The 56,958-nt window shown below is 72.0% G+C and carries 47 protein-coding genes (2 of these 47 cut by a window edge); 20 read left to right on the forward strand and 27 right to left on the reverse strand.

Annotated features, from left to right (window positions below; all coding sequences use genetic code 11):
• A protein-coding gene (locus AB0D66_RS04325; RefSeq protein WP_362296370.1) for an LLM class flavin-dependent oxidoreductase crosses the window boundary here: on the reverse strand, positions 1-497 show its start. Its footprint begins 535 nt before the window's first position; 497 of the gene's 1,032 nt are visible here — the first part of the coding sequence; it begins with the start codon at positions 495-497; its stop codon lies off the left edge, out of view.
• Positions 498-748: 251 nt separating this feature from the next.
• Here AB0D66_RS04325 and AB0D66_RS04330 point away from each other — a divergent pair, with 251 nt between their 5' ends.
• On the forward strand, positions 749-1,075 hold the full coding sequence (locus AB0D66_RS04330) for an ATP/GTP-binding protein (protein WP_351769669.1): 327 nt from the start codon (positions 749-751) through the stop codon (positions 1,073-1,075).
• A gap of 14 nt (positions 1,076-1,089) precedes the next feature.
• On the opposite strand, the gene AB0D66_RS04335 is transcribed toward AB0D66_RS04330, so the two are convergent.
• The 7 genes from AB0D66_RS04335 to mce all read right to left on the reverse strand — a co-directional run bounded on the left by AB0D66_RS04335 (position 1,090) and on the right by mce (position 11,317).
• A complete protein-coding gene (locus tag AB0D66_RS04335) occupies positions 1,090-1,944 on the reverse strand; it encodes an ABC transporter permease (RefSeq protein WP_362296373.1) in 855 nt (284 codons plus the stop codon).
• On the reverse strand, positions 1,941-3,068 hold the full coding sequence (locus tag AB0D66_RS04340) for an ABC transporter ATP-binding protein (protein WP_362296376.1): 1,128 nt from the start codon (positions 3,066-3,068) through the stop codon (positions 1,941-1,943). The genes AB0D66_RS04335 and AB0D66_RS04340 overlap by 4 nt, the downstream gene beginning before the upstream one ends.
• A gap of 144 nt (positions 3,069-3,212) precedes the next feature.
• Entirely contained in the window at positions 3,213-3,992 is a 780-nt protein-coding gene (locus AB0D66_RS04345; RefSeq protein WP_362296741.1) for an ABC transporter permease subunit, read from the reverse strand.
• Positions 3,993-3,994: 2 nt separating this feature from the next.
• Complete coding sequence (locus tag AB0D66_RS04350; protein ID WP_362296378.1) at positions 3,995-5,035, reverse strand: ABC transporter ATP-binding protein; 1,041 nt, start codon at positions 5,033-5,035, stop codon at positions 3,995-3,997.
• Between the two features lie 102 nt (positions 5,036-5,137).
• Positions 5,138-6,076, reverse strand: a complete 939-nt coding sequence (locus AB0D66_RS04355; protein WP_030386920.1) for a cellulose-binding protein — start codon at positions 6,074-6,076, stop codon at positions 5,138-5,140.
• Positions 6,077-6,270: 194 nt separating this feature from the next.
• Positions 6,271-10,707, reverse strand: coding sequence for a polarized growth protein Scy (gene scy, locus AB0D66_RS04360; protein WP_362296381.1), 4,437 nt, complete (start codon positions 10,705-10,707; stop codon positions 6,271-6,273).
• A gap of 181 nt (positions 10,708-10,888) precedes the next feature.
• Complete coding sequence (gene mce / locus AB0D66_RS04365; RefSeq protein WP_362296384.1) at positions 10,889-11,317, reverse strand: methylmalonyl-CoA epimerase; 429 nt, start codon at positions 11,315-11,317, stop codon at positions 10,889-10,891.
• A 137-nt stretch (positions 11,318-11,454) separates the two neighbouring features.
• Between mce and AB0D66_RS04370 the strand changes: the two genes are divergently transcribed.
• Both AB0D66_RS04370 and meaB read left to right on the forward strand, forming a co-directional pair.
• Positions 11,455-12,657, forward strand: coding sequence for an acetyl-CoA C-acetyltransferase (locus AB0D66_RS04370; protein WP_362296387.1), 1,203 nt, complete (start codon positions 11,455-11,457; stop codon positions 12,655-12,657).
• Between the two features lie 52 nt (positions 12,658-12,709).
• The gene (gene meaB, locus AB0D66_RS04375) at positions 12,710-13,672 is read left to right on the forward strand and encodes a methylmalonyl Co-A mutase-associated GTPase MeaB (RefSeq protein ID WP_362296390.1); all 963 of its coding nucleotides are present in this window, start codon (positions 12,710-12,712) and stop codon (positions 13,670-13,672) included.
• 210 nt (positions 13,673-13,882) lie between these two features.
• Here meaB and AB0D66_RS04380 read toward each other — a convergent pair whose 3' ends face one another.
• The 5 genes from AB0D66_RS04380 to AB0D66_RS04400 all read right to left on the reverse strand — a co-directional run bounded on the left by AB0D66_RS04380 (position 13,883) and on the right by AB0D66_RS04400 (position 17,217).
• Complete coding sequence (locus tag AB0D66_RS04380) at positions 13,883-14,452, reverse strand: PepSY domain-containing protein (protein ID WP_362296393.1); 570 nt, start codon at positions 14,450-14,452, stop codon at positions 13,883-13,885.
• 116 nt (positions 14,453-14,568) lie between these two features.
• Entirely contained in the window at positions 14,569-15,045 is a 477-nt protein-coding gene (locus AB0D66_RS04385) for a MarR family transcriptional regulator (protein WP_362296744.1), read from the reverse strand.
• A 68-nt stretch (positions 15,046-15,113) separates the two neighbouring features.
• Entirely contained in the window at positions 15,114-15,917 is an 804-nt protein-coding gene (locus AB0D66_RS04390; RefSeq protein ID WP_362296747.1) for an AIM24 family protein, read from the reverse strand.
• 11 nt (positions 15,918-15,928) lie between these two features.
• Positions 15,929-16,579, reverse strand: a complete 651-nt coding sequence (locus tag AB0D66_RS04395) for an AIM24 family protein (RefSeq protein WP_362296396.1) — start codon at positions 16,577-16,579, stop codon at positions 15,929-15,931.
• A complete protein-coding gene (locus AB0D66_RS04400; protein ID WP_362296399.1) occupies positions 16,579-17,217 on the reverse strand; it encodes an AIM24 family protein in 639 nt (212 codons plus the stop codon). Before AB0D66_RS04400 ends, AB0D66_RS04395 begins: the two co-directional genes overlap by 1 nt.
• Before the next feature lie 215 nt (positions 17,218-17,432).
• Here AB0D66_RS04400 and AB0D66_RS04405 point away from each other — a divergent pair, with 215 nt between their 5' ends.
• Positions 17,433-17,777: a DUF3817 domain-containing protein gene (locus AB0D66_RS04405; protein ID WP_362296402.1), complete on the forward strand. Its 345-nt coding sequence runs from the start codon at positions 17,433-17,435 to the stop codon at positions 17,775-17,777.
• A complete protein-coding gene (locus AB0D66_RS04410; protein ID WP_257554101.1) occupies positions 17,774-18,070 on the forward strand; it encodes an MTH1187 family thiamine-binding protein in 297 nt (98 codons plus the stop codon). Before AB0D66_RS04405 ends, AB0D66_RS04410 begins: the two co-directional genes overlap by 4 nt.
• Before the next feature lie 78 nt (positions 18,071-18,148).
• Here the strand turns inward: AB0D66_RS04410 and AB0D66_RS04415 are convergent, their stop codons facing one another.
• Entirely contained in the window at positions 18,149-19,165 is a 1,017-nt protein-coding gene (locus AB0D66_RS04415) for a glycoside hydrolase family 6 protein (protein ID WP_362296405.1), read from the reverse strand.
• 72 nt (positions 19,166-19,237) lie between these two features.
• Positions 19,238-20,236 carry a DUF5937 family protein gene (locus AB0D66_RS04420; RefSeq protein ID WP_362296408.1) on the reverse strand — a complete coding sequence of 333 codons (999 nt, stop codon included), beginning with the start codon at positions 20,234-20,236 and terminating at the stop codon, positions 19,238-19,240.
• 63 nt (positions 20,237-20,299) lie between these two features.
• Here AB0D66_RS04420 and AB0D66_RS04425 point away from each other — a divergent pair, with 63 nt between their 5' ends.
• From AB0D66_RS04425 to AB0D66_RS04440, 4 genes are all read left to right on the forward strand, one after another.
• Complete coding sequence (locus AB0D66_RS04425) at positions 20,300-21,577, forward strand: MFS transporter (RefSeq protein ID WP_362296750.1); 1,278 nt, start codon at positions 20,300-20,302, stop codon at positions 21,575-21,577.
• A 21-nt stretch (positions 21,578-21,598) separates the two neighbouring features.
• The gene (locus AB0D66_RS04430) at positions 21,599-22,108 is read left to right on the forward strand and encodes a MarR family transcriptional regulator (RefSeq protein WP_069921996.1); all 510 of its coding nucleotides are present in this window, start codon (positions 21,599-21,601) and stop codon (positions 22,106-22,108) included.
• Positions 22,109-22,152: 44 nt separating this feature from the next.
• On the forward strand, positions 22,153-22,482 hold the full coding sequence (locus AB0D66_RS04435) for a DUF3817 domain-containing protein (protein WP_362296412.1): 330 nt from the start codon (positions 22,153-22,155) through the stop codon (positions 22,480-22,482).
• Positions 22,483-22,580: 98 nt separating this feature from the next.
• The gene (locus AB0D66_RS04440; RefSeq protein WP_362296414.1) at positions 22,581-24,281 is read left to right on the forward strand and encodes a methylmalonyl-CoA mutase family protein; all 1,701 of its coding nucleotides are present in this window, start codon (positions 22,581-22,583) and stop codon (positions 24,279-24,281) included.
• An 82-nt stretch (positions 24,282-24,363) separates the two neighbouring features.
• Here the strand turns inward: AB0D66_RS04440 and AB0D66_RS04445 are convergent, their stop codons facing one another.
• Positions 24,364-24,984, reverse strand: a complete 621-nt coding sequence (locus AB0D66_RS04445; protein WP_362296417.1) for a TetR/AcrR family transcriptional regulator — start codon at positions 24,982-24,984, stop codon at positions 24,364-24,366.
• Between the two features lie 227 nt (positions 24,985-25,211).
• Between AB0D66_RS04445 and AB0D66_RS04450 the strand changes: the two genes are divergently transcribed.
• The 4 genes from AB0D66_RS04450 to AB0D66_RS04465 all read left to right on the forward strand — a co-directional run bounded on the left by AB0D66_RS04450 (position 25,212) and on the right by AB0D66_RS04465 (position 29,426).
• Positions 25,212-26,216 carry a tetratricopeptide repeat protein gene (locus AB0D66_RS04450; protein WP_362296420.1) on the forward strand — a complete coding sequence of 335 codons (1,005 nt, stop codon included), beginning with the start codon at positions 25,212-25,214 and terminating at the stop codon, positions 26,214-26,216.
• A gap of 573 nt (positions 26,217-26,789) precedes the next feature.
• Positions 26,790-27,428 carry a DUF6230 family protein gene (locus AB0D66_RS04455; RefSeq protein ID WP_362296423.1) on the forward strand — a complete coding sequence of 213 codons (639 nt, stop codon included), beginning with the start codon at positions 26,790-26,792 and terminating at the stop codon, positions 27,426-27,428.
• A 107-nt stretch (positions 27,429-27,535) separates the two neighbouring features.
• Positions 27,536-28,138, forward strand: coding sequence for a DUF6114 domain-containing protein (locus AB0D66_RS04460; RefSeq protein WP_362296425.1), 603 nt, complete (start codon positions 27,536-27,538; stop codon positions 28,136-28,138).
• Entirely contained in the window at positions 28,128-29,426 is a 1,299-nt protein-coding gene (locus AB0D66_RS04465) for a hypothetical protein (protein WP_362296428.1), read from the forward strand. The genes AB0D66_RS04460 and AB0D66_RS04465 overlap by 11 nt, the downstream gene beginning before the upstream one ends.
• 130 nt (positions 29,427-29,556) lie before the next feature.
• Here AB0D66_RS04465 and pyk read toward each other — a convergent pair whose 3' ends face one another.
• The 3 genes from pyk to pta form a co-directional block, all read right to left on the reverse strand.
• A complete protein-coding gene (gene pyk / locus AB0D66_RS04470) occupies positions 29,557-30,990 on the reverse strand; it encodes a pyruvate kinase (protein ID WP_362296430.1) in 1,434 nt (477 codons plus the stop codon).
• A gap of 62 nt (positions 30,991-31,052) precedes the next feature.
• Positions 31,053-32,267 carry an acetate kinase gene (locus AB0D66_RS04475; RefSeq protein ID WP_362296433.1) on the reverse strand — a complete coding sequence of 405 codons (1,215 nt, stop codon included), beginning with the start codon at positions 32,265-32,267 and terminating at the stop codon, positions 31,053-31,055.
• A 34-nt stretch (positions 32,268-32,301) separates the two neighbouring features.
• Complete coding sequence (gene pta, locus AB0D66_RS04480) at positions 32,302-34,392, reverse strand: phosphate acetyltransferase (RefSeq protein WP_362296435.1); 2,091 nt, start codon at positions 34,390-34,392, stop codon at positions 32,302-32,304.
• A 227-nt stretch (positions 34,393-34,619) separates the two neighbouring features.
• Here pta and AB0D66_RS04485 point away from each other — a divergent pair, with 227 nt between their 5' ends.
• Positions 34,620-35,645, forward strand: a complete 1,026-nt coding sequence (locus AB0D66_RS04485) for an ATP-dependent 6-phosphofructokinase (RefSeq protein WP_362296438.1) — start codon at positions 34,620-34,622, stop codon at positions 35,643-35,645.
• Between the two features lie 118 nt (positions 35,646-35,763).
• Here the strand turns inward: AB0D66_RS04485 and AB0D66_RS04490 are convergent, their stop codons facing one another.
• On the reverse strand, positions 35,764-36,384 hold the full coding sequence (locus AB0D66_RS04490; protein WP_362296441.1) for an XRE family transcriptional regulator: 621 nt from the start codon (positions 36,382-36,384) through the stop codon (positions 35,764-35,766).
• A 300-nt stretch (positions 36,385-36,684) separates the two neighbouring features.
• Here AB0D66_RS04490 and AB0D66_RS04495 point away from each other — a divergent pair, with 300 nt between their 5' ends.
• A complete protein-coding gene (locus AB0D66_RS04495) occupies positions 36,685-37,077 on the forward strand; it encodes a MerR family transcriptional regulator (protein WP_362296444.1) in 393 nt (130 codons plus the stop codon).
• A gap of 28 nt (positions 37,078-37,105) precedes the next feature.
• Positions 37,106-37,459 carry a thioredoxin domain-containing protein gene (locus tag AB0D66_RS04500; RefSeq protein ID WP_362296753.1) on the forward strand — a complete coding sequence of 118 codons (354 nt, stop codon included), beginning with the start codon at positions 37,106-37,108 and terminating at the stop codon, positions 37,457-37,459.
• Here the strand turns inward: AB0D66_RS04500 and glgB are convergent.
• The 4 genes from glgB to AB0D66_RS04520 all read right to left on the reverse strand — a co-directional run bounded on the left by glgB (position 37,449) and on the right by AB0D66_RS04520 (position 45,072).
• Entirely contained in the window at positions 37,449-39,737 is a 2,289-nt protein-coding gene (gene glgB, locus AB0D66_RS04505; RefSeq protein ID WP_362296447.1) for a 1,4-alpha-glucan branching enzyme, read from the reverse strand. The genes AB0D66_RS04500 and glgB overlap by 11 nt on opposite strands.
• Positions 39,734-41,194: a maltokinase gene (locus tag AB0D66_RS04510; protein ID WP_362296449.1), complete on the reverse strand. Its 1,461-nt coding sequence runs from the start codon at positions 41,192-41,194 to the stop codon at positions 39,734-39,736. The genes glgB and AB0D66_RS04510 overlap by 4 nt, the downstream gene beginning before the upstream one ends.
• A 168-nt stretch (positions 41,195-41,362) precedes the next feature.
• Positions 41,363-43,081 (reverse strand): maltose alpha-D-glucosyltransferase, encoded by a 1,719-nt coding sequence (gene treS, locus AB0D66_RS04515; RefSeq protein ID WP_361755134.1) that lies wholly within the window; start codon positions 43,079-43,081, stop codon positions 41,363-41,365.
• Positions 43,078-45,072, reverse strand: coding sequence for an alpha-1,4-glucan--maltose-1-phosphate maltosyltransferase (locus AB0D66_RS04520; RefSeq protein WP_362296453.1), 1,995 nt, complete (start codon positions 45,070-45,072; stop codon positions 43,078-43,080). The genes treS and AB0D66_RS04520 overlap by 4 nt, the downstream gene beginning before the upstream one ends.
• Positions 45,073-45,781: 709 nt before the next feature.
• On the opposite strand from AB0D66_RS04520, the gene glgP reads away from it, so the two are divergent.
• Complete coding sequence (gene glgP, locus AB0D66_RS04525) at positions 45,782-48,418, forward strand: alpha-glucan family phosphorylase (protein WP_362296456.1); 2,637 nt, start codon at positions 45,782-45,784, stop codon at positions 48,416-48,418.
• Positions 48,419-48,616: 198 nt separating this feature from the next.
• Positions 48,617-49,222, forward strand: coding sequence for a hypothetical protein (locus tag AB0D66_RS04530; protein ID WP_362296458.1), 606 nt, complete (start codon positions 48,617-48,619; stop codon positions 49,220-49,222).
• A 16-nt stretch (positions 49,223-49,238) separates the two neighbouring features.
• Here the strand turns inward: AB0D66_RS04530 and AB0D66_RS04535 are convergent, their stop codons facing one another.
• Both AB0D66_RS04535 and AB0D66_RS04540 read right to left on the reverse strand, forming a co-directional pair.
• Positions 49,239-50,729: a nitronate monooxygenase gene (locus AB0D66_RS04535; protein WP_362296461.1), complete on the reverse strand. Its 1,491-nt coding sequence runs from the start codon at positions 50,727-50,729 to the stop codon at positions 49,239-49,241.
• Positions 50,730-50,958: 229 nt separating this feature from the next.
• Positions 50,959-53,226: a M4 family metallopeptidase gene (locus AB0D66_RS04540; RefSeq protein WP_362296465.1), complete on the reverse strand. Its 2,268-nt coding sequence runs from the start codon at positions 53,224-53,226 to the stop codon at positions 50,959-50,961.
• A gap of 381 nt (positions 53,227-53,607) precedes the next feature.
• Between AB0D66_RS04540 and AB0D66_RS04545 the strand changes: the two genes are divergently transcribed.
• Entirely contained in the window at positions 53,608-55,083 is a 1,476-nt protein-coding gene (locus tag AB0D66_RS04545) for a sugar transferase (RefSeq protein WP_362296468.1), read from the forward strand.
• Positions 55,084-55,099: 16 nt separating this feature from the next.
• On the opposite strand, the gene AB0D66_RS04550 is transcribed toward AB0D66_RS04545, so the two are convergent.
• A complete protein-coding gene (locus tag AB0D66_RS04550) occupies positions 55,100-56,062 on the reverse strand; it encodes a GDP-L-fucose synthase (protein WP_362296471.1) in 963 nt (320 codons plus the stop codon).
• Positions 56,063-56,292: 230 nt separating this feature from the next.
• Between AB0D66_RS04550 and gmd the strand changes: the two genes are divergently transcribed.
• Positions 56,293-56,958, forward strand: the 5' portion of a protein-coding gene (gene gmd / locus AB0D66_RS04555; RefSeq protein ID WP_362296474.1) for a GDP-mannose 4,6-dehydratase. The gene runs 348 nt beyond the window's last position; only the first 666 of its 1,014 coding nucleotides appear in the window; the start codon lies at positions 56,293-56,295; its stop codon lies off the right edge, out of view.

A 56,958-nucleotide genomic window follows, 5' to 3' on the forward strand; every position in this document is an offset into this window, starting at 1 on the left:
AGGGCCTCCGCGGGGCGCGGTACGACGGCCACCTCGCGGAAGCCGAACCGCTCGCCGGCGGTGCCCACCCGCGCCTCCGTCAGCCAGCGCCGCAGCAGGTCCAGGGCCTCCGGGAAGCCGTTCTCGTACGCGTCCAGGCCGCCCCCGAACACCTCCAGGTCGACCCACGGCCCGCCCCGGCCCACCCCGAGGCTGAACCGCCCGCCCGAGGTCAGGTGCAGCAGCGCCGCCTGCTCGCCGAGGGCCACCGGGTGGGTGCTCGGCAGCACGCTGACCGCCGTCCCCACCCGCAGCCGCCGGGTCCGGCCCAGCAGCAGGGCCGCCAGCGTCACCGCCGAGGGGCAGACCCCGTACGGGACGAAGTGGTGCTCGGCGAGCCAGACCGAGTCGAGTCCGGCCTGCTCGGCCACCTCGGCGGTCCGCACCGCCCGGTGCAGTGCCTCTCCCTGTCCCTGACCCGGGAACTGGGCCGCCAGTACAAACGCTCCTACGCGCATCGCCTTCACCCTCCTCGCGGCTGACGCGGCCTCCCCAGGTGGACTGGTTCTTCCTATGGCAACAACGTCTGACACGTGCCAAAGGCACGGGCTGACAGGAAAGTTATTGGGATTGTCGGGCCAGTGGCCCGGGGCCGCTCCGCGGCTCCCCTGCGGTGGGCCGCCCTTCCCCCAACACCCTGCGGGTACCCGGCCCCGCTGCGCGTAGTCTGGGAGAAAGTCACTGCCGTCCGCCCTTCCGTGAGGTATACGTGTCACCGCGCCACAACCGCCCCAGGGGCGGCGAGACTCCGGACGAACGCCCCAGCACCGGGCTCGACCGCTACGGGCTGGAGCGCACGGAGGAGTACCAGGGCGAGGAGTGGAAGGTCCGGCACGTCGCGGGCGCGAGCGCGGCGGGCAAGCGCTACCGCTGCCCCGGCTGCGACCAGGAGATCCCCTCCGGCACCCCGCACCTGGTGGCCTGGCCCGAGTACGGCGGCGTGGACGACCGGCGCCACTGGCACAAGGCCTGCTGGAACGCGAAGGACCGCCGCACCTCGAAGGTGCAGCGGTCCCGCAACGCGCCGAAGTACTAGACGTGCCGGGGGCCCTAGACGTCCCGGCGGCCGACCGTCACGTACGAGGCGGCCACCGCCCCGCCGGTCACGAGCAGGATGATCACCATGTGCGAGAGGGTGCTGGGCATCGGCTCGTTCATGGCGCCCTCCTGCATCCCGAACAGCTGCATGAGCGCCACCGGGGCGTTGTGCTCGATGATCGCCTGCCCCACGGGCGCGGACGCCTCCCAGTAGCTGAGCATCGCGCCTATCACCGGCGGCAGCGTGACCACGCCCAGCATCACGGCGATCGCCCCGGCGGAGTGCCGTACGAGCGCCCCGACGGCGAGGGCGAGAACCCCGAGCAGGGTGACGTAGAAGCAGCCCAGCAGCGAGCCGAGCCATTCGCGGAGCTCGTGGGCCCCGGCGTCGGGGCTGCTGTGCACCAGCGCCGCGGCGATCCCGACCACGAACACCGAGCCGACGGTGGTGAGGAAGGCCGCGATGCCGAAGACGAGGTACTTCGCGGTCAGCACCCGGTGGCGCTCCGGGGCGGCGGTGAAGGTGGTCCGCACGAGCCCGCTGGCGTGCTCCGAGGTGATCGTCAGCACGCCGAGGACCATCACCGCGAGCTGCCCGACCAGCAGGCCGAACAGGGCCGGTGTGGTGAAGGAGATCTGCACGTAGTCCGTGGAACGGGTCTGCGTGACGAACACCATGCCGATGCCGACGACCGTCAGCACCAGGGCGCTGAGCGTCCACAGGGTGGAGCGCACCGAGACCAGCTTGGTCCACTCCGAGGCCAGGGCGTGTCCGAGGTGCGGGCGGGGGGTCGGCAGCAGAGAGCTGTAGTCCTGCGGCCGCCCCTTCGCGGCCGTCGTCGCGACGCTGGGCGTGGGGGCCGTCATCGGGAGTCCTCTTGGCTGTCTGCGGTGGTGTTGCGGGCGGCCCGTGCGAGCTCGCCGGGGTCGCTCGGCATCAGGAAGGGCCGGCCGTCCGCCCCGGGAGGCGGAGGCGCGTAGAAGCCCGTCTGCGGGACCTCGGGGGCGGCCGTCCCGTCCTCCCAGGCCGGCACGGTCAGCGGCTCGGGCTCCCACAGCTCGGCCCGCGGGTCCTCGGTGGAGGTGTACTCCAGGGAGGACTGGGTCATCCGCATGTACGCCTCCTCCAGCGAGGCCCGGTGCGGTGACAGCTCCCACAGCCGTACGCCGGCCTGGTGCGCGAGGTCCGAGATGCGGGGGAGCTCCAGGCCGGTTACGCGCAGTGCGCCGTCGGGCTCCTGGAGGACCCGCCCGCCCGCCTCGGTGAGCACCGTACCCAGCGCGTCCCGGCCACGGGGACCGGTGTCGGCCGCGCGCACCCGAGCGAATCCGGCCGAGTTGTGCGTGATGAACTCCTGGGTGCCCATGTCGGCCAGCAGCCGCCCCCGGCCGATCACGATCAGGTGGTCGGCGGTGAGCGCCATCTCGCTCATCAGGTGCGAGGAGACGAGGACGGTGCGGCCCTCGGAGGCCAGCCGGCGCATGAGGTTGCGGACCCAGAGGATGCCCTCCGGGTCCAGCCCGTTGACCGGCTCGTCGAACAGCAGCACCTTGGGGTCCCCGAGCAGGGCGGTGGCGATGCCGAGCCGCTGGCCCATGCCGAGCGAGAAGCCCTTGGTGCGCTGCCGGGCGACGTCCTGGAGGCCGACCACGGCCAGCACCTCGTCCACCCGCTTCTCCGGGATCCCGGAGAGCTGGGCGATGGACAGCAGGTGGGTGCGGGCCCGGCGGCCGCCGTGCATGGCCTTGGCGTCGAGCAGGGCCCCGACGTGCCGCTGGGCGTTCGGCAGCTCCCGGAAGGGGTGGCCGTTGATCGTGACATGACCGGCCGTGGGCCGGTCCAGGCCGACGATCATGCGCATGGTGGTGGACTTCCCCGAGCCGTTCGGCCCCAGGAAGCCGGTCACGTGACCCGGCCTGACCTGGAACGACAGCTGGTCGACGGCGGTCTTGGCGCCGAAGCGCTTGGTCAGGCCGACTGCCTCGATCATCTTGCTGCCCCTTACCAGGCCGGGACGACTCTCGCCCGCGTAAGGGTTAAGAGGATATCGAGTCCTCCGCGGTTCCGTCCCGGGCCGATCCCTGAGCTGCCCCTGAGACCGACCCGGGGATCACCCGTAGTACGGGAGTGGGGGTCAGGCGTCCCTCTTGCGGAGGACGAGGTAGCCCCCGAGTACCGCCGCGAGCGTCCACAGGGCCATGATCCCGAAGCCGCCCCACGGGCCGTACGGCGGCGGTTCGCTGCCCATCGCCCCGGGGACGACCTGCATGATCATGGATCCGGCCTGGTCCGGGAAGTACTGGGCGACCTTGCGGGTCGCGTCGACCACGCCCAGGATGTTCGAGACCAGGAAGAAGAACGGCATCAGGATGCCGAGCGAGAGCATCGAGCTGCGCAGCATGGCGGCCACGCCCATGGAGAACAGGGCGATCATCGCCATGTAGAGGCCGGCGCCGACGACCGCGCGCAGGACGTTCGGCGCGTCGATCGCGATGCTGCGGTCGCCCAGGATGGCCTGTCCGAGGAAGAAGGACAGGAAGCTCGTGACCAGGCCCACGACCAGCGCGAGACCGGTCGCCACGAGCAGCTTGCCGACGAGGAAGCTGCCGCGCCGCGGCACGGCGGCCAGCGAGGTGCGGATCATGCCCGAGCTGTACTCGCTGCCGACGACCAGCACGCCGAAGACGATCATGGCGAGCTGGCCGAGGGTCATCCCGGCGAAGCTGGTCAGGGTCGGGTCGAAGGTGGCCCTCTCCTCGGCCGGCATGTCCTGGAAGGTGCTGTTCACGAGCGCGCACAGGGCGGCGCTGATGCCGACCGTGACGAGGAGGGCGGCGGCCAGGGTCCAGAGGGTGGAGGCCACCGTACGGATCTTGGTCCACTCGGACTTGAGGACGGCGGGGAAGGACGACATGGTCACTCGCCGCCCTTGCGCTGCGCGTCGAAGCCGGAGCCGGCGCCCCAGGCGGGAACGTCGGCCGGCCGGGCCGGGTTGTCGGGGGCCATGCCCGGCGGGACGACCGGGGTGCCCGCGGCTCCCGGCAGGCCCGGCGCGTGGGCGTGGTACTCGACGGAGTCCGCCGTCATGCGCATGAACGCTTCCTCCAGTGAAGCCCGTTGCGGGCTGAGTTCGTGCAGCACGATCTGGTGCTGGGCGGCCAGTTCGCCGAGCCGCTCCGGGCCCACGCCGTCGATCTCCAGCGCACCGGTGGCCGGAACGCTGATGGCGTCGATCCCCGCCTCGTGCAGGACGTCCTTGAGTCGCTCCTGCTGGGGCGAGCGCAGCCTGACGTAGCTGCGCGAGTTCTGGTGGATGAAATCAGCCATCGACAGGTCGGCCAGCAGCTTTCCCTGTCCGATCACGACCAAATGGTCTGCGGTCAGCGCCATTTCGCTCATCAGATGGGAGGAGACGAAGATCGTCCGCCCCTCCGCCGCCAGCGCCTTCATCAAATTCCTGATCCAGAGAATTCCCTCGGGGTCCAGACCATTGACGGGTTCGTCGAACATCAGGATTTCCGGATCACCGAGCAGTGCGGAGGCGATTCCCAGCCGCTGGCCCATGCCCAGGGAAAATCCTTTGGACTTCTTCTTCGCCACGGCCGTCAGCCCGACCAGGTCCAGGACCTCCCCGACCCGGCTCTTCGGGATCCGGTTCGACTCGGCGAGGCAGAGCAGGTTGTTGTAGGCGCTGCGTCCACCGTGCATGGACTTGGCGTCGAGCAGCGCTCCGATGTACTTCAGTGGCTCCGGCAGGTCCCGGTAGTGCTTCCCGTCGATCCGGACCGTGCCGCTGGTCGGATTGTCGAGGTCCAGCATCATGCGCATGGTCGTCGACTTGCCCGCCCCGTTGGGGCCGAGGAAGCCGGTCACCACCCCCGGTCTGACCTGGAAGCTGAGGTTGTCCACGGCGGTCTTCGCGCCGAATCGTTTGGTAAGGCCCTCGAGCTCGATCATGCGGGCCACGCTAGAGCGCCGAAGGGCCGTACGCCACCTCAAACAGGTGACGTACGGCCCTCGATCGGACGCTGCGGGCGCGAGCGGCTCCCGCCGGCCCGGCTAGCGGCTCTGCTGCGCCGGGACGCCGCGGGTGACCGGCTCGTCGTCGACGATCGGGTTGGCGGCCGCGACGGCCGCACCGGTCAGCGTCGCCAGCATCTCGCGGACGTTGGTCAGCTGCGCGTTGATGGAGTCGCGGCGGTTGGTGAGCGCCGCCAGCTCGCGCTCCGACTCGCTGCGGATACGGTCCGCCTTGGCGTTGGCGTCGGCCACGATGTCCTCGGCCTGGCGCTGCGCGGTCTCCACGGTCTGGCGGGCGCGGCGCTCCGCGTCCGTACGGAGCTTCTCGGCCTCCAGGCGCAGCTGCTCCGCGCGGTGCTCGATCTCCGCCAGGCGCTTCTCGGCCTTGGCCTGACGCGAGGCCAGGTCGCGCTCCGACTGCTCGCGGCGCTTGGCCAGGTTGGTCTCGAAGTCCGCGGCGGCCTGGGCGGCCTTGGCGCGGGTCTCCTCGAACAGGGCGTCGGCCTCCTCGCGCTTGGAGGCGGCGTCCTTCTGGGCCTCGGCGCGCAGGGTGGAGGCGTCGCCCTTGGCCTTCTCGACGATGCGGACGCCCTCGTCCTCCGCCTTCGACTTGCGGTCGGCGGCGAACGACTCGGCGTCGTTGCGCACCTGCTGGGCGGCCGACTCGGCCAGCTCGCGGTGCTGCTCGGCCGCGCGACGGGCCTCCTCGCGCAGGTCCTTCGCCTCCTCCTCGGCCAGCCGCAGGATCTTCTCGACCCGGGCGCCGAGGCCGGCGTACGACGGCTCGGCGTCGTTCACCTGGGCCTGGGCGTTCTGCGTCTCGAGGTGCAACTCCTCGATCCGCTTTTCCAGAGAGTTGATACGTCCAAGGGCGCTGTCGCGGTCGGAGACCAGCTTGGTAATGCGGTCGTCCACCTGACCACGGTCGTAACCACGCCGCACGAGCTCGAAGCCGAAGGGGGAGGAAGTGTCGCTCATGGGGTTCCTGTCGAATGAGACCGATGAGGTGCTACGTGAGGTGTTAAGGGGAATCCTAGGCGCCCGAGCGGCGTGTCATCGAGTCAATCCACGTTTGATCTGGACAATGACACCCCTTTTGAGTGGCAAGGCGACGGATTGCTTGTCACCCGTTCGCCTGAACCTCCATCAGGAGCACACGTCCTGTGCACCGACTAGCCCTCTGACGCCTTGCCACCCGAACGAGTGGACCCCGCTGCCGCGCCGGCCTTCACGCCCCCCGCGCCCTGGCCGCCGACCCCGGGCTTTCCGCCGCCCGAAGGCGCCTCGAATGATTCCAACGCCTCAAGAACGTCCTGGACACGGGAGATCTCCGCCTGAATGTCCTCGCGGCGGCGCACCAGGACCTCCAGCTCACGGCGGCCCTCGTCGACGAGCCGTTCGGCCTCCGCCTTCGCCTCGGCGAGCGCCTTCTCGGCCGCCCGCGCCAGTTCGGCCTTCTTCTGCTCGGCCTCCTTCAGGAGCCCCTCCGCCTTGCGCACCGCCGCGATGCGCACCTTGCTCGCCTCGCTGCTCGCGTCCGACACCAGCTCCTTGGCCTTCGCCTCGGCCTCGACGCTCTGCTCGGTCGCCGCACGCACCAGCTTGTCCACGCGCTCGCCGGCCGACTTCATCTGCTCGGCCGACTCCCGGCGGGCCCGCTCGTGCAGCTCCTCGACCTCGGCCTCGACCCGGCCGCGCAGCTCCTCCGCCCGCTCCCTTATGGCCGACGCGTCCGTACGCGCCCCGACCAGCAGCTCGTCCGCGTCCGTACGGGCCTTCTCCACCAGGGAGTTGCCCTCGACGGTCGCCTCCGAGGTGATCCGCGCGGCCTCCTTGCGGGCCGCGTCCACCATCGCGTCGGCCTGCTCCTCGGCGGCCGTGGTCGACGCGAGCGCCTGCTTCTGCGCCTCGGCGGTGAGCTTGTCGGCTTCCGCCGACGCCTCCGTGATGAGCCGGTCCACCTGCTCGGCGGCCTCGGTCCGGCGCTTGTTGGCCTCCTCGCGCGCCTCGTCCAGCAGCCGCTCGGACTCCGTACGGGCCTCCGCGCGCATCCGCTCGGCCTCGCCCGCGGCCTCCGCCTTGACCCGCTCGGCCTCCGACCGGGTGCGCGTCGCGTGCTCCTGCGCCGAGGACAGCGCCTCCGACGCCTCCGCGCGCAGCCGTTCCGCCTCGTTCGCGGCCTCGCCGACCGTGCGCTCGTTCTCCTTGCGGGTCTGCGCGGTGAGCCGCTCCGCTTCCGCGGCGGTCTCGATGGTGAGCCGGTCGGCCTCCGCCGCGGCCTCGGTGATGAGCCGGTCGACCTGCTCGGCGGCCTCGCTGCGGCGCTTGTTGGCCTCCTCGCGGGCCTCGTCGAGCATCCTCGCGGACTCCTGCTCGGCGCTCGCCAGCGTCTCGTTCGCCGCCGCCGTGACCCGGTCCGCCTCCGCGGTGGCCTCGCCGATGATCCGGCCGCCCTCCGCGCGGGCGTCGTCCAGTGCCCGTGCCGCCTCCGCGCGCAGCCGCTCCGCCTCCGCCGCGGCCTCGCCGACGGTGACCTCGTTGGCCGCCCGGGTCTCGTCGACCAGCCGGTCGCCCTCGTTGCGGGCGTCGACCAGGATGCGCGTGGCGTCCCGCTCCGCCGCGACCAGGGTCTCGGCCGCCTGGGCCGTCAGGCGCTCCGCCTTCGCGCGCAGCGCCTGGGCCGCGGCCTCCGCCTCGCCGACCGTGGCGGCGTTCGCGGCCGCGGTCTCCTCGGTGAGCCGCTCGGCCTCCGCCGCGGCCTCGGTGATGAGCCGGTCCGCCTGCTCGGCGGCCTCGGTGCGCAGCCGGTTGCCCTCGGCGCGGGCCTCGTCCAGGGTGCCGGCCGCCTCCGCGCGGGTGGCGTCCGCCGCGGCCGCCGCCTCGCCGCGGATCCGGTTCGCGTCGTCGCGGGCGTCCGCCCGGGTCCGGGCCGCGTCCCGCTCCGAAGCAGCCAGGGCGTCCGTGGCCTCGGTGCGCACCCGCTGCGCGTACTCCGCCGTGTCGCTGCGCAGCTGTTCGGCCTCGGCGATCGCGTCGCCGACCGTGCGCTCGGCCAGCGCCTTCGCCGCGTCCGTCTCGGCGCGCGCCTCCGTGCGGATCCGGTTCGCGTCCCCGGTGGCCCGCTCCCGCTCCTCGTACGCGTCGGCGCGGACCCGCTCGGCCTCTTCCTCGGCCTCGGTCCGGGTCCGCTGCGCCGCGTGCTCGGCCGCGCTGCGCAGTCCGGCGACCTCCTCCTCGGCCTGCTCGTGCAGACCGGCCACGGAGTCCCGCACCTGCTGGGCGGTGGCCTCCGCCGCCGCCACCAGCTCCGAGGCGCGCCGTTCGGCCTCCTCGGTCAGCCGGGCCGCCTCCGCCTGCGCCTCCTCGGAGCGCTTGCGGGCCGCGGCCAGCAGCTCCTCGCTCTGCTCGCGGGCCTGGGCCCGCTCGTTCTCGGCGTCCGTCCGCGCCGACGCCAGGGTCTCCTCGGACTCCCGGCGCCGCCGGGCGGCCTCCTCCTGCGCGGCGGCCAGCGCCTCCGCGGCCTCCGCGGCGACCCGCTCGGCCGCCGTCTTCGCCTCGGCGCGCAGCCGGTCCGCGGTCTCCTGGGCCTCGGAGCGCACCCGCTCCGCCTCGGCCTCGGCCTCGCCGCGCAGCCGCACGGCGACCTGCTCGGCCTCCGCGCGCACCCGCCCGGCGTCCTGGGCCGCGTCGGTGCGCAGCTGGTCGGCCTCGGCCTCCGCCTGCGTCTGGAGGGTGCGGATCCGCTCCGCCGACTCCGCCCGCAGCCGGTCGGTCTCCTCGCCGGTCTCCCGGCGGATGCTCTCCGCCGCCGACCGGGCGTCGCGCAGGGTCTGCTCGGCCGTGGTCAGCCGGCCCTCGGCGTCCGTGTGCAGCCGTACGAGTTCCTCGTCGGCCTCCGCGCGCTTGGCGGCCAGCGCCTGCTCGGTCTCCTCGCGCCGGGCGAGCGCCGCCGCGTCGGCCTCGGCCCGTACGGCCTCCGCCTGCTCCTCGGCGTCGGCACGCAGCCGCTCCGCCTCGGCGCGGGTCCGCTCCAGGGTCTCCTCGGCCTGCCGGCGCAGGGTGGTGGCCCGCTCGACGGCCTCGGCGCGGACCCGCTCGCTCTCGGCGTTGGCCCCGCCGCGCAGTTCGTCCGCGTCCGCCTTGGCCTTGCCGAGGAGCTCCTCGGCGGTCTTGGCCGCCTCCTCGATCTGCTGGACCGCCTCGCGGCGGGCCTCGCCGCGGATCCGCTCGCCCTCGGCGACGGCCTCGGCGCGCAGCTGCTCGGCCTCCCCGCGCAGCCGCCGGGCCTCCTCCTGGAGTTCGACCGTACGGGCCCGGTACTCCTCGGTGTCGTCCTTCGCCGCGCCCTTGAGCTCGTCGGCCGTGGCCGCCGCCTGGGCGCGCAGCCGCTCCGCCTCCGACTCGGCCTCGCGGCGGATCCGCTCGGCCTCCTCGGACGCGGCCTTCGTGGTGGCCCGGGCGTCCTCCGAGGCCTTGTTCAGCACGTCCTCGGCGGTGCGGGCCGCCTTCGCCAGTTGCGCCGCGGTGTCCTCGGCCGCGGCCGTACGGGCCTGCTCGCCGGCCTCGGTGCGCAGCCGCTCGGCCTCGGCGCGGGCGTCGGCAAGCGCCTGCTCGGCCTCCCCCTTGAGGGCCTCGGCCTCCTTGGTGGCCTCGCCGACCAGCCGCGCCACCTGCTCCTTGGCGGTACGGGTGCGCTGCTCGTTGACGGACTCCGCCGAGGCGAGCTGCCGGGCGGCGCTCTCCTTGGCCTCCGCGAGGACCTTCTCGGCCGCCGCCCGCGCCTCGCGCAGGGCTCCGTCGGCCTCCTGCACCCGCTGCTCGGCGACCCGGCCGAGGTCGAGGGTCTGCTGGCGGGTCTGCTCCGCCTCGGCGGAGGTGGTGGAGCGCAGCCGCTCCGCGTGCTCGGTGGCCTCCTGGGCCTGCGCGGAGGCGGCGGTCAGCAGCCGCTCGGCCTCCTTGCGGGCGCGCAGCAGGGTGGCTTCGGCCTCGGTGCGGGAGGCCTCGGCGTCGGCGGCGATGCGCCGCCGGGTCTCCTCGGCGACCCGGGCGGCCTCGGCGCGGGCCGCGTTCAGGGACTGCTCGGCCTCGGCGCGGGACTCCTCCATGAGCCGGCGCGCCTGGGACTCGGTGCGGGCGCGCAGCTGCTCGGCCCAGGCCACGTTCTCGTTGACGTGGGCCTCGACGGTCTGGCGGCGCTCGGCCAGCTCCTGGTCCAGGCGCTGGCGCCGGTTGACGGCCTCGGCGTGCAGTTCGGCCTGGAGGCGCGCCTGGTGCTCGGCGTGCTCCTGGAGGATGCGCTGGGTCTGCGCACGGGCGTCGCGCAGCTCGCGCTCGGCGTCGGAGCGCATCTGGTCGGCCTGGATCTGGGCATTGCGGAGCAACTGCTCCGCCTGGTACCCCATGTCCGCGCCGTCATAGGCGGGGCGGGACGCCAGAGAACGGCGCACCTCGTGGAGCTTGGCGCGCAGCACCTCGACCTGGTATCCCAGGTCCTCAGCGTGCTGGACGGCCTTCCCGCGCTCCTTCTTCAGCCGCTCCATCTCGGCCTCGAAGCGCGAGAGATGGTCGGCCTCGGCCTGATGGCTCTCCTGGCTTTCGTAGCCCCGCACAGCGCGGTCCCATCCGTCCCCTGGTCGCAAGCTCAATCCCAATGAGCATCGCTCGCCCGCTGAACGACGCCCCCGGGGGAATGGTGTCAGATACCGGGGCAGGGGTCACAGGCCCCGACCCCGTCTCCGCACCGAACCCCGGCCGAGCCATGGCCACTCTACCGGCCGGGGATACGGGACATCAGTGGTCGGGGTTGGAGGTGACGAGCTCGGTCAGGACTCCGTGGCAGTCCTTGGGGTGGAGGAAGGTGATCCGGGAGCCCATCGAGCCGATGCGGGGCTGGTCGTAGAGGACGCGGACGCCCTTGCCGCGGATGGCCTCCGAGTCGCCGTCGACGTCCTCGGTGCCGAAGGCGATGTGGTGGACGCCCTCCCCGTTCTTCGCCAGCCACTTGCCCACGGCCGAGTCCTCGCGGGTCGGCTCGAGCAGCTGGAGGTAGGAGGCGCCGCCGTCGGACGTCTCGTTGATTTTGAGCATGGCCTCGCGAACGCCCTGCTCCTCGTTGACCTCGGTGTGGAAGACCTCGAAGCCGTACGTGGCACGGTAGAACTCGACGGTCTTGTCGAGGTCGAAGCAGGCGATTCCGATGTGGTCGATCCTTGTCAGCATGGGACCAGTGCACCGCCGGGAGGGGGGGTCACGCAACGTGCCAGCGATCACACCGACAGGCCGGTGACGCCGCGGGTACTGCTCAGTACATTCAGGTAAACCCTCGTTCACTCCTCATCCTCAAGGGGCTGTGCCTCATGTCCGGAACGAACAACACCACCTCAGTGATCGTCGCCGGGGCCCGCACGCCCATGGGGCGGCTGCTCGGATCGCTGAAGTCCTTCTCGGGTGCCGACCTCGGCGGGTTCGCCATCAAGTCCGCGCTGGACCGCGCCGGGATCGCCGGCGACCAGGTGCAGTACGTGATCATGGGGCAGGTGCTCCAGGCGGGCGCAGGCCAGATTCCAGCGCGACAGGCCGCCGTCAAGGCCGGGATTCCAATGAACGTCCCCGCGCTCACGATCAACAAGGTGTGCCTCTCGGGTCTGGACGCCATCGCACTGGCCGACCAGCTGATCCGTGCGGGTGAGTTCGACATCGTGGTGGCCGGCGGCCAGGAGTCCATGACCAACGCCCCGCACCTGCTGTCCAAGTCCCGCGAGGGCTACAAGTACGGCGCGGTCGAGATGCTCGACGCGATGGCCTACGACGGCCTCACCGACGCCTTCGAGAACATCGCGATGGGCGAGTCGACCGAGAAGCACAACACCCGCCTCGGCATCGAGCGCGCCCCGCAGGACGAGTTCGCCGCCGCCTCGCACCAGCGGGCCGCGGCCGCGCAGAAGAACGGCGTCTTCGAGGCCGAGATCACCCCCGTCGAGATCCCGCAGCGCAAGGGCGAGCCGGTCGTCTTCTCCCAGGACGAGGGCATCCGCCCGGAGACCACCGCGGAGTCCCTCGGCAAGCTGCGCCCGGCCTTCGCCAAGGACGGCACGATCACCGCCGGCACCTCCTCGCAGATCAGCGACGGCGCCGCCGCCGTGGTCGTGATGAGCAAGGCCAAGGCCGAGGAGCTGGGCCTGGAGTGGATCGCGGAGATCGGCGCGCACGGCAATGTGGCGGGCCCGGACAACTCGCTGCAGTCCCAGCCGTCGAACGCGATCCTGCACGCCCTGAAGAAGGAGGGCCTGGAGGTCGCCGACCTGGACCTCATCGAGATCAACGAGGCCTTCGCGGCGGTCGCCGTGCAGTCAATGAAGGACCTCGGGGTCACCCCGGAAAAGGTGAACGTCAACGGTGGCGCCATTGCCCTGGGGCACCCGATCGGCATGTCCGGCGCCCGTGTGGTGCTGCACCTGGCGCTGGAGCTGAAGCGCCGCGGCGGCGGCACCGGCGCGGCCGCGCTGTGCGGCGGCGGCGGCCAGGGCGACGCCCTGATCGTCCGCGTGCCCAGGGCGTGACCGGGTACCGCACCCGCAGGAAGCCGTACGAGAACCGAGGAGCGCAGCACGTATGACGGCGGTGGACGTCCCCCAGCTGGTGGCCCAGGCACGTGAGGGCAGGCCGAGAGCGGTGGCCCGGCTGATCTCGCTGGTGGAGGGGGCGTCCCCGCAGTTGCGCGAGGTGATGGCGGCGCTGGCCCCGCTCACGGGCAACGCGTACGTGGTGGGGCTGACGGGGTCGCCGGGCGTCGGCAAGTCGACCTCGACCTCGGCGCTGGTGTCCGCGTACCGCAAGGCCGGCAAGCGGGTCGGCGTCCTCGCCGTCGACCCGTCCTCGCCGTTCTCCGGCGGCGCCCTGCTCGGCGACCGGGTGCGCATGTCGGACCACGCCTCCGACCCCGGGGTCTACATCCGGTCCATGGCCACCCGCGGTCACCTGGGCGGTCTCGCCTGGGCCGCCCCGCAGGCGATCCGGGTGCTGGACGCGGCCGGCTGCGAGGTGATCCTGGTCGAGACGGTCGGCGTCGGCCAGTCGGAGGTGGAGATCGCCGCCCAGGCGGACACCTCGGTGGTGCTGCTGGCCCCGGGGATGGGCGACGGGATCCAGGCCGCGAAGGCGGGGATCCTGGAGATCGGCGACGTGTACGTGGTGAACAAGGCCGACCGGGACGGCGCGGACGCCACGGCCCGGGAGCTGAACCACATGCTGGGCCTGGGGGAGTCCCGGGGGCCGGGTGACTGGCGCCCGCCCATCATCAAGACCGTCGCCGCACGGGCGCAGGGCATCGACGAGCTCGTCGAGGCGCTGGAGAAGCACCGGGCGTGGATGGACGAGCGGGGGGTCCTGGCGGAGCGGCGCACGGCGCGGGCGGCGCGGGAGGTCGAGACGATCGCGGTGACCTCGCTGCGGACCCGGATGGCCGATCTGCACGGGGACTCCCGGCTGGAGGCGCTGGCCGCCCGGGTGGCCGGGGGCGAGCTGGATCCGTACGCGGCCGCCGACGTCCTGCTGGACAGCCTGACCGAAGCCTGATGCGGGACGGGCGCGCCGACCCTAGACTGGCGAACGCCCGGATTTCCCCGATTCAGGGAGTGGCTCATGGCCAAGCGCGGCAACAAGAAGCGAGCACGCAAGAAGAAGAAGGCGAACCACGGCAAGCGTCCCAACGCCTGACCGTGCCGCCCGAGCAGTACGGAAAGGAGCCGCGCCCCCTGCCCGGGGCGCGGCTCCTTTCCGCAGGCGTCAGCCGTTGTCGTTGCCGGAGTCGCCGTCCGAGTCGGCCTGCTCGGTGACCTTGCCGGTCGAGGCGTCCACGGAGGCGTCCCACGTCTTGCCGTCGGAGCCCCGCACCTCGACGTGCCAGGAGGCGGCCCTGCCGTCGTCGTCGGAGTCCCACTCGACCGTCCAGACCTGCCCGGGATGGGCGGCGACGGCGGCCTTGGCGGCCTGCTCGGCGGTGACCTTGGCGGCGAGTAGGTCCTTGTGCTCGTTGCTGTCCTGGTCGGTGTCCACGTTCCGGCGGGTGACCGCGCCGCTCGCGGCGTCGACCTCCAGCTCGGCGTGGCCCTTGCCGTCCTTGGTGATCACGTCCACGTGCCAGACGTTGGCCTCCCGGTCGAGGGATTCGACCACGCCGGGGTAGTTCTTCAGGGCCGCGGCGAGCGCGGCCTCCGCCGTGACATCGACCAGCGGGGCCACGGCCGTGGGGGCGGTTCTCGCCGTGTCGGCGGGGGCCGCCGTGGCGGCCGCCACCGGGCCTGCCACCACCAGGACCACGGATGCGGCCGCGGAGACGTACACGTTGCGCTTCATGGGCTGGACCTCCTCAGGCCGGCCGTACCGCCTGCGGTTGCCCGCGGGCGGGCGGCCGGCAGCGAGCGTTCCCAGCCATTGTCGTGCCGATCGCCCTCCGGCGCGTCCCGGGGCGGTCAGGCCTTGCCGCGGTTGCCGCGCAGGTGCTCCGCGACCGGGTTCAGCGACTCGCGCAGCGCGGCGAGGGCCTGCGGCGGCAGCAGGTCGATGAAGTGCCGGCGGACGGACGCCACGTGGTGCGGGGCGACCTTGCGCATCGTGTCCATGCCCTCGTCCGTGAGCACCGCGAACAGGCCCCGGCGGTCGGACTCGCAGTTCACGCGGCGGACCAGGCCCGCCGCCTCCATGCGCGTGATCTGGTGGGACAGCCGGCTCTTGGACTGCAGGGTGGCGGTCGCGAGATCGCTCATGCGCATCCGGTGCTCCGGCGACTCCGAGAGGTTCACGAGGATCTCGTAGTCGTTGTTGGTGAGTCCGAAGGGCTGGAGGTCCTTTTCCAGCTGGTGCATCAGCAATCGGCTGACGTCCAGGTGGGTGCGCCAGGCGCACTGCTCGGCGTCGGTCAGCCACCGGGTTGCCGTGTCGGTCTCCATGGTCTCCATGAGTGAACTCTACCTAAGAAGTTGAATTGCGTACAAAATAGGAGCGTGCGAGCGGGGTGTCACAGTCCGAAGCGGCGCTGGAGATCACCCAGCTGCCCCGGCATCCGCGGCACGCCCAGCTGCCCCAGCGGACCCTGTCCGGCCCCCGGAACCCCCTGCGCGTTGCCCGTGGCCGCACCGGCGCCGACCGTGCCGACCGCCTGCTCCGCCATCAGCATCTCCGACGACTGCAGCAGCACCGTGCCCGCGCCCACGAACTCGAACTGGTGCTCCTCGCCCGAGGCGCCGCCGAGGCCGCTCAGCGAGCGCAGGCCGCCCATCACGCCCGACATGTAGCCGTGGTCGTAGTGGTGGCAGGGCGAGGGGCAGTCCGCCCAGCCCACCAGGGCCTGCGGGTCCACGCGCACCGGCGGCTCCATGAACACCACCGGCCCGTTGGAGGCCGCCACGAACTTCCCGGTGCCGATCAGCGTCAGGAAGCCCGGCACGATCGACTGCTTGAGGGCGAGGGAGGGCTGGTAGGCGAGCAGGTTGCCCGACCGGATCGTCAGGTTCCCGTTGTCCAGGTCGTACGAGTTCACGTCGAAGGCCCGGTCGGCGAGGAGCATCTTGCCCTGCCCCTCGGCCACCACCCAGTCGCTCGCGTGCAGCGGCGAGTGGAAGCTGGTGCGCAGCAGCCGGTCGAAGCGGCCGTGGCCGATGCCGTTGAACTCGATGCTCCCGTAGTACGAGATCATCTTGCCCTTCTGCAGGAACCACTGGCTCCCCTTGAGCTCCACGCAGAAGGTGTACGCGTTCACGTTGTCGTCGGAGGGCAGGGTGTACGGGTCGAAGACCGTCGGGCCGCCGGGTCCGCCCGTCACGGGGCCAAAGTTCACAGCTTCTCCTCCGAGGCCTGTACGTACACCGCGCCCTGGCCGGACAGCTCCAGCTGGAACGCCTCACCCGAGCCGCGCCCCACCATGTCCCGCCAGCCGAGCGCGGTGGAGAGCTTGTTGCGGACGTCGCCGTGGTGCGCGACGTACGCCTGCGGGTCCACGTGGACCGGCCGGTTCGGGTGGATGGGGAGTTCGATGACCCCGCCGTGGGCCATCACGGCCACCGAGCCGTGGCCCTTGAGGGTCGTGGTGAACAGGCCCTGGCCGGTCACCTGGCCCCGGACCATGCCCATGACGCCGCCCTGCGAGCCCATGAACATCGTGCCCTGCTGGAGCGTGCCGTCGAACGCCAGCAGCCGGTCCGCCTCCACGTACAGCGTCTCGCCGGTCAGGTTGATCACCTGGATGTGGTGGCCGCCGTGGCCGAACATCACGGTGCCGCTGCCCTCGACCGACATCAGCGGGGTCTGCTCGTTGGCGACCCGGCGCCCGATCATGCCCATCACCCCGCCCTGACCGCCGGTCAGGCTCGGGGTGAAGGAGACCTCGCCGCGGTACGCGAGCATCGCGCCGCGCTGGCTGTACATCTTCTGCCCGGGGACCACCTGGGCCTCGACCATCTTCGAGTTGACCTCGCGGAACGGCATCAGACGTCGCCCCCGACGGTGTTGCGCTCGCTGGGCTGCACGTACACCAGGCCCTCGCCCTCGAAGCGGATCTGGAAGGACTCGCCGGAGCCCTCGCCGATCAGGGTGCGGAAGTTCACCCCGGACTGGAAGGACTGCTGGAGGTTGCCGGTGTGCGCGACGTACGCCCCGGGGTCGACGGAGAGCGGGTACTGGGCGCTGACGCGCAGCACCACCGCCGGGCCGTCGGACATGATCGCCGCCTGACCGCTGCCCTCGACGGTCGTGGTGAACAGGCCGTTGCCCGTCGTCGCCCCGCGCAGACCGGTGAAGGTCGTGCCGGTGCGCAGCCCGCCGTCGGTGCACAGCAGGTTGCTGGACTCGACGTAGAGCTTCTCGCCGCGCAGGCTGACCAGGTTGATCTCGCTCGCGCGGTCGGCGAAGAAGCAGGTGCCGTGCCCCTGCACTTCCATCACGGTCATCTGCTCGCCGGTGAGGCGGCGGGTCACCATCCCGCGGATGCCTTCGCCGCCGCCGGACATCTTCTTGAAGGCCATCTGACCGTCGTACGCGACCATGGAGCCGTTCTTCGCTTTCACGGCATCCCCGGTCAGGTCGACGGCGAGCACCTTGCTGCCTTGGAGTCGGAACTGAGCCACGGGATGACGTTATCGGCAGCGGGCGGACGCGAACAGGGCCCTGAGGCCGATATACGCCACACCCGGGCGGTTTCAGCCGCGATTCGGGACGACTCGGGGCATCGGCACACGCCCCCGCCGTCCGCGGACCCCGGCGGACCGGGGCCCGGGTCAAGATCCCGCAAAGCGGCTGAGACACTGGAACCGCCCCAGGCCGCCCACCCCGAAGGTTCCCCGTGGACATCAAGACCGCCTCCGCCCTGCACCGGCTGCGCCTCATCTCCGTCCCGGAGGCGCTGTCGTTCCCGGCTCTGCTGATCTTCGGCTCGCTGCTGAGCCGGATCTCGGACATCGACTACCTGATGATGCCGCTCGGCGTCCTGCACGGGATCCTGTTCGTCATCTACTCGATCTTCCTGCTGGACGTCTGGAACAAGGCGAAGTGGCCCGTCAAGAAGGTCGCGCTGTTCTTCGTGCTGGCGCTGCTGCCCTTCGGCGGCCTGTACGGCGACCGGCTGCTCAAGCGGGACGAGTCCGACAGCGTGATCGCGGCCCGCGCCCGGCAGGCGGCCGAGGCATGATCGTCGCGTTCTCCGTGACCCCGCTGGGGGTCGGCGAAGAGGTCGGGGAGTACGTGGCCGACGCGGTCCGCGTGGTCCGCGAGTCGGGGCTGCCCAACCGCACCGACGCCATGTTCACCACCGTCGAGGGCGAGTGGGACGAGGTCATGGACGTGGTCCGGCGTGCGGTGGCGGCCGTCGAGGAGCGGGCGCCGCGCGTCTCCTTCATCCTGAAGGCCGACATCCGCCCCGGGGTCAGCGACGGCATGACCTCGAAGGTCGAGACGGTGGAACGCCACCTCGCCGGAGGCTGAGGCCCCGCCCGGCCCGTCTCCTGAGCGCCCCTGGCCCGGCCGGCCGGGGGCGCTCTCGCGTGGGCGCTCCCCGTACGGTCACTCCCTGGCCCGGCGGGCCAGCCCCAGGGCGTAGTCGGGCCACCACTCGCCGGCCCGCGGGCCGCCGCGGCAGGGGCCGTCGGACTCGCCGGGCCGCTTGATCCAGAGGTACGCGTCGACCAGCGGGTCGTCCGTCCTGTCGGTCGGCGGCGTCCCCAGCGCCCGGCCGGGCGGATTGCACCGGGCCTGCTCGCGCCCGCCGGGCAGCGGGCCCTCGCCGTTGCGGCTGGTGTCGACGACGAAGTGCTTGCCGCCGGCGGCCCGGGAGATCCTGGCCCCGTACGCCCGGGCGGCGGCGTCGGGCTGGGAGTCGGCGACGTTGAGCGCGAAGCCGTCGGCGCGGGCGAGGCCCGCCTTCCGCAGCGGCTCGGCCAGGTCCGCAGGGTCCGTGATCCAGGCCGGGTGGCCGGCGTCCAGGTAGACCTTGGTGCGGGGGTTGCGCTTCAGCCGGCCGACGGCCTCCGAGAGCAGCCGGTAGCGCTCGGCGCGGTGTTCCGGCCGCAGGCAGCCGTCGACGATGGAGGGGACCGCCTCCGGCTCCAGGACGACGACGGCCGCGGTGTCCCCGATGCCGTCGGCGAAGGCGCCGATCCAGGTGCGGTAGGCGGCGGCGCTCTTGGCGCCGCCGGCCGCCGGCCGGCCGCAGCCGCGGTGCGGGAGGTGGTGCGCGGCGAGCACCAGGGTCCGCCCGGCGGCCCTGGCGCCGGCCGCTGCCCGGCGGACCGCGGGGCCGGGATCGCCGCCGGGCCACAGGGCCGCCGGCCGCTCCGCGATCCTGCGCAGCACCTGGGCGTCGCTGTTGCGGCCCGCCGCCTCCCAGGCGGCGACCTGCCGGGCGGCCCTGCTGTGCGGGTCCACCCAGTACGGGGAGGCGCCGGCCCCGGTGGCGGGGGAGGGCGGGGCGCCCGGGGATCCCCGTCCGGGCGCGGGCTCCCCGGAGCACGCGGCGGCGGCCGCGAGGCACAGCAGGAGGCCGAGGACGGTGACGGGGCGTCTGGAAACGGCGGGGGGCATCCGGCTTCCTCGGGACGAAGGATTCGGACAGCGGACCGGCATATCGTGACATGACGGTCAGTTGCCGCCGCCTTACGACACCGTGGGCTCACCCGTGGTCAGCGCGATGGCCAGCGGGGTGCGTTCGTAGAGGACCTGGTGGCGGTGGCGGCCCGCCACGAGCAGGCCCGCCGCCCGCAGGACCCCCAGATGCGCCGAAACCGTCGACGGCGCCAGGCCGAGCCGGTGGGCCAGCGCCGTGGTGGAGGCGGGTTCGTCCAGCGCGCACAGCACCTCGGCCCGGGCCCGACCCAGCAGACGGGCCAGCGCCTGCGGGGCCGGGCCGGCCGAGGCCGTCCACAGGGCGCCGATGCCGCGCGCCGGATAGACGAGCGTCGGCTGCCACGGAGGGTCGTAGCCGCCGACCACGTCCGGCCAGCCGAACGCGCTCGGCATCAGCAGCAGCCCCTGCCCGTCCAGCGCCCGGTCGTGGTGGCCGGGCTTGGCGATGGTCAGCGTGTCCGTCTCCCCGTGCCACCGCAGGTCCGGGTGCAGACCGTCGAACAGGGCCTCCAGGCCGCCGGCCGCCAGCCGCCGCGAGTGGAACAGGATGTCCGCCTCCAGCAGCCCGCGCAGCCGCGGCCAGTGCGGGGCGACCAGGGCCTCCCAGGCCCGCTCGGTGAGATCGGCCAACTCCCGCACCGCCCGCGCCGGATCCGCCAGCATCCGCTGCCCGATGCCGCTCTCCAGGGCGCCCGGCGTGCAGGCCAGGGAGAGCCGCAGGTCCTCGCGCGCCGCCTGCGCGTCGGCGGCCCGCACCCGCGCCAGCTCCTCCTCGAAGGTGACGGACGGGCCGAGCGGCGGCGGGCTGAGGAAGTCCGGATTGTGTCCCGCGCGGGGCATCAGCAGCCACAGGGGCCGCAGGTCCAGCCCGTCGGCCGCGGCCCGGACCTGCCGGAGCCAGGGCAGGTGGTAGGTGTGCCGGGACGGGCGGAGCAGGGCGCGGACCGCCTCCTGCGTCTCCCAGCGGGGCGAGACCGCGAACCGGCACCGCAGCAGGTCGCCGGGCCCGAAACGAAAGTGGAACCCCACGGTGCCCCTGCCTCCCCGCCCTCGCGCCCCGGGGCGCCCGCCCCTGGATTCGTCCTGGCCCGAATCTCTACGGCCGCCAGGGTAGTTCGCGCGAAGCTCCCGGGCATGTCCACCGCCAACCCGGCCACCGGCTACCGGGCCGTCTTCCGGACACGGGAGTTCCGGCCCGTCTTCGCCGCGCACCTGATCTCCGTACTCGGCGTGGTCGTCGCCGAGATCGCCCTGACCGTCCTCGTCTACCGGGCCACCGGTTCGCCGCTGATGAGCGCGCTCACCTTCGCGCTCGGCTTCCTCCCCTACGCCCTCGGCGGCACCCTGCTCGCCGGGACCGCCGACCGCCGCCCCGCCCGGAGGGTGCTCGTCGCCTGCGACCTCGTCTGCGCCGCCTGCGCGGCCGCCATGGCCCTGCCGGGCACCCCCGTCGCGCTGCTCCTCGTACTGCGCTGCGCCATGGCCTTCGTCGCACCGCTGTTCCAGGGTGCCCGCAGCGCCTCCCTCGCCGACATCCTCGGCACCGGCGACACCCTCGTGCTCGGCCGCTCGCTGCTGCGCATGGTCGCCCAGAGCGCCCAGCTCATCGGCTTCGGCCTCGGCGGGCTGCTGCTCACCGTCCTCGCACCGCGCGGGGCCATCGCCCTGACCGCCGCCGGATTCCTCGGCTCGGCGCTGCTGCTGCGCCTCGGCACCCGCCGCCGGCCCGCCCGCGCGGCCTCCCGCCGCGCTGCGGCCGCCGGGCTGCGCGCCGTCCTCGGCGACCGCCGGATCCGGGCGCTGACCCTGCTGTTCTGGCTGCCGCCCGTCTTCGTCGTGGTACCGGAGGCGCTGCTCGCTCCGTACACCGCCGGCCTCGGCGCGGGCACCGTCGCGCTGGGGCTGCTGATGTGCGCGCTGCCCGTCGGCACCATCGCGGGGGAGCTCTGGGCCGGCTCCGCGCTCACCGCCCGGTCCCGCGCGCGGATCACGGTCCCGTTCGCCGCCGCCGGACTGCTGCCGCTCCTCCTCTACGCCCCGCGGCCCGGCGTACCGCTCGCGTTCACCGCGCTGCTGCTGGCGGGCCTGGCCCAGGCCTACACCCTCGGCCTCGACCGGTGGTACCTGGAGGCCGTCCCCGAGGAGCTGCGCGGCCGGGCCATGACCCTGCTCAGCACCGGCCTGATGACCCTGCAGGGCGTCGGCATGGCGCTGGCGGGGCTCGCCGCCGAATTCCTCCCGGTCCACCACGTCGTCACCGGTTCCGGGATCCTCGGCACGGCCGTCGTCCTGCTGCTCCTCGCCGAACTCCGCGCCACCGCACCGGAACGGGAGCAACCGAGGAGTGAGACGGGCCTCGCCGTCAAATGACCGCCCGGTAGGGTCTGGTACGTGTCCAAGCCGCTCAGCCTTCCCTTCGATCCCATCGCCCGCGCCGACGAGCTCTGGCAGCGGCGGTGGGGGCCGGTGCCCGCGATGGCGGCCATCACCTCGATCATGCGCGCGCACCAGATCCTGCTCGGCGAGGTCGACGCCGTGGTCAAGCCGTACGGCCTGACCTTCGCGCGCTACGAGGCGCTGGTGCTGCTCACCTTCTCCAAGGCCGGCGAGCTGCCGATGTCGAAGATCGGCGAGCGGCTGATGGTCCACCCGACGTCGGTGACGAACACCGTCGACCGGCTGGTGCGGTCCGGGCTCGTCGACAAGCGGCCCAACCCGAACGACGGCCGCGGCACCCTCGCCTCCATCACGGACAAGGGGCGCGAGGTCGTCGAGGCGGCCACCAAGGACCTGATGGAGGTCGACTTCGGCCTCGGCGCGTACGACGCCGAGGAGTGCGCGGAGATCTTCGCGCTGCTGCGCCCGCTGCGGGTGGCCGCCGCGGACTTCGAGGAGAAGTAGGCCCCCGTCAAGATCGAGCAAAACGGACGGTTAGGCTCAGTCGCATGAAGAAGAGCGTGCTGACCCGCTACCGGGTGATGGCCCTTGCGACCGCCGTGATGCTGCTGGTGCTGTGCACCTGCATGATCTTCAAGTACGGCTTCGACATGGGCGCCGATCTGACGTTCGTGGTGTCCCAGGCCCACGGCGTGCTCTTCATGATCTACCTGGTCTTCGCCTTCGACCTGAGCTCCAAGGCCAGGTGGTCCTTCGGCAAGATGCTCTGGGTGATGCTCAGCGGCACGATTCCGCTGGCCGCCTTCTTCGTCGAGCGCAAGATCCGCGCCGAGGTCGAGCCGCTGGTCAACGGCTCCCTCGCCGCCGCCAAGGCCTAGAGCGCACCTCGAGCCGACCACTCCCCGGGGAGGTCCGCGGACATCTCCCCGGGGTTGCCCATCGACATTTACTAGGACGTCCTAGTAAATTCAGGGGTATGGACGCAGACGCCATCGAGGAGGGCCGCCGCCGCTGGCAGGCCCGTTACGACAAGGCCCGCAAGCGCGACGCCGATTTCACCACGCTCTCCGGCGATGAGGTCGATCCGGTCTACGGGCCCCGGCCCGGGGACGCGTACGAGGGATTCGAGCGCATCGGGTGGCCGGGGGAGTACCCGTACACCCGGGGCCTGCACGCCACCGGCTACCGCGGCCGCACCTGGACCATCCGGCAGTTCGCCGGGTTCGGGAACGCCGAGCAGACCAACGAGCGCTACAAGATGATCCTGGCGGCCGGCGGCGGCGGGCTCTCCGTCGCCTTCGACATGCCGACCCTCATGGGGCGCGACTCCGACGACCCCCGCGCGCTGGGCGAGGTGGGCCACTGCGGGGTGGCCATAGACTCCGCCGCCGACATGGAGGTCCTCTTCAAGGACATCCCGCTCGGCGACGTCACCACCTCCATGACCATCTCGGGCCCCGCCGTGCCCGCCTTCTGCATGTACCTGGTCGCCGCCGAGCGCCAGGGCGTGGACCCGGGCCTGCTCAACGGCACGCTCCAGACCGACATCTTCAAGGAGTACATCGCCCAGAAGGAGTGGCTCTTCGAACCCGAGCCGCACCTGCGCCTCATCGGCGACCTGATGGAGTACTGCGCGAAGGGCATCCCGGCCTACAAGCCGCTGTCCGTCTCCGGCTACCACATCCGCGAGGCCGGGGCGACGGCCGCCCAGGAGCTCGCCTACACCCTCGCCGACGGCTTCGGGTACGTGGAGCTCGGGCTCTCGCGCGGCATGGACGTGGACCACTTCGCGCCCGGCCTCTCCTTCTTCTTCGACGCGCACCTCGACTTCTTCGAGGAGATCGCCAAGTTCCGCGCCGCCCGCCGGATCTGGGCGCGCTGGATGAAGGAGGTCTACGGGGCGAAGAGCGACAAGTCCATGTGGCTGCGCTTCCACACGCAGACCGCCGGCGTCTCGCTCACCGCCCAGCAGCCCTACAACAACGTCGTGCGCACCGCGGTCGAGGCCCTCGCGGCCGTCCTCGGCGGCACGAACTCCCTGCACACCAACGCCCTCGACGAGACCCTCGCCCTGCCCAGCGAGCAGGCCGCCGAGATCGCCCTGCGCACCCAGCAGGTGCTGATGGAGGAGACCGGCGTCGCCAACGTGGCCGACCCGCTGGGCGGCTCCTGGTACGTGGAGCAGCTCACCGACCGCATCGAGGCGGACGCCGAGAAGATCTTCGACCAGATCAAGGAGCGCGGGCTGCGCGCCCACCCGGACGGGCAGCACCCGATCGGGCCGATCACCTCGGGCATCCTGCGCGGCATCGAGGACGGCTGGTTCACCGGGGAGATCGCCGAGTCGGCCTTCCAGTACCAGCGCTCGCTGGAGAAGGGCGACAAGCGGGTCGTCGGCGTCAACGTCCACCACGGCTCGGTCACCGGGGACCTGGAGATCCTGCGGGTCAGCCACGAGGTGGAGCGCGAGCAGGTCCGGGCCCTCGCCGAGCGCAAGGGCCGCCGCGAGGACGCCAAGGTCACGACGGCCCTGAAGGCGATGCTGGACGCCGCCCGGGACGGGTCGAACATGATTCCGGCCATGTTGGACGCGGTGCGGGCCGAGGCCACGCTGGGCGAGATCTGCAACGCCCTGCGCGACGAGTGGGGCACCTACACCGAGCCGCCGGGCTTCTAGGCAAGAGGAACGGCCGGTCAGGACGCCCGAACGGGGGCGTCCTGACCGGCCTTCGCGTGTCCGGGGCCGCGCCCGTGGCGCCTCAGGCCTGGGCCGGACCCCTGAGGCCGTGCATCAACAGGGCGGTGAAGGTCGCCACCCAGAGCTCGTCCACGGGCTCGGAGCTCACCAGCGCGCGGTGCACCACGGTGCCCGCGATCACGTCGAAGATCAGGTCGGTGGTGCGGTCGGCGAGGTCCTCGTCCTCCTCGTAGGGGAGTTCACCGCGGGCCTGGGCCCGTTCGCGACCCAGTACGACGAGACGTTTCTGCCGGTCCACGATGGCCGACCGGATGCGGTCGCGCAGGGCCTCGTCCCGGGTGGACTCGGCCACCACCGCCATCAGGGCCGTACGGGCCTCCGGCCGCCGCAGCAGCTCCGCGAACCGCAGGACCACGTACTCGACATCGGCCTCGAGGGATCCGCGGTCCGGCAGCTCGAGCGCGTCGAACAGCTCCGCGACCGCGTCCACGACCAGCTCGTTCTTGCTCGCCCAGCGCCGGTAGAGCGTGGTCTTGGCGACCCCGGCGCGGGCCGAGACGTCGCCCATCGTCAGCTTCGACCAGCCCAGCTCCACCAGTGCGTCCCGGGTCGCCGCGAGGATCGCGGCGTCCGCGGCGGCGCTGCGGGGGCGTCCGGTGCGTCCGGGGCTGGGGTTGCGCATGGCCGAGACCATACCCGTCAGTAGCCGACCGGGCCGCTGTGGTTCAGATCACGGGCGCGGCGGGGCCCGGAGGAGTTACGCTACGACTCGTAGCGTAAGAGCGACAACCACGCGAAGAGCTACTGGCGCCAGGTGGGGACCCGGCGCCGACCAGCACCACGGTCGCGGATCAGGTCAATTCCCGCGATCTTTTTCGTCGGCGCGCGCACTCGGGGGAGGATGTACGCATGCAGCCCAGAAACATGTCCATGAGCGGTGTCGTCGACCTCGCCGCGGTGAAGGCGGCCGGCGAAGCCAAGGCCAAGGCCGAGCAGGCCCGCGCCGAATCGGCACGCCAGGCGGCGCAGGGCGGCGGCGCGGGCCCGGCCGCCGGCGCTGTGCCGCCCTCCGCCCTCGTCTTCGACGCAGACGAGGCCGGGTTCGAACGCGATGTGCTCCAGCTCTCCGCCGAGGTCCCGGTCGTCCTGGACTTCTGGGCCGAGTGGTGCGAGCCGTGCAAGCAGCTCAGCCCGCTCCTCGAGCGCCTGACCGTCGAGGCCGGCGGCCGCCTCGTGCTCGCCAAGGTCGACGTCGACGCGAACCAGACGCTGATGCAGCAGTTCGGCGTCCAGGGCATCCCGGCGGTCTTCGCCGTGGTCGCCGGCCAGGTGCTGCCGCTGTTCCAGGGCGTGGTCCCGGAGCAGCAGATCCGCGAGGTGCTCGCCCAACTGGTGCAGGTCGCCGAGGAGCGTTTCGGCATCATCGGCATCGAGGTGGACCCCGCCGCGGACGGCGCGCCCCGGGCCGCCGCCGCACCGGCCGAGATTCCGGCCGGTCCGCACGACGCCCTGCTGGAGGCGGCCGTCGTCGCGCTCGACGCGGGCGACCTGGGCGGCGCGGTCCAGGCGTACAAGAACGTGCTGGCGGACGACCCGGGCAACACCGAGGCCAAGCTGGGCCTGGCCCAGGCGGAGCTTCTCGTCCGGGTCCAGGACATGAACCCGCAGGCGGTGCGTACCGCGGCGGCCGAGAACCCGCGCGATCCGGCGGCCCAGATCGCCGCCGCCGACCTGGACCTGGTCGGCGGGCACGTGGAGGACGCCTTCGGGCGCCTGGTGGACACCGTGCGGGTGACGTTCGGTGAGGAGCGGGACGCCGTTCGGCTGCGCCTGCTGGAGCTGTTCGAGGTCATCGGCGCGGACGATCCGCGGGTCTCGGCGGCCCGTACGGCGCTTGCGCGCGTGCTCTTCTGAGCCCTCGGCGCCCCTGCGCGATTTGTTGACACGTAGATAAACAGCGGCCGCACTTTGCCAAAACTTGGCAAACGCGGCCGCTGTTACTGCGAGTAAGTCGAACCCCGTGAACTGTCCGGTGTGTTCACTCTTCCCCCGATCTGTCGTGGCCCGTGGTGACACCCTGTGTTGCCGTCCGACGACAGCGGGCCTCACTCCGGTTATCTGGCCGTTACCCGCCAGTAACGAACCCCCTTGTGCCCCGGCCGGGAATGGACCACGATCGGCGACGCTCGGTCCTTCCCGCAGCGCCGCTCGTACGGAGCCGCGGTGGAGGGTCCCCACCGAGTCGGCCGGTGCCGGTGGCACCGGACGTGGGACAGGGGGGTCTCTGCCGACACCGGCGGGGCCTGTCCTCCAGGTTGCGCGAACGCGTGGCCCAGTGGTTGTCGCTCGGGGGTGATCGCCGGTGGATCGGACGTGGCACAGCCGCGGCCCGGCCGCCTGCGCTCCTTCCCGAGGACGTAGCACTTCTCCCATCCCAGGACGGGCACGGCCCGGACCGGAGATGTACGTCCGAGAAGGAGGAACGATATGAGTTCTCAGGTTCGTGGCGGGACCAGATGGAAGCGCTTCGCGCTCGTCATGGTGCCGAGCATCGCGGCCACGGCCGCGGTCGGTGTGGGTCTGGCGCAGGGTGCCCTCGCGGCGTCCTTCAGCGTCTCCGGCCAGGACTTCAAGGTCTCGGCCGACAAGCTCGACGGTGACAACCTCATCCAGTACGGCGGCATTGCCGAGGGGCACGACCTCAAGGGCAACGCGCAGCACCACCCGGTCACCATCTCCGGGTTCAGCCACGCCGAGATCACCAACATGTGCCAGTCGCTGGTGACCCCGACGCCGCTGGGCAACATCACGCTGCAGCTGCGCACCGGCCACAAGGGCAAGCCGGCCGTCGCCGACAACATCTACCTGGATGTTGCGGAGCTCGACACCGACGCCGAGTTCAAGAACCTGGACATCGGTGTCGCGGTCGGCGACGCGAGCCACAAGACCAAGCCGCAGGCCGGTACGGTCGCCAGCCCCTACGCGTTCTCGCAGCGCGCGGACAAGGCGATCCTGACCAACGTCCGGCAGAAGGCGTGGGCGACCACGGCGGGCACGTTCAAGCTGCCCGACCTCAAGCTGCGCCTGGTCGGTGGCGACCAGCCGTGCTACCAGGACGAGAAGTAGTCCGTCCCGGCGAGTGACCGGAGGGTGGCCGGCGGCGCGAGCCGGCGGCCGCCCGTCCGGGGCTCCACAGAGTTTTCCGTACCACCGTTTCCAGGGAGCTGTTGTCCATGAACCCCCAGGCCCCGGTTTATGTTCGCCGCGAAGACGACGCCTGGCTCACCGTGGTGTACTACCACTTCCACGCCTGGAGCGGTCGCCGTCCTTTCTGGGCCGGGCTGTTCACGCTCCTCGGTGGCTTCCCGATCGCCTACTTCCCGTACGCGGACCTCCGGCTGGGCAATGTCAGCCTGGCGATGGCCACCACGGGCGGAGCCGGTGCTCTGATCATCGGCGTCCTGCTGATCACGCTCGGCCTGGCCCTCTGGTTCCAGCAGGCCATCCGCGTGTTCGCGGGCGTCGCCGCGATCCTGCTGGCGCTGGTCTCGCTCCCGGTGTCCAACCTCGGCGGCTTCTTCATGGGCTTCATCCTCTCCATGATCGGCGGCGCCCTCGCCCTGGCCTGGGTCCCCGGACAGCCGGTGGACGAGTCCCCGGCGGAGCAGCGGCCCGCTGCCGTGGACATGAGCAAGGCGCCGGCGATGGCGGATCCGCAGGGGCTCTACGGGCCCCGGGGTCCTGAAGGCATCCCGGGACAGCGCGACACGGAAACACCGGCACACGCGAGCGACACGACTGCCCATGCCGATGGCGGGAGGAACAGTGCGGGGTGACGAGACGCAGCGGGGCGTGGCCCCAGGCGCAGAGTCCCGCGAGATCAAGGGGCCGCGGCACGCGGCGCCCAGGAAATCGCTGCTGAACAAGCTCCAGATACCCGTCGGCAAGACGATGGCGCTGGCGGCCATGCCGACGGCTGTGTTCGTCGGGATGGGCATGGCGCCCAAGCTGGCCGTGGCCGACGACAAGGAGATCCCCTTCGCGCCGGGGCCGTGCGTGACGCGGTCTGACGAGCCGAAGGACGAGGAGTCCACGTCCCCGTCGCCTTCCACGTCGCCTTCGCCGAGTGCGTCGCCCAGCGCGTCCCCCTCGCCGTCCGCGTCCGCGTCCTCGTCCGCGGCCGCCAAGCCGAAGCCGAGCGGCTCCCCGTCCCCGACGGCGACCAAGCCGGTGGAAGCGGCTCCGGCCGCTGCCCCCGGGACGGCCACGCCGACGCCGACGCCGACGCCGACCAAGAGCACGAACCCGCTGGACCCGCTGGGTGTCGGCGACGCGCTCAAGAAGCTCCTGGGCCCCGTCAAGGACACGCAGCCGCCGGCCACCCCGACGCCCGCGCCGCCCACGACGGCCGCTCCCCAGCCCGAGGCCCCGAAGCCCGAGGCCCCGAAGCCCGACCCGGCGGCCGAAGCCATCCGGGACGCGGCGAAGAAGGCCGGAGCCGAGGTCAAGGAGCTGTCCGACGAGGTCAAGGACACCGCCAAGACCCCGAAGGACGAGACGGGCGGGACCGACGAGGACGAGTCCTCCGAGGACGGAGCCACCCCGGAGGCGACGAAGGACGCGGACGGGAAGGAACCCTTCCCCTGCCCGACCTACGACGCCCAGGCCCTGGCCGACGCCGAGCTGGAGCCGGGCATCCCGCTCCTGCCGGACGAGCCCTGGTACCTCGACAGCTCGATGCTGACCCTCTACGGCCTGGACTACGCGGGCATCGTCGAGGTGAAGACGGCCGGCGGCAAGACCAAGAAGGTCCTGAAGTTCACCGCGGACTCGCTGGACATCAAGGACCTCTACCAGACGGTCGGCAAGGGCGGGAACGTCGCCCACCTGAAGTCCCGTCCGGGCTCCACGTCCAAGATCCGCGGCGGCACGGTGACCATGTACACCGAGAGCCTCAAGGGCAACCTCTTCGGCCTGATCCCGATCGAGTTCAGCCCGAACAGCCCGCCGCCCCTGAACGTGCCCTTCGCGTTCTTCACGGACGTCAAGGTCGTCCAGGCCGGCCAGTTCGGCGGCACGCTCACGGTCCCGGGCCTGAAGAACTACATCGGCCCGCCCGAGTAGGCCCGTACGCACCACGCACCACGCACCACGCACCACGCAAACGCCGAGGGCGGCGCCCCGATCCTGATCGGGGCGCCGCCCTCGGCCTCTGTGCGGCAGAGTCCAGCGGTGGTGCGGTGGTGGCGCGGCGTCAGTCGCGCGCGCCGTCGCCGCCCAGGTGGTGCACCCGGACCATGTTGGTGGTGCCGGGGACGCCGGGGGGCGAGCCGGCCGTGATGACCATGGTGTCGCCCTCGTTGTAGCGGCCCAGCTTGAGCAGCTCGCCGTCCACCAGGTCGACCATCGCGTCGGTGTTGTCCACGTGCGCGACGACGTACGACTCGACGCCCCAGCTCAGCGTGAGCTGGTTGCGGGTGTTGGCGTCCGTGGTGAAGGCCAGGATCGGCTGGCTCACGCGGTAGCGCGACAGGCGGCGGGCCGTGTCACCGGACTGGGTGAAGGCGATGAGCGCCTTGCCGTCGAGGAAGTCCGCGATCTCGCAGGCCGCGCGGGCGACGGAGCCGCCCTGGGTGCGGGGCTTCTTGCCCGGGACCAGCGGCTGGAGGCCCTTGGAGAGGAGCTCCTCCTCGGCCGCCGTGACGATCTTCGACATCGTCTTGACGGTCTCGATCGGGTAGGCGCCGACCGAGGACTCGGCCGACAGCATGACCGCGTCCGCGCCGTCGAGGATGGCGTTGGCGACGTCGGAGGCCTCGGCGCGGGTCGGGCGGGAGTTGGTGATCATCGACTCCATCATCTGGGTCGCGACGATCACCGGCTTGGCGTTGCGGCGGCACATCTCGATGAGCCGCTTCTGGACCATCGGGACCTTCTCGAGCGGGTACTCGACGGCCAGGTCGCCGCGGGCCACCATGACCGCGTCGAAGGCGTCGACCACGGCCGCCATGTTCTCGACGGCCTGCGGCTTCTCCACCTTGGCGATGACGGGGACCCGGCGGCCCTCCTCGTCCATGACCTTGTGGACGTCCTTGACGTCGTTGGCGTCGCGGACGAAGGACAGGGCGACCATGTCGCAGCCCATCCGCAGGGCGAAGCGCAGGTCGTCGACGTCCTTCTCCGACAGGGCGGGGACGTTCACGGCGGCACCCGGCAGGTTGATGCCCTTGTGGTCCGAGATGACACCGCCCTCGATGACGATGGTCCTGACCCGCGGGCCCTCGACCCCGGTCACCCGGAGCTCGACGTTGCCGTCGTTGATCAGGACCTGGTCGCCCTTGGCGACGTCACCCGGCAGGCCCTTGTAGGTGGTGCCGCAGATGGACTTGTCGCCCGGGACGTCCTCGGTGGTGATGGTGAACTCGTCACCGCGCACCAGCTCGACGGGACCCTCGGCGAAGGTCTCCAGACGGATCTTCGGGCCCTGGAGGTCGGCGAGGACGCCGACGGCGCGCCCGGTGTCCTCGGAGACCTTCCGGACGCGGTCGTACCGCTCCTGGTGTTCTGCCTGGGATCCGTGGCTGAAGTTGAATCGGGCCACGTTCATACCTGCCTCGATGAGCGCTTTCAGCTGCTCATACGAGTCGACGGCGGGGCCCAGCGTGCAGACGATTTTGGAACGGCGCATGGAGCGGATCCTATCGGTTTGTTTCGTAGCGGAATATTCCGTCTGGTGGAAAGTCCAAGTGACTACTGGGTAACCAGAGCGTAGGCCTGAGTGGCGATCTCCAGTTCCTCATCCGTCGGGACCACGGCCACGGCCACCCGCGCATAGTCCGCCGAGACCAGCCGCGGCTGGGGCGAGCGCACCGCGTTGGCCTCCAGGTCCAGCGCCAGGCCCAGCTCGGCGAGGCCGTCCACGGCAGCTTCCCGGACCTGGTGGGCGTTCTCGCCCACCCCGGCCGTGAAGGCCACCGCGTCCACCCGGCCGAGCACCGCCGAGTAGGCGCCGATGTACTTCTTCAGACGGTGGACGTACGCCGCGAAGGCGACGCCCGCCGCGTCGTCGCCCTCGCCGGCCCGCCGCAGCACCTCGCGCATGTCGTTGTCGCCGCACATGCCCAGCAGACCGCTCTTCTTGTTCAGGAGCGAATCGATCTCATCCACTGAGAGGCCCCCCACCCGGGCCAGGTGGAAGATGACCGCCGGATCCAGGTCTCCCGAGCGGGTTCCCATGACCAGACCCTCCAGCGGGGTCAGGCCCATGGAGGTCTCCACGCAGACCCCGCCGCGGACGGCGGAGGCCGAGGCCCCGTTGCCCAGGTGCAGCACGATCACGTTCACGTCCTCCACCGGCCGGCCGAGCAGTGCGGCCGTCGCCCTCGACACGTAGGCGTGGGAGGTGCCGTGGAACCCGTACCGCCGGATGGAGTACTTGTCCGCCGTCGCGGCGTCGATCGCGTACCGCGCCACGTACTCCGGCATCGTGGAGTGGAAGGCCGTGTCGAAGACGGCCACCTGCGGGATGTCCGCCCGCAGGTGGCGCGCCACCTCGATGCCCGTCACGTTCGCCGGGTTGTGCAGCGGCGCGAGGGGGATCAGGCTGCGGATCTCCGCCAGCACCGCGTCGTCGATCACCGTCGGCTGCGTGAACTTCGTCCCCCCGTGCACCACGCGGTGGCCCACGGCTGCCAGTTCGGGGGAGTCCAGGCCCAGGCCGTCGGCGGCGAGCTCCGCGGCCACGGCCTTCAGCGCCGCCTCGTGGTCGGCGATCGGGCCCACCTGCTCGCGCCTGCCGCCCGCGGCACCCGGCCCGGTGAGCGGTTCGTGGACGAGACGGGAGGTCTCCTCGCCGATGCGCTCCACCAGGCCGACGGCCAGGCGGGAGCGGTCCGCCATGTCGAGGAGCTGGTACTTGACCGACGAGGAGCCGGAGTTGAGGACGAGTACGCGCGATGCGGTCACGGTGCGGGTCTTTCCTTCGGGTGCGGTGGGGTGTTTACCGGGCGGTCTGCGGCAGCGGCTGCGACTGGGCCTGGATCGCGGTGATGGCCACGGTGGTGACGATGTCCTGCACCAGTGCGCCGCGCGAGAGGTCGTTGACCGGCTTGCGCAGGCCCTGGAGCACCGGGCCGACCGCCACGGCGCCCGCCGAACGCTGCACGGCCTTGTACGTGTTGTTGCCGGTGTTGAGGTCGGGGAAGATCAGCACGCTCGCGCGGCCGGCCACCTCGGACCCGGGCAGCTTGGTCGCGGCGACCGAGGGCTCCACGGCCGCGTCGTACTGGATCGGCCCCTCGATCAACAGGTCGGGGCGCTGGTCGCGGACGATCTCGGTGGCCTTGCGGACCTTGTCCACGTCGGCGCCGCTGCCCGAGGTGCCGGTCGAGTACGAGAGCATCGCGATCCGCGGCTCGACCCCGAAGGCGGCGGCGGTGGCGGCCGACTGGACGGCGATGTCGGCGAGCTGCTCGGCGTCGGGGTCCGGGTTGACGGCGCAGTCCCCGTAGACGAGGACCCGGTCGGCCAGGCACATGAAGAAGACCGAGGAGACGATGGAGGCCTCCGGCTTGGTCTTGATGATCTCGAAGGCCGGGCGGATGGTCGCGGCGGTGGAGTGCACGGAGCCGGAGACCATGCCGTCGGCCAGGCCCTCCTGGACCATCAGCGTGCCGAAGTAGTTGACGTCGGTCACCACGTCGTTGGCCAGCTCGACGGTCATGCCCTTGTGGGCGCGGACCCTGGCGTAGTACTCGGCGAACCGTTCCCGCAGGGGGGAGGTCGCCGGGTCGATGAGCTGTGCGCCCGAGATGTCGATCCCGAGGTCGGCGGCCTTCTTCAGGATGGCCGGCTCCTCGCCCAGCAGGGTCAGGTCGCACACGCCCCGCCGCAGCACGACGTCCGCGGCGCGCAGCACGCGCTCCTCGGTGCCCTCGGGCAGCACGACGCGGCGCCGCTCCGAGCGGGCCCGCTCCAGCAGCTCGTGCTCGAACATCATCGGCGTGACGCGCTCGGAGCGGGCCACCGAGAGCAGGTCGCGCAGCTCGCCGGTGTTCACGTGCCGCTCGAAGAGGCCGAGGGCGGTCTCCAGCTTGCGCGGGGTCGCGGAGTTCAAGCGGCTCTGCAGCGCGAAGAGTTCGGCGGCCGTCGGGAAGCTGTTGCCCGCCACCGACACCACGGGCGTGCCCGGCGCCAGCTTCGAGGCCAGCGTGAGGATGTCCGGTCCGGGCCGCTCGTTCAGGGTGAGCAGCACACCGGCGATCGGCGGGGTGCCCGAGGTGTGCGCGGCCAGCGCGCCGATGACCAGGTCCGAGCGGTCCCCGGGGGTGACGACCAGGCAGCCGGGGGTGAGGGCGTTCAGGAAGTTCGGCAGCATGGCGCCGCCGAAGACGAAGTCGAGTGCGTCGCGGGCCAGCCCGGCGTCGTCGCCGAGGAGCACCTCGCCGCCGAGGGCCCGGGTGATCTGGGCGACGGTCGGGGCGGAGAGCGACTTGTCGTCCGGCAGTACGTAGCAGGGCACGGGGAGCCGGGCGGCCAGCCGCTCGGCTATGACGTCGCGGTCCTCCGCGGCCACCCGGTTGACGACCATCGCGACGACGTGGCAGCCCAGGCTCTCGTACGCGCGGTAGGCGTTGCGGGCCTCGGCGCGCACGGCGTCGGCGGGGTGCTTGACGCCGCCCACGACGGGAACGACGACCGCGCCCAGCTCGTTGGCGAGGCGGGCGTTGAGCGCGAGCTCGTCGGGCAGGTTGGTGTCGGCGTAGTCGGTGCCGAGGACCAGCATGACCTCGTAGTCGCGCGCCACCCGGTGGTAGCGGTCGACCAGCCGCGAGACCAGCTCGTCGGTGCCCTTCTCGGCGAGGATCGCCGAGGCCTCGTGGTACTCCATGCCGTAGGCCGTGGCGGCGTCCTGGTCGATCCGGTAGCGGGCCTTGAGCAGGTCGAAGAGCCGGTCGGGGCTGTCGTGGAGCAACGGGCGGTAGACGCCGACCCGGCCCGTCTGCCGGGTCAGGAGCTCCATGATCCCCAGTTCGACGACCTGGCGGCCGTCCCCCCGCTCGATGCCGGTCACGTACACGCTGCGCGTCACGCGTGCTCTCCGTCCATGCTGTGAATGTCCATTTAGTGTGGCTTGGCCTCTTGACAATACCTCTGCCGATGGATAGGACGCCCGCCGGGAAAAGGGCCTGGCCGGGAGGGACGAAAGGCCCGGCGGGCGGAGTATCACAGGACGCGCGGCACCCCGCGCCCGTGGAACAATCGGACAGGCTTCCTCATTACGCCCTTCTTCACATGTACGGCAGGAGACACAGCACGATGCGTATCGGAGTTCTCACCGCGGGCGGCGACTGTCCGGGCCTCAACGCTGTCATCCGATCGGTCGTACACCGCGCCCTGGTCGGGCACGGAGACGAGGTCATCGGCTTCGAGGACGGCTTCAAGGGCCTCCTCGACGGCAACGTCCGCCCGCTCGACATCAATGCCGTCAGCGGCATCCTGGCCCGCGGCGGCACGATCCTCGGCTCGGCCCGCATGGAGCGCGCCCGCCTGCACGAGGCCGCCGAGAACGCGCGGGAACTGGCGAAGCGCTACGGCATCGACGCGCTCATCCCGATCGGCGGCGAGGGCACCCTGACCGCCGCGCGGATGCTGTCGGACGCCGGGATGCCGGTCGTCGGCGTGCCGAAGACCATCGACAACGACATCTCCTCCACCGACCGCACCTTCGGCTTCGACACCGCCGTCATGGTCGCCACCGAGGCCATCGACCGCCTGAAGACCACCGCCGAGTCGCACCAGCGCGTCATGGTCGTCGAGGTCATGGGCCGCCACGCGGGCTGGATCGCCCTGGAGTCCGGCATGGCCGGCGGTGCCCACGGGATCTGCCTGCCCGAGCGCCCCTTCGAGGTGGACGCCCTGGTGAAGATGGTGGAGGAACGGTTCGCCCGCGGGAAGAAGTTCGCCGTCGTCTGCATCGCCGAGGGCGCGCACCCGGCCGAGGGCTCCATGCCGTACGAGAAGGGCGCCATCGACCAGTACGGCCACGAGCGCTTCGCCGGCATCGGCAACCGCCTGGCGGTCGAACTGGAGCGGCGCCTGGGCAAGGAGGCCCGCCCGGTCATCCTCGGCCACGTCCAGCGCGGCGGCACCCCCACCGCCTACGACCGGGTCCTCGCGACCCGCTTCGGCTGGCACGCCGTCGAGGCCGTCCACCGCGGCGACTTCGGCAACATGACCGCCCTGCGCGGCACCGAGATCGTGATGGCCCCGCTGGCCTCGGCCGTCACCGAGCTGAAGACGGTCCCCGAGGACCGCATGTACGAGGCCGAGTCCGTCTTCTGACCGGCTCCCGGACACGGGACTTCCGCCCCCGATCCGCCCGCCGAACGGCCCCGGTTCCCTCCCTCTCCGGGACGGGCCGGGGCCGTCGCGGCAGGGGTCCGGGCCGCCCGGATGTGTCCTACGCCGCACCACCGGCGAGGCTCCAGAACCGGTCCACGATGGCGGCGAGGAACTCCCGCCCCGCGTCACCGCTCCCCGCCTCGCCGCCGCTGCCCCAGCTGAGCGTCGCCACCATGCGGGACTGGTACTCCCCGTGCAGCCGCTCCAGCACCCGCTCCAGATGGGTCTTGGGGATCGGCAGCAGCTTGCCCAGCGGCTTCACGTACGCCTGCCAGCGGGTGGTGACCGCGCTGCGCAGCAGCTCCGCGAGCTCCTCCTGCTTGCCGGTGGCGATCACGAACTGGGACAGCGACAGCCCGAGCACCGTCGCCAGGGCGGCGGACTGGCGCTCGTTGCCCTTCCAGCGGCCGGTGTCCTCCATCTTCTGGTAGGCGTTCGCCTCCAGGCCGAGGCGCCGGGAGAGCTCCTCCACGGCCAGCCCCCGGGAGATCCGGTGCTCCCGCAGGGTCACCGGCTCGGCGAGCAGCTCCCCGGGCGAGCACCACAGGACGCCGGCGAGGGCCGTGAGCTCGGTCGAGGAGGGCGATATCTCGCCACGCTCCCAGGCCATCACGGTCTCGGGCGTGACGATCAGTCCGTACTGGGCGCGCAGGCCATAGGCGACATGACCGGGAGCCATGCCCAGGGCCGCGCGGAGACGACGCGCGGCGGGGGCATTGAAAGGTGGGCTGGAGTGCACATGGCACACCGTAGGAGTGGCTGGGCATCGGCGCCTACAGACCAATCAAACAAGCCCATAACTCGTAGGAACATCCTAGGGAGTTATGGCATTTCGCCGGTTTTCCCGGCGACCGTCCGGTAATCGGTGCACCCGAAGATCGACTACACCGTACGGTTCCAGCCAGAGCCGGTCGGCGCAAGAGCCCTCACAGCTCTCACACATTGCCTTGACGCCGACGTCAAGGAATACGGTCGGGCCATGCTCATCGGCGAACTGGCGGAGCGGGCCGGCACCAGCACCCGCACGCTGCGGTACTACGAGTCGCGCGGGCTGCTGCCCGCCCGGCGGACCGGCAACGGCTACCGCACCTACGACGAGGACGACCTGCGGCTGCTCCGCCAGATCCGCATGCTCCAGGACTTCGGCTTCGAGCTGGAGGAGACCCGGCCGTTCGTGGACTGCCTGCGGGCCGGCCACCCGTCCGGGGACTCCTGCCCGGCCTCGCTCGCCGTCTACCGGCGCAAGCTCGCCGAGCTCGACGGCCTCATCGGCCAGCTCGCCGACGTACGGGAGCAGGTCGCCCGGCAGCTGGCCGTCGCCGAGGAGGCCGCCGGCGAAGCCGCCGCGCCGCGCTGCGAAATGAGCGGATGACATGACCGGCACGAGAGGGGAACACGACATGATCCACGCACAGGGGGTCGCGGAAGTGACCGACGCTGACTTCGAGGCCGAGGTGCTCGGGGAGGCGGGCCGCCCCGTCCTCGTGGAGTTCACCGCGGACTGGTGCGGCCCCTGCCGCCAGCTCGCGCCCGTGCTGTCCGCGATCGCCGCCGAGGAGGCCGACCGCCTCAAGGTCGTGCAGATCGACGCGGACGGCAACCCCGCCACCGTCTCCCGGTACGGGGTGCTGTCCATGCCCACCCTGCTCGTCTTCCGCGACGGCGAGCCCGTGCGGCAGATGGTCGGGGCCCGCGCCAAGCGCAGGCTCCTCCAGGAACTGGAGGAGCACCTCGCCCCCCGCGCTACGGCCTGAACCAGATCGTCGCCAGCGGCGGCAGCGTCAGGCGCAGGCTCGCCGGACGGCCCTGCGCGGGGACCGGCTCGGGCCGCACCGGCTGCAGGTGGCGCACCCCGCTGCCGCCGTACTGCTCCTGGTCGGTGTTGAGGACCTCCCGCCACAGCGGGACCTCCTCCGGCACCCCGATCCGGTACCCGTGCCGCACCACCGGCGAGAAGTTCGACACGCACAGCAGCTGCGAGCCGTCCTGGGCGTACCGCAGGAAGGCGAACACGTTGTCCTCGGCGGCGTCCGCCTCCACCCAGGCGAAGCCCTCCGGCACGGTGTCCCGCTCCCACAGGGCGGGGGCCGCCGTGTACGTGCGGTTCAGGTCGCGCACGAGACTGCGCACGCCCCGGTGGTCACCGGCCGCCGCATAGGAGTCGTCCAGCAGCCACCAGTCCGGCCCGTACACCTCCGACCACTCCGAACCCTGGGCGAACTCCTGCCCCATGAAGAGCAGTTGCTTGCCGGGATGGGCCCACATGAAGCCCAGGTAGGCCCGGTGCGCGGCCCGCTTCTGCCACCAGTCCTCCCCGGGCATCTTCGACACCAGCGAACCCTTGCCGTGCACCACCTCGTCGTGCGAGATCGGCAGCACGTAGTTCTCGCTGAAGGCGTAGATCATCCCGAAGGTCATGTCGTGGTGGTGGTACTTGCGGTGCACCGACTCCTTCGACATGTAGCGCAGCGTGTCGTGCATCCAGCCCATGTTCCACTTCAGGCCGAAGCCCAGCCCGCCCGCGTCCGTCGGCCGCGTCACGCCCTCCCACGCCGTGGACTCCTCGGCGATCGTCACCACGCCCGGGCAGCGCCGGTACACGGTGGCGTTCATCTCCTGGAGCAGCGCCACCGCGTCCAGGTTCTCCCGGCCGCCGTGCTCGTTCGGGGTCCACTCGCCCTCGCTGCGCGAGTAGTCGAGGTAGAGCATCGAGGCCACCGCGTCCACGCGCAGCCCGTCGACGTGGAACTCCTCGCACCAGTACACGGCGTTGGCCACCAGGAAGTTGCGGACCTCCTTGCGCCCGTAGTCGAACTCGAGCGTCCCCCAGTCCGGGTGCGCGGCCCGCCGCGGGTCCTGGTGCTCGTACAGCGGCCGCCCGTCGAACTCCGCCAGTGCCCAGTCGTCGCGCGGGAAGTGCGCGGGCACCCAGTCGACGATCACCCCGATCCCGGCCCGGTGCAGCGCGTCCACGAGGAGGCGGAAGTCGTCCGGCCCGCCCATCCGGGAGGTCGGCGCGTAGAAGCCGGTGACCTGGTAGCCCCAGGAGCCGCCGAAGGGGTGCTCGGCGACCGGCATCAGCTCCACGTGCGTGAAGCCGAGCTCCTTCACGTACCCCGGCAGCTGTTCGGCGAGCTGCCGGTACGAGAGCCCGGGCCGCCAGGACGCCAGGTGCAGCTCGTAGACGGAGAAGGGGGCCTGGTGCGGGGCCCGGGCCCCGCGGCCGGCCATCCACTGCGCGTCCCCCCACTCGTAGGCGGAGGCGGTCACCCGGGAGGCGTTCGCCGGGGGCACCTCGGCGGCGCGGGCCATCGGGTCCGCGCGCAGGGTGTGACTGCCGTCGGGGCGGGTGATGTCGTACTTGTACAGCGCCCCGGCCCCGATGCCCGGCAGGAAGAGCTCCCACACCCCGGTGGAGCCCAGCGAGCGCATCGGGTAGGCGACGGAGTCCCAGTACGAGAAGTCCCCGGTGACGCGGACCCCCTGGGCGTTCGGCGCCCACACCGTGAACCGGGTGCCGGCCACGCCCTGGTGCTCCATCGGCTCGGAGCCGAGGGCCTTCCACAGCTGCTCGTGGCGTCCCTCGCCGATCAGGTGCAGGTCCAGCTCGCCGAGCGCGGGCAGGAACCGGTAGGGGTCGTGGACCTCGATCTCGTCGCTCTCGTAGGTGACGAGCAGCCGGTAGTCCGGCACCGCGGTCAGCGGCAGCAGCCCGGAGAACAGCCCGTCCCCGTCGTCGAAGAGCTCGGCCCGCAGCCCCTTGGCGACCACGGTGACCGCCTTGGCGTAGGGGCGCAGCACGCGGAAGGCGACCCCGCCCCGCACGGTGCGGGCGCCCAGCACCGCGTGCGGGTCGTGGTGACGGCCCTCCAGCAGCCGGGCGCGTTCCTCCCCGCCGAGCGCGGGCGCCGGCCGGACCCCGTGCGGAGGGGCGGCGCGGCGGGCCCGGGGGGTGCGCGGTTTCTTGGCGGACGCCGGGACGGGTGCGGTCTCGTCGCGGACGGTCGGTGACGGCTGTCGTGCGGCGCTCACGCGAGCGGCCTCCTCGGGGGCTTCTGGCGGGGTTGGGGATGGGGGGAGACGGAACCGGGGGCGGGCGGGGTCGGCGGTACCCGGTGGGCGGGCCGCTGCGGTTCCGAGAGCCGCCGGATCGCGGCCATCGGGACGTGCAGCCAGTCGGGGCGGTGCCGGGACTCGTAGCGGGCCTCGTACACCGCCTTGTCGGTCTCGTACGCGCGCAGCAGCACGGGGTCCTCGCGGGGGTCGCGGCCCGTGGTGCGGGCGTAGCCCTCGCAGAAGGCGGCCCGGCAGTCGTCCGCCCAGGCGGGGGCGAACGGCCGGTGCGAGCGGGCGGCGTAGTCGAAGGAACGCAGCATTCCGGCGATGTCGCGCACGGCCGGTTCGGGGCGGCGCCGGTCGGCCAGCGGCCGGGCCGGCTCACCCTCGAAGTCGATCAACGACCAGGAGCCGTCGAGGGTGCGCAGGGTCTGGCCCAGATGGAGGTCCCCGTGGATCCGCTGGGCCGGCACCCCGGCACCCCGGGAGGCCGCCAGTGCGTCGAAGGCCCCCCGCAGCCCCGCCTCGTAGGGCCGCAGCGCGGCCACCTCCCGGGCCGTGGCGGCCAGCCGGGCCGTCATCCCGGCGGCGAGCCGGGCGGTCTGCTCCGGGCCGAGCGCGACGGTGGGCAGGGCGGCCGCGAGCGCGCTGTGCACCTCGGCGGTGGCCCGGCCCAGCGCGTGCGCCTCCGCGGTGAAGTCCTCCCCGGCGCCGAGCCGGCGCAGCGCGAGCTGCCATCCGTCGTCGGAGCCGCGCAGGTACGGCTGCAGCACGCCCAGGGTCAGCTGCTCGCTCCCGGGCAGCTCGGCCTCGTACCAGGCGACGGGGGCCGGGACGCGGGCGCAGCCGGCGGCGGCCAGCGCCCGGGGCAGCTCCAAATCCGGGTTGACCCCCGGGCCGACCCGCCGGAACACCTTGAGGATGTACGAATCCCCGTAGATCAGCGAGGAGTTGGTCTGCTCGCCGGACAGCGGCCGCGGGGCGAGCCCGGCCGGGACCGGCGCGTCCGGATCCCGCTCGAAGCGCAGCGGGCCGAGCACGCCGGGGGAGCGCAATCGTTCCAGCAGCATCGCCGCGAGCCGGGGATCGCCCAGCGCCTCGTAGACCGCCCGGCCCGCGTACGGGCCCTCCTGCGCGTGCCCGACCAGCGTGTGGGCGAGCGCGGGGGGCAGGGAGGGGCGGATGCCCAGCAGCAGCTGGTAGCAGTCCCCGTCGACGTCGAGGAGCAGGTGCAGCAGTCCGGGGACGGACCCCGGTGGCAGCAGCTCGGCCGCCGAGACGGCCCGCAGCGTGCCGATCGCCCGTCCCTTGCCCGCGAACCAGCGCTGCGCGGGCAGCCAGGTCCGCAGCATCGGTTCCAGCGGGCCGATCCCGGTGAGCAGGGCGGCCCGGTCGGCCGTGAGCCGGCTCCGGGCGGATGCAGCCTCCGACATGGCGTCGCGTCCTTTCCCCGGGCCGTCACAGAATGCGCAGAGTGTCCCGGATGTGCGGCAGTTGCTTCTCCGGTATGTGCGAGTGTCGGGTCAGGATGATCCGTACAGGGGCGGGCGATTGACCCATTCGCGTGCTGCCCGCCCCGTACCCGGCGTGCTGGACGTGCCCTAGTCGGCGCGCTGCTCGCCGCGTTGCTCGGCGCGCAGCCGGAACCAGTAGAAGCCGTGTCCCGCCAGGGTCAGCAGGTACGGCCACTCACCGATCGGCGGGAAGCGCACATCACCCGTGAGCTCCACCGGGACCCGCCCGTTGAACGACCGCAGATCCAGCTCGGTGGGCTGCGCGAAGCGCGAGAAGTTGTGCACGCACAGCACCAGGTCGTCCCCGAACTCACGCAGGAACGCGAGGACGGCCGGGTTGGACGAGGGCAGTTCGGTGTACGAGCCGAGTCCGAAGGCGGGGTTCGCCTTGCGGACCTCGATCAGCCGCCGGGTCCAGTGCAACAGGGACGAGGGCGATGCCATCGCGGCCTCGACACTGGTGACCTGGTACCCGTAGACCGGGTCCATGATGACCGGCAGGTTCAGCCTGCCCGGATCGCACGAGGAGAAACCGGCGTTGCGGTCGGGAGTCCACTGCATCGGCGTGCGGACGCCGTCGCGGTCGCCGAGCCAGATGTTGTCGCCCATGCCGATCTCGTCGCCGTAGTAGAGCACCGGCGAGCCCGGCAGCGACAGCAGCAGGGCGGTGAACAGCTCCATCTGGTTGCGGTCGTTGTCCAGGAGCGGGGCGAGGCGGCGCCGGATGCCGATGTTGGCCCGCATCCGCGGGTCCTTGGCGTACTCGGCGTACATGTAGTCGCGCTCTTCGTCGGTGACCATCTCGAGGGTCAGCTCGTCGTGGTTGCGCAGGAAGATGCCCCACTGGCAGCGGTCCGGGATCGCCGGGGTCTTGGCCAGGATCTCGGAGACCGGGTAGCGGGACTCTCTTCGTACGGCCATGAAGATGCGCGGCATGACGGGGAAGTGGAAGGCCATGTGGCACTCGTCCCCGCCCTTCGCGAAGTCCCCGAAGTAGTCGACCACGTCCTCGGGCCACTGGTTGGCCTCGGCGAGCAGCACCGTGTCGGGGTAGTGCGCGTCGATCTCCTCCCGGACCCGCTTGAGCAGCCGGTGGGTGCGGGGCAGGTTCTCGCAGTTGGTGCCCTCCTCGGCGAAGAGGTACGGCACGGCGTCCAGCCGGAAGCCGTCGATGCCGAGGTCCAGCCAGAAACGCAGGGCGGAGAGCACCTCCTCGACGACGGCCGGGTTCTCGTAGTTCAGGTCCGGCTGGTGCGAGAAGAAGCGGTGCCAGTAGTACTGCTTGCGTACGGGGTCGTACGTCCAGTTCGAGGTCTCGGTGTCGATGAAGATGATGCGGGCGTCCTGGTACTGCTTGTCGTTGTCCGCCCACATGTAGTAGTCGCCGTACGGCCCGTCCGGGTCCTTGCGGGACTGCTGGAACCACTCGTGCTGGTCGCTGGTGTGGTTCATGACGAAGTCGATGATCACCCGCATGCCGCGCTGGTGCGCCGCATCCACGAACTCGACGAAGTCGGCGAGGTCGCCGAACTCGGGGAGCACGGAGGTGTAGTCGGAGACGTCGTAGCCGCCGTCGCGCAGCGGCGAGGCGAAGAACGGCGGAAGCCAGAGGCAGTCGACGCCGAGCCACTGCAGGTAGTCCAGCTTGGCGGTGAGCCCCCTGAGGTCCCCCACGCCGTCGCCGTTGCTGTCGTGGAAGGAGCGGACCAGGACCTCGTAGAAGACGGCCCGCTTGAACCAGTCGGGGTCGCGGTCCTTGGCGGGGGTGTCCTCGAACGTGTCGTGGACGGGATCGTTGATCATCATGTGGTGGGTGACCCTCCGGTGGGCGGGGACGGTCGCAGAGCGGCAAGCACGTGCGCGGGCGTGCGGCCCGGCTCTAGGCGCACGTAGTTCGCCCTGCCCCAGTGATAGGTCTCGCCGGTGAGCTCGTCGCGCACCGCGAGGGACCCGTGCCAGTCGAGGCCGAGTACCGGCATGTCCAACGAGACCGTCGCCTCCTGGGTGTGGTGCGGATCGAGGTTGACGACCACCAGTACGGAATTGGCGCCGGCGTGCTTCGAATAGGCGATCACCTGTTCGTTGTCGGTCGAGTGGAAGTGGATGTCGCGCAGCTGCTGGAGGGCCGGATTGCGCCGGCGCATCCGGTTCAGCGCGGTGATCAGCGGGGCGATGGTGCGGCCCTCGCGGTCCGCCGCCGCCCAGTCGCGCGGCCGGAACTCGTACTTCTCGGAGTTCAGGTACTCCTCGCTGCCCTCCCGCACCGGGGTGTTCTCGCAGAGCTCGTACCCGGCGTAGACCCCCCAGGCGGGGGACAGGGTGGCGGCGAGCACCGCGCGCACCTCGAAGGCGGGCCGGCCGCCCCGCTGCAGGTACTCGTGGAGGATGTCCGGGGTGTTGACGAAGAAGTTCGGCCGCATGACGGAGGCCGACCGGGTGCCGGCGAGCTCGGTCAGGTACTCGGTGAGCTCGGCCTTGGTGTTGCGCCAGGTGAAGTACGTGTAGGACTGCTGGAAGCCGACGGCGGCCAGGGCGCGCATCATCGCCGGGCGGGTGAAGGCCTCGGCCAGGAAGATGACGTCCGGGTCGGACGTGTTGATGTCCGCGATCACCTTCTGCCAGAAGGACACGGGCTTGGTGTGCGGGTTGTCCACCCGGAAGATGCGCACGCCGTGGTCCATCCAGTACCGCAGGATCCGGCAGGTCTCCTCGACGATCCCGGCCATGTCCGCGTCGAAGTGGATCGGGTAGATGTCCTGGTACTTCTTCGGCGGGTTCTCCGCGTACGCGATCGTCCCGTCGGCGCGGTGGCGGAACCACTGCGGGTTCTTCTCCACCCACGGGTGGTCGGGGGAGCACTGGAGGGCGAAGTCCAGGGCGATCTCCAGGCCCAGCTCGCGGGCGCGGGCGACGAAGGCGTCGAAGTCCTCGATGGTCCCGAGGTCGGGGTGGACCGCGTCGTGGCCGCCCTCGGTGGAACCGATGGCCCACGGCACGCCGGGGTCCCAACTCCCGGCCGAGAGGGTGTTGTTCGGACCCTTGCGGTAGGTGGACCCGATCGGGTGGATCGGCGGCAGGTACACCACGTCGAAGCCCATCGCGGCGATCGCCGGCAGCCGCTCGGCGGCGGTCCGGAAGGTCCCGCTGACCGGCACCCCGCCCGGCTCGACGACGGCCCCCTCGGACCGGGGGAACATCTCGTACCAGGAGCCGAAGAGGGCCCGCTTGCGCTCGACCAGCAGCGGCAGCGGCTTGGCGGCGGTGACCAGCTCGCGCAGCGGCTTCTTCGCGAGCGCGGCGTCCACGGCGGGGTCGAGGGCGGCCGCGTACCGCTCGGCGACCTCCCGGTCCTCGTCCCGCATGGCCTCGGCGGCAGCCAGCACCGTGCCGCGGCCGTCCCGCTTGGGGATCTTGGCGGCGGCGCGGGCGTAGAGCTCGGCGCCTTCGAGGAGGGTGAGGCCGGTGTCGATTCCGGCGGGGATCTTGATCGCGGCGTGGGCCCGCCAGGTGGCCACCGGGTCGCTCCACGCCTCGACGGTGTACGTCCACCTCCCCTCGGCCTCGGCGGAGATCCGCGCCCCCCACCGGTCGGTGCCGGGGGCGAGCTCGCGCATCGGCACGGGGGGCCGCAGCCGCCCGTTCGGATCGCGGAGCACGACGTGCGCGTTGACCGCGTCGTGTCCCTCGCGGAACACGGTTGCGGAGATCTCGAAGACTTCGTCCACGACCGCCTTGGCGGGTCTGGCGCCGCAGTCGACGGCGGGGCGGACGTCCAGCACGGGAATGCGACCGATCATGATGGGATCACCTGGGGGCAGTTCGCAGGGCTCGGTGAGAACAGGCCAGCCGGTATCGCGGCTGGTAGTGCACGCTCTGTTCGCTCTGTTTCTAGCCGCTCGGTGGACGGCTGGGCTGCGGGCATGGCCGCTCCTGTCCGCGTTCACTCGGGTGGCGGGAGAGGTTGGGGGCGGGTGCGCCGTGCGTGTACCACGTGTACCCGGTGAGCCCTGCCCACTCTCTCCCCGCGCAATCCGCGCCCTTGGTTAACTACTCGTACGTAGTGGCACGCCCGATACCAAGCCCCGGGTCGACATCCATCCGGGCTCCGTCAAGTCGCGCAGGACTACCTGATGTGGCGACACCCATCACGAGCCCCACCTGTCACCCGGTCCTCTCCGGGACTCTCAGGTCACAGGGTCATACCTTGACGAAACGGGCAGGCAGCGAATGCCCCCGTACGGATGTGCGGGTACCGGGGGCCGCCGAAGTTGGCCGGTCTCGTGCGGCCGGAATCTCGGGGAGCGTCCAGAACGGACACCCGGAATCCCAAGGAGTGGGACGGACCGGACGGGTCACACGGCGCGGCACCCGGCCCGGCCGCCCGGCGGCGGCCCAGGGCGCCATGGTCCTCGGGGCGGGGGCGGCGCTAGCCTTCCGGGGGTGATGCGCGGATGCACAGCGTGGTGCGGCCGCCCCGATCCGCAATCCCCTGCGAAGGTGGAACGTGTGAAGGCTATCCGTCGATTCACCGTGCGCCCCGTCCTTCCCGAGACCCTGCTGCCACTCACCGACCTCGCGCGCAATCTGCGCTGGTCGTGGCACGCCGAGACCCGCGAACTCTTCCAATCCGTCGACCCCGAGGGCTGGCAGGCCGCCGGCGGCGATCCCGTCCGGCTGCTCGGCGCCGTGTCCGCCGCCCGGCTCGCGGAACTCGCCGGCGACCGCCGCTTCCTGCGGCGCCTCGCCGTCGTCGCCGCCGACCTCGATGACTACGTGAACGGCGGGAGGTGGTACCAGAGCCAGGAGAGCGGTGCGGAACTGCCCGCCGGCATCGCCTATTTCTCACCCGAGTTCGGCATCACCGCCGCCCTGCCCCAGTACTCCGGCGGCCTCGGCATCCTCGCCGGGGACCACCTGAAGGCCGCCAGCGACCTGGGCGTCCCGCTCATCGGCGTGGGACTGCTCTACCGCCACGGCTACTTCCGCCAGTCGCTCTCGCGCGACGGCTGGCAGCAGGAGCACTATCCCGTCCTCGACCCCAACGAACTCCCGCTCGCCCTGCTCCGCCAGGACGACGGCTCCCCGGCCCGCGTCGGCCTGACCCTCCCCGGCGGACGCGCCCTGCACGCGCACATCTGGCAGGCCCGCGTCGGCCGCGTACCGCTGCTGCTCCTGGACTCCGACGTCGAGGACAACGACGCCCCGGCCCGCGAGGTGACCGACCGGCTCTACGGCGGCGGCAGCGACCACCGGCTGCTCCAGGAGATGCTGCTCGGGATCGGCGGGGTCCGCGCCGTGCGCACCTACTGCGCGATCACCGGGCATCCCGACCCCGAGGTGTTCCACACCAACGAGGGGCACGCCGGCTTCCTGGGGCTGGAGCGCATAAGGGAACTGGAGAGGGAGCAGGGGCTCGGCTTCGACGCCGCCGTCGAGGCGGTGCGGGCCGGGACCGTGTTCACCACGCACACCCCCGTCCCGGCCGGCATCGACCGCTTCGAGCGGGCCCTGGTGGCCCGGCACTTCGGCGAGGGCGGGGAACTGGCCGGCGTCCCCGTCGAGCGGATCCTGGAGCTCGGCGCGGAGAACTACCCCGGCGGCGACCCCGGCGTGTTCAACATGGCCGTGATGGGACTGCGCCTGGCGCAGCGCGCCAACGGCGTGTCCACCCTGCACGGCGCGGTCAGCCGGGAGATGTTCGCCGGGCTGTGGCCGGGCTTCGACCCCTCCGACGTGCCCATCACCTCCGTCACCAACGGGGTGCACGCCCCCACCTGGGTGGCCCCGGAGGTCGTCCGGCTGGGCGCCCGCCAGATCGGCGCCGGGCGGACGGAGGACGCGCTGTCCGTCGGCGGCTCGACGCGCTGGGACGCCGTCGCCGACATTCCGGACCAGGACGTGTGGGACCTGCGCCGGGTGCTGCGCGAGCAGCTGGTCCAGGAGGTACGCGACCGGCTGCGGGCCTCCTGGCGCCAGCGCGGGGCCGCCGACGCCGAACTGGGCTGGGTGGACTCCGTCCTCGACCCGGACGTGCTCACCATCGGCTTCGCCCGGCGGGTGCCCTCCTACAAGCGGCTCACGCTGATGCTGCGGGACCCGGAACGGCTGCGCAGGCTGCTGCTCGACCCCGACCGGCCCGTGCAGATCGTGGTCGCGGGCAAGGCGCACCCGGCGGACGACGGCGGCAAGCGGCTCGTACAGGAACTGGTGCGGTTCTCGGACGACCCGCGCGTGCGCCACCGGATCGTCTTCCTGCCCGACTACGGCATGGCCATGGCGCAGAAGCTCTACCCGGGCTGCGACGTCTGGCTGAACAACCCGCTGCGGCCGCTGGAGGCCTGTGGCACCAGCGGGATGAAGGCCGCCCTGAACGGCTGCCTCAACCTGTCCGTGCTGGACGGGTGGTGGGACGAGTGGTTCGAGCCGGACTTCGGCTGGGCCATCCCCACGGCCGACGGGCTCGGGACGGACGAGGAGCGGCGCGACGACCTGGAGGCGAACGCCCTCTACGAGCTGATCGAGGGCCGGGTCGCACCCCGGTTCTACGACCGGGTCGGGCGCACCGGGCTCCCGGTGCGGTGGATCGAGATGGTCCGGCGCACGCTGGTCTCGCTCGGGCCCAAGGTGCTCGCCGGGCGGATGGTGCGCGAGTACGTGGAACGCCTCTACGCCCCGGCCGCACGCGCCCACCGCGCCCTCGGCCCCGACGCGGCGCGGGACCTCGCCTGGTGGAAGGGCCGGGTCCGGGCGGCCTGGCCGAGGGTCGGCGTCGAGCACGTCGAGGCCCTCGCCGCGGCCCCGGTCAACGGCACGGCCGAGCTGGGCGCCACCCTCACGCTGCGTGTGCAGGTGTCGCTGGACGCGCTGCTGCCGGAGGACGTGGAGGTCCAGGCCTTCGCCGGGCGGGTGGACCCGCAGGACGTGATCCGGGACGGGCGGACCTTCCCGCTCAAGCCGGCCGCCGGGCCGGACCTGGAGGGGCGCTGGGTGTACGAGGGCCCGCTCGCCCTCGACCGCACGGGTGCCTTCGGCTACACGGTCCGCATCCTGCCGGCGCATCCGCTGCTGGCGAGCCCGGCGGAACTGGGGCTGGTCGCAGCCCCGGTGGACACGGACGCGGGAGGCGGCGTACTCCTGCGCTGACGCTGCACCGCGGTGCGGGGGCGGGCGGCGGTTCCATGCCGTCCGCCCCCGCGCAAGCGCGGCGGGCCTCCCGGGTGAACCTCCGAGCCGCCTGGCCTGTCGATCGTTTTTGCGTACTCGTCCGCTTCTACGCTGCCCGGGGATGGCACCGGACGCCACCGGCCCCTGCCTCCGCGGACCCGAGGAACGGACTTCCCCATGCGTCTTCGCACCACCGCCGCCGTGTTCGCCGGCGCTCTCGCGCTCGCCCTGCCCACCGCCGGCCCGGCGCTCGCCGACGACGAGGGCGGCCGCGGGCTCGGCACGCTGCACTACCGGTTCATCGAGGAGGACGGGGGCGAGCGCCGCGCGCAGATCCGCCCCGCGGACAACGACACCTGCTACCTGCTGACGCACACCTCCAGCAGTGAGCCCGCGATCGACGTGGTGAACCAGACGCGGTCGCGGGCCCACCTCTACGACAACCGGGGCTGCTCCGGCAGGGCGGAGCGGATCCTGGAGCCGGGCCAGCGGGCGCGGAACGTGGAGGTCATCGCGGTCTTCTTCCGGCCGGCCGACGGCCGGGGCGATGGCGACGGCGGCGACGGCCGTGAGGACCACGGTCGCGGCGACCAGGGGGGCCAGGGCGACCAGGGCCGCGGTGAGCAGGGCGGTCAGGGTGGCGCCGGTGAGGACGGCGGCGGCGACTGGGACCAGGGCGGCCGCGGCGAGACCGGCCGCGAGGACGGCTCCGCCGACACCGGCGAGCGGGCCGCCGGAGCCGGAGGGGACCTGTTCAGCGAGATCTTCCGCTCGGTCGGCTGACCGAGCGGCCCGTCCTTCAGCGGCCCCGCACCGCGGAGCCCGCCCCGGCGGCCAGCCACCGCACCACGTCCGCCGCGGTGTAGGGCCGGGCGGCCGGGGAGAGCGCCCGCAGGAACGACAGGTCCTTGCCGATCGTCACGAGCGGGGGCTCCACCCGTCCGCCCGGCCGCCGCTGCGCGAGGCCGATCGTGGCCAGCAGGCCGTTGCACAGGCACTGCCGGCCCCGCGCGTCGGCCGGGTCCCCGCCCTTGCGGACGTACGCCGCCATCGGCTCCGCGGCGCACCGGTAGGCCAGTCCGCGGGAGCCCCGTACCGGCGTGCGCAGGAAGCCCAGGTCGCAGACCCGGCGCCGGGCCGCGGCCACCTCGGGCTCCGAGACCGTCCCGGGCAGCTCGGCCACCTTGAAGGGGAACGCCGTCGGCGAGGCCTCCGGGTCGTTGCGGACGGTGAGGGTGCCCTCGTGGGCCCGGGCGCGCAGTTCCTCGCGCAGGTGGGGGGCCATCCCGGACTCCTCGCACAGGGCGAACGCGCTGCCGATCTGCACCCCGGCCGCCCCCGCGGCCCGGGCCGCGGCCACCCGCTGCGGGCCGGCCTGCCCGCCCGCGAGCCAGAACGGCAGCCCGAGCGCCGCCATCCTGGCGAGGTCCGGATCGTCGCGCGGGCCGTACACCGGCTCGCCGTCCTCGTCGAGCTTCACGGGTCCGCGCGGCGGCGCGCTGTGGCCGCCGGCCCCGCTGGTCTCGATCACGAACCCGTCGGGGCGGGTCGCCTCGTCCCGGGCCAGGTAGGCGGCCAGGACCGGCAGCGACACGATGGCCAGCACCTCCGGGCGGCGCAGCGGGCCGGGCACCCGCCCGGCGAGCAGGGCGGCCGGGTCGAAGGGGTGCTCGAGCGGCTGCTCGTCGCCCTCCACGCCGACCCGGGTCACGCAGGGTTCGTACCGCGCCAGCCGTGAGGCGAGGGCCGGGATCTGACCGGGGACTCCCGCGCCCACGAGCACGTGGTCGACGCCTGCCAGGATCGCGCCGAACATCGCGGGGGCGGTGGCCAGCTGGATCTTCTCCAGGTAGTTGACGCCGACGAGGCCATCGTGTCCCTCCTTCGCGAGCCAGACCTCGGCGAAGTTGCCGAGGACGGTGAGGATCTCGGCCGGGGACCCGCCGGTCGCGCGCAGCCGGGGGGTGCTCCGCATGGGGACGCCCTCGTCGAGGCCCTCCGGGCGGAAGTAGCGGTCCAGGGCGTCCTGCGCCAGCTCGGGGAAGGGGAAGGCGGCCAGCGCGCGCCGGGCGTGTCCGCCCGGGTCGCCGGTCTGCAGGACACGGGCCAGTACGACGTCCAGGGCGGTGCCGGAGACCACGCCGAGCTGGCCCTCCCGGGACACGGCCCGGGCCAGCCGCCAGCCGGAGACGCCGACGCCCATGCCGCCCTGGATCAGCCAGGGGCGCCGCGCGGCGGGAGCGGGCGGGGAGGTCCGCGCGGTCGGGGCGGTCGAAGGGGGCTGCGGCATGGGGCACGTCCGTCGTCGCTGGGTCACCCGAACCTACGGTTGCGTAGGTTCGCTGCTCCCAGTCTCTCCGCGCGGGGGCCCGCGGACCGGCGCCGAAGGTCCCCGGCCCGGGGGCAGGTGGTCCCGGCGGGGCACGGTCCAATGGAACAGGGCCGCCCGGGGAGGTCTTCTCCCGGGCGGCCCCGTGGTCATGCGGGTTCAGCAGGCGCTCACATCACCCCGGTGGGGGTCAGAAGGTGAGCTTCCAGCTGTTGATGTAGCCGGTGTCCAGGCTGGCGGCGTCCCTGACGCGCAGCTTCCAGGTGCCGTTGGCGGCCTCGGAGGAGGCGTTCACGGTGAAGGACTGGACGATGTTGTCCGCGCTGCCGCCGGAGCGGTTGCGCAGGTTGTAGACGCTGCCGTCGGGGGCGACGAGGTCGACGACCAGGTCACCGACGTAGGTGTGGACGATGTTCACGTCCACCTTCAGCGTGCTCGGGGCGTTGCCCGTGCGGGTCACCGCGATCGGGGACTCGACCGTGGCGTTGTCGGCGATCTGGTAGTCGTTCGTGTTCTCGAAGACGTTCTGCTGGCCGGTGCCGACGGTCCAGGTGAAGGACGCCGTACCGGTCTTGCTCTGCGAGTCGGTCACGGTGACGGTCACGTTGGACGTGCCCGCCGTGGTGGCCGTGCCCGAGATCAGGCCGGTGGAGGAGTTGATCGACAGGCCGGCCGGCAGGCCGGACGCCGCGTAGCTCAGCGCACCCGGGTTCGTGCTGGTGGCCTGGACCTGCAGGCTGACAGCGGTGTTGATCTGGGTGGTCTGGTTGGCGATCGGGCTGACCGTCACGCCGCTGACGATGCGGGGTCCGACGGCGACGCCGGCCCAGGCGTTGGCGACGTTGTTGTAGATCGTGGAGCCCTGGCCGTAGAGGTCGGCGGCGGCCTTCAGCGTCTGCACGCGGGCGTCGGCGTAGTTGGTGTTCGACTTGAAGTAGCCGACCGTCAGCGCGCGGAACCAGATCTTCGAGGCGGCGTCGCGGCCGATCGCGGTGACGGGCAGGCCGTCCGCGGTGGGCGAGTCGTAGCTCACGCCGTTGACGACCTTGGCGCCCGAGCCCTCGGAGGCCAGGTAGTACCAGTGGTTCGCCGGGCCCGAGGAGTAGTGGACGTCGATCGAGCCGATGCCCGAGTACCAGCTGTCCTTGGACGAGCCGTCCTTGCTGGGCTTGTCCATGTAGCGCAGCGGGGTGCCGTTGCCGCGGATGTCGATCTTCTCGCCGACCAGGTAGTCGCCGACGTCCTGCGGGTTGTTGGCGTAGAACTCGACGGCCGCCGCCATGATGTCGGAGGTCGCCTCGTTCAGGCCGCCGGGCTCACCGCTGTACGTCATGTTGCCGGTGACCGAGGTGAGGCCGTGGGTCATCTCGTGCGCGGCCACGTCGGTTGAGGTGAGCGGCTTGGCGTTGCCGTCACCGTCGCCGTAGGTCATGCAGAAGCAGGAGTCCTGCCAGAACGCGTTCACGTAGTTGTTGCCGTAGTGGACGCGCGTGTACGGGGAGACCCCGTCGTTGCGCAGGCCGTTGCGGCCGTGCACGTTCTTGTAGTAGTCCCACGTCACCTGCGCGCCGTAGTGGGCGTCGGCGGCGGCCGTCTCCAGGTTGGCCGGCAGGCCGTTGCCCCAGATGTCGTCCGGGCCCGAGAAGAGCGTCCCGGTGCCGGAGGTCCCCCGGTTGAGGTTGTAGGTCTTGTGGTTGCCGCGGCCCGCGTCGGTCAGGTTGTAGGTGCTGCCCGACTGCGAGGTCCCCAGGGTCACCTGGCCGCTGTACATGGTGTTGCCGGTGCCGGTCTCGACGGCCTGCCACTCGGTGATCTTGGCGCCGGTCTTGGCGTTGGTCACCACGTGGAGCTCGTTCGGCGTGCCGTCGTGCTGGAGGCCCCCGACGACGGTCTCGAACGCGAGGACCGGAACGCCCTCGGCCGCCCAGATCACCTTGCGGGCGCTCTTGGAGGGCTTCGCCTCCTTGGAGCCCTCGGCGTTCGCGGCGGAGACCGCCTGGCTCTCCGCGGCCGCCGGGGTCACCGAGGCGGTGGTGTCGGCGACCTTGATCTCGTGCTGGGTGGCCTTGGTCACGCTCTTGGTCACGCCGCCCTTGGCGTGGACCGTCAGGTCGCCGCCGAGGACGGGCAGACCGTCGTAGGTCCGCTCGTAGGTGGTGTGCGTGGTGCCGTCCGCATCCTGGACGACATCGCGGACCACCAGCTTCTCGCCGCTGCCGAGGCCGAGAGCCTTGGCCGCCTGCACGGTGGTCGAGTTCGCCTCGGCGAGGAGCGTCGCACGCTCCGAAGCGCTGAGTACGCGGTTGGCCGCGCCCGGGTTGGGCTGGGCGGCCGTGCGGGCCTCTGACGCGGTGGCGTCGGCGGTGGCGGTGCCGGTCTGTATGCCTACGGCGAGCAGGGCTGCCGCGGCTACGAGCGCGCCGGCCGCGGTGGCTCGCTTTTGGGGGGTGGACCTCAACGCAGACTCCTTCTGCAAGGGGGGTTCCGGACGGCTGGGTGGGCCTCCGGGCAGAACAGGGCTGGTGCGATGAACGGTCGAAGAGTGCCAGTTGCCCGCCACAATGTCAGGAGCGCGTCAAAAGGTTGGCCGGAAACGGTTCGTTCTCCGATGAGACGTATCCGGTATCCGAACCATTCACCTTTGCGTGCGAAGGGGGGCTCCGATATTCGGAACGGCTGATACCGGTTGCTAACACTTGAGCAACAAGAGGTTGGGTTGCCCCAATCGGCATTTACCGTACGGGTGTTTGTCGTACTGTTTCCCGGTGCGACAGTCGTCCGTTGCCCGGGGAAGCCGTGGACGCTCGCCGCTGCCATAGACCACGTGCCAGGGGGGCCCATGAGGCATGTCCATTTTCCGGCGCAAAGAGTGGCCAGCTCGGCCCTTGGGTCGGCCGTGCCCGCACGGCGCCTCGGTGACAAGGCCCGCTGGTACCTGCCCGCCGCCGTGAGCGCCGACTTCCTCGGCGCCGCCGTGCCCGTCGGGCTGGTCTTCTCCGCTGCGCAGCAGGTCCGGCCCTTCTCCTGCGCGCTGGCCGCCGCGGTGGCGTGGACCGGCGTGCAGGCGCTGCGCCGGCGGTACTCGGCCCGGGCGCTCGGGGAGTCCCGCGGGGTGCTGCCCGTGGTGCACGACTGGCTGATTCTGATCGGCGTGCTGGCCGTGGCCCGCGTGGTGACCGACGAGGCCACGCCCCGGCTGTCCGCTCTCGGCGCCCTGCTGCCCGCCCTGCTGATCACCGTAGCCTGCCACAAGCTGACCTACCGCCACCTCTCGGCGGCCCGCCGCGAGGCCCAGGCCGTCAGCCGGGTCCTGGTGGTGGGCGAGCCCGACGCCGCCGAGGACGTCATCGGACACCTGGCCGCGCGCACCGACCACCCATACGTGGTCGTCGGCGTGGTCCCGGTCGGCGCCGGAGCCCTCACCAGCGGGGTGCCGGTCGCGGCCCGCCTCGACACGGGGATGCCGCAGGCGCCGAACGGCGACTCCGCCGCCGTGCTCGGCGCCGTCCGCAGCCACAACGCCGACCTGGTGCTGGTGGCCCCCGGCGCCCGGATCGCGGGGGAGCGGCTGCGCCGGATCGCCTGGGCCCTGCACGACGCCGGACTGGAACTCGCGGTCTTCCCCGGTCTGGTGGAGGTCTCCGTCAAGCGGCTGGAGACCCTCTCCGCGGGCGGGCTCGCCGTGCTGCGGGTCGCGCCGCCGGTCAGCCGGGGCGTGCAGACCCTGCTGAAGTCCGCCCTGGACCGGGTGGGTGCGGCCGCGGGGCTGCTGCTGCTCTCCCCGTTCTTCCTCGGCATCGTCCTGGCGATACGTTTCGGCTCGCGCGGCCCCGCCTTCTACCGGCAGCGGCGCATCGGCCGCGACGGGGTCCCGTTCGTCATGTGGAAGTTCCGCACCATGGTGGTGGACGCCGACGCCCGCAAGGCGGAGCTGGCCGGGCACAACGAGAACGACGGCCTGATGTTCAAGATGCGCCGCGACCCCCGGGTGACCCGGGTGGGCCGGCTGCTGCGCCGCACCTCCATGGACGAGCTGCCGCAGCTGGTCAACGTCCTGACCGGAGAAATGTCGCTGGTCGGCCCGCGCCCGCCGCTGCCGGAGGAGGTGGCGAAGTACGACGAGGTCGAACTGCGCCGGCTCACCGTGCGCCCCGGGATGACGGGGCTGTGGCAGATCAGCGGGCGGTCCGACCTGTCCTGGGATGAAACGATTCAGCTTGATCTGCAGTACGTCGACAACTGGTCCTTCACCAGTGACGTCGACGTGATGGGCCGCACGCTCCGCGCCGTCGTCGACGGCCGCGGAGCGTACTGAGGGGCCCCCTGTGCGATCAGCCGTTCCGCTGCTGCTGCTGCTCGCGCAGCCACCACGCGTAGGTGGACGCGATGCCGTCCCGCAGCGGGACGGCCGGCTTCCAGCCGAGCGAGGTCAGCCGGCCCACGTCCAGGAGCTTGCGCGGGGTCCCGTCCGGCTTGGACGTGTCCCAGGCGAGCCGCCCCCCGAAGCCGGTCACCTCGGCGACGGTCTCGGCCAGCTCCCGGATCGTCAGGTCCTCGCCGCAGCCGATGTTGACGGGCTCCTCGCCGTCGTAGTCGTTCAGCAGCACCGCGCACGCGGCGGCCAGGTCGTCCACGTGCAGGAACTCGCGGCGCGGCATGCCGCTGCCCCACAGCGTGACCTCGTCGCGGCCCTCGGCGGCGGCCTCGTGGAAGCGCCGGATGAGGGCGGGCAGCACGTGCGAGGACTGCAGGTCGAAGTTGTCGCCCGGGCCGTAGAGGTTCGTCGGCATGGCCGAGATGTACGAGGCCCCGTACTGCTTGCGGTACGACTGGACCTGCACGATGCCGGCGATCTTCGCCAGGGCGTAGGCCTCGTTGGTCGGCTCCAGCGGGCCGGTCAGCAGGGCGTCCTCGCGGATGGGCTGCGGGGCCAGCTTCGGGTAGATGCAGGACGACCCGAGGAACAGCAGCCGGCCCACGCCGGCGGCGTGCGCGCCGCCGATCACGCTGAGCTGGATCTGCAGGTTCTCCTCGAGGAACTGCACCGGGTACGTGCTGTTGGCCATGATCCCGCCGACCTTCGCGGCGGCCAGTACCACGGCGTCCGGGCGGACGTCCGCCAGGTACGCGGCGGTCGCGGCGGCATCGCGCAGATCGAGGTCGGCGCGGCCCCGGGTGAGCACCTCGTGCCCGTCGGCGGTGAGCCGGCGGGCGACCGCGGACCCCACGAGGCCGCGGTGGCCCGCGACGAAGACCCGGGCGTGCGGGGGCAGGAGCGGCAGCGAACTTGTCATACCGCCGATGATGCCAGTCCGCTCCCGCCGGGGTGGCAGCAGTCCGGGCCCGGCGGGCCCGGACCCCGCCGGGGCCGTCGGAGCCGGGCTCGGGTGGACCCGGGCGCGGATGGGCGGAATCGGCGTGTACGGTACGCATCCAGCCTCCGGGACACCGGATCGGGCAGCCCCGGGCGGGCAGGGGAAGCACGCCCGGCACCACGGAACACAACGCATCCCAGGGGGACCGCATGGGCAAGACCGCACTGATCACCGGCGTCACCGGGCAGGACGGCTCGTACCTCGCCGAGCTGCTGCTCTCCAAGGGCTACACGGTGCACGGACTGGTGCGGCGCTCCTCCAGCTTCAACACGGAGCGGATCGACCACATCTACCAGGACCCGCAGACCGCCAACCGGTCCTTCGTCCTGCACCACGCCGACCTCTCCGACGGCGTGGCCCTGGTGAACCTGCTCCGTGAGATACGGCCCGACGAGGTCTACAACCTCGGCGCCCAGTCCCACGTCCGCGTGTCCTTCGACGCGCCCCTCTACACCGGCGACGTGACCGGCCTCGGCGCGCTGCGGCTGCTGGAGGCCATCCGGGCCAGCGGGGTCGACACCCGCATCTACCAGGCCTCGTCCTCCGAGATGTTCGGCGCCACCCCGCCCCCGCAGAACGAGGGCACCCCGTTCCACCCGCGCAGCCCGTACGGCGCCGCCAAGGTGTTCGCGTACTGGACCACGGTGAACTACCGCGAGGCGTACGACATGTTCGCCGTCAACGGGATCCTGTTCAACCACGAGTCCCCCCGCCGCGGCGAGACCTTCGTGACCCGCAAGATCACCCGCGCGGTCGCCCGCATCAAGGCGGGCCTCCAGGAGAAGCTCTACCTCGGCAACCTCGACGCGGTCCGC

The organism is Streptomyces sp. NPDC048270, from assembly GCF_040652335.1.
Lineage (GTDB): Bacteria > Actinomycetota > Actinomycetes > Streptomycetales > Streptomycetaceae > Streptomyces.

What these genes read in the sequence shown, in the direction of transcription:
- AB0D66_RS04450 (WP_362296420.1), top strand. Translation starts at nt 25,212, where the DNA reads ATGCAGCCCAGAAACATGTCCATGAGCGGTGTCGTCGACCTCGCCGCG.
- AB0D66_RS04455 (WP_362296423.1), top strand. Translation starts at nt 26,790, where the DNA reads ATGAGTTCTCAGGTTCGTGGCGGGACCAGATGGAAGCGCTTCGCGCTC.
- mce (WP_362296384.1), bottom strand. Translation starts at nt 11,317, where the DNA reads ATGCTGACAAGGATCGACCACATCGGAATCGCCTGCTTCGACCTCGAC.
- AB0D66_RS04440 (WP_362296414.1), top strand. Translation starts at nt 22,581, where the DNA reads ATGGACGCAGACGCCATCGAGGAGGGCCGCCGCCGCTGGCAGGCCCGT.
- AB0D66_RS04495 (WP_362296444.1), top strand. Translation starts at nt 36,685, where the DNA reads ATGCTCATCGGCGAACTGGCGGAGCGGGCCGGCACCAGCACCCGCACG.
- AB0D66_RS04395 (WP_362296396.1), bottom strand. Translation starts at nt 16,579, where the DNA reads ATGCCGTTCCGCGAGGTCAACTCGAAGATGGTCGAGGCCCAGGTGGTC.
- AB0D66_RS04460 (WP_362296425.1), top strand. Translation starts at nt 27,536, where the DNA reads ATGAACCCCCAGGCCCCGGTTTATGTTCGCCGCGAAGACGACGCCTGG.
- AB0D66_RS04345 (WP_362296741.1), bottom strand. Translation starts at nt 3,992, where the DNA reads ATGTCGTCCTTCCCCGCCGTCCTCAAGTCCGAGTGGACCAAGATCCGT.
- AB0D66_RS04415 (WP_362296405.1), bottom strand. Translation starts at nt 19,165, where the DNA reads ATGCCCCCCGCCGTTTCCAGACGCCCCGTCACCGTCCTCGGCCTCCTG.
- AB0D66_RS04530 (WP_362296458.1), top strand. Translation starts at nt 48,617, where the DNA reads ATGCGTCTTCGCACCACCGCCGCCGTGTTCGCCGGCGCTCTCGCGCTC.
- AB0D66_RS04490 (WP_362296441.1), bottom strand. Translation starts at nt 36,384, where the DNA reads ATGGCTCCCGGTCATGTCGCCTATGGCCTGCGCGCCCAGTACGGACTG.
- AB0D66_RS04340 (WP_362296376.1), bottom strand. Translation starts at nt 3,068, where the DNA reads ATGATCGAGGCAGTCGGCCTGACCAAGCGCTTCGGCGCCAAGACCGCC.
- AB0D66_RS04545 (WP_362296468.1), top strand. Translation starts at nt 53,608, where the DNA reads ATGAGGCATGTCCATTTTCCGGCGCAAAGAGTGGCCAGCTCGGCCCTT.
- AB0D66_RS04510 (WP_362296449.1), bottom strand. Translation starts at nt 41,194, where the DNA reads ATGTCGGAGGCTGCATCCGCCCGGAGCCGGCTCACGGCCGACCGGGCC.
- AB0D66_RS04350 (WP_362296378.1), bottom strand. Translation starts at nt 5,035, where the DNA reads ATGATCGAGCTCGAGGGCCTTACCAAACGATTCGGCGCGAAGACCGCC.
- AB0D66_RS04445 (WP_362296417.1), bottom strand. Translation starts at nt 24,984, where the DNA reads ATGCGCAACCCCAGCCCCGGACGCACCGGACGCCCCCGCAGCGCCGCC.
- AB0D66_RS04410 (WP_257554101.1), top strand. Translation starts at nt 17,774, where the DNA reads ATGATCGTCGCGTTCTCCGTGACCCCGCTGGGGGTCGGCGAAGAGGTC.
- AB0D66_RS04385 (WP_362296744.1), bottom strand. Translation starts at nt 15,045, where the DNA reads ATGGAGACCGACACGGCAACCCGGTGGCTGACCGACGCCGAGCAGTGC.
- AB0D66_RS04520 (WP_362296453.1), bottom strand. Translation starts at nt 45,072, where the DNA reads ATGATCGGTCGCATTCCCGTGCTGGACGTCCGCCCCGCCGTCGACTGC.
- AB0D66_RS04550 (WP_362296471.1), bottom strand. Translation starts at nt 56,062, where the DNA reads ATGACAAGTTCGCTGCCGCTCCTGCCCCCGCACGCCCGGGTCTTCGTC.
- AB0D66_RS04500 (WP_362296753.1), top strand. Translation starts at nt 37,106, where the DNA reads ATGATCCACGCACAGGGGGTCGCGGAAGTGACCGACGCTGACTTCGAG.
- AB0D66_RS04355 (WP_030386920.1), bottom strand. Translation starts at nt 6,076, where the DNA reads ATGAGCGACACTTCCTCCCCCTTCGGCTTCGAGCTCGTGCGGCGTGGT.
- AB0D66_RS04380 (WP_362296393.1), bottom strand. Translation starts at nt 14,452, where the DNA reads ATGAAGCGCAACGTGTACGTCTCCGCGGCCGCATCCGTGGTCCTGGTG.
- AB0D66_RS04435 (WP_362296412.1), top strand. Translation starts at nt 22,153, where the DNA reads ATGAAGAAGAGCGTGCTGACCCGCTACCGGGTGATGGCCCTTGCGACC.
- treS (WP_361755134.1), bottom strand. Translation starts at nt 43,081, where the DNA reads ATGATGATCAACGATCCCGTCCACGACACGTTCGAGGACACCCCCGCC.
- pyk (WP_362296430.1), bottom strand. Translation starts at nt 30,990, where the DNA reads ATGCGCCGTTCCAAAATCGTCTGCACGCTGGGCCCCGCCGTCGACTCG.
- AB0D66_RS04535 (WP_362296461.1), bottom strand. Translation starts at nt 50,729, where the DNA reads ATGCCGCAGCCCCCTTCGACCGCCCCGACCGCGCGGACCTCCCCGCCC.
- meaB (WP_362296390.1), top strand. Translation starts at nt 12,710, where the DNA reads ATGACGGCGGTGGACGTCCCCCAGCTGGTGGCCCAGGCACGTGAGGGC.
- AB0D66_RS04370 (WP_362296387.1), top strand. Translation starts at nt 11,455, where the DNA reads ATGTCCGGAACGAACAACACCACCTCAGTGATCGTCGCCGGGGCCCGC.
- AB0D66_RS04485 (WP_362296438.1), top strand. Translation starts at nt 34,620, where the DNA reads ATGCGTATCGGAGTTCTCACCGCGGGCGGCGACTGTCCGGGCCTCAAC.
- AB0D66_RS04335 (WP_362296373.1), bottom strand. Translation starts at nt 1,944, where the DNA reads ATGACGGCCCCCACGCCCAGCGTCGCGACGACGGCCGCGAAGGGGCGG.